The organism is Caballeronia telluris (assembly GCF_001544495.1).
Lineage (GTDB): Bacteria > Pseudomonadota > Gammaproteobacteria > Burkholderiales > Burkholderiaceae > Caballeronia > Caballeronia telluris.
The window spans coordinates 1-56,378 of record NZ_FCNZ02000011.1 but is presented as its reverse complement, the minus strand read 5'-3'; the positions used below and the strand labels follow the sequence as shown (position 1 = coordinate 56,378).

Below are 56,378 nucleotides of genomic sequence, written 5' to 3'. Positions count from 1 at the left end.
ACCAGCGCGCGATGAACGCCGCGCACGTCGCGTTCGACCGCTCGCTCGCGTTCTCGCTGAAGTCGATCCGCGAAGGCACGCGCCTCAGTGACGGCCAGGTCGAAGTCGATCTGCCGTACCTCGCGCTGGAGATGTTCGAATCCGATGCCGGCGGCAAGATCTACTATCTGATTCGCGAGGACAGCGGGCGCGCCGTGACGGGCTATGCGGACCTGCCGCTGCCGCCCAAGCGCGCGATGCCCGAGCCGTATCAGACGCGCTTCTACGATGCGACCTACCGTGGCGAGCAACTGCGCATGGGCGCCTTGCGCTTGCCGGTCCACGACGTTCCGACCGCGCAGACGCGCGTCGTGTGGATCATGGTCGGCGAGACGATCGAGCCGAGGCAAGCCCTCGCGCGCGAGATCCTGATCGGCTCGCTCACGCAAGAAGCATTGCTGATCGTGCTTGCGCTCGGCATCGTTTGGCTCGGGGTCGGACGGGGCCTGCGTCCGCTCAACCGTTTGTCGGCGACCGTCGCGGCCCGCGCCGACGACGACCCCGCCCCGCTCGATCAGACCGGCCTGCCGAGCGAAGTCGAACCGCTCGTCGATTCGATCAATCAATACATCGGCCGCTTGCGACGCATGCAGGAATCGCGGCGACGGTTCTTCACCGACGCCGCGCATCAACTCAAGACGCCGCTCGCCGTGATCCAGGCCGAATCGGAACTGGCGCTGCGCGAGGCGCGCGAGGAGCGCGCAAGAACGCATCTGAAGCGTCTGAACGGCGCGGTGCGGCAGGCGGGCAAAGGCGTGCAGCAGTTGCTCTCGCTGGCGCGGCTCGATGCGGACAGCGGCCATCTGGTGAAGCTCGCGCCGCTTTCGCTCGACAAGGTCGCGCGTAGCGTGACGCTCGACTGGTCGCCGGTCGCGCGCGCCCGCAACATCGACCTCGGCTTCGAGCAGGAAGAGAAAGTCGACGTGACCGGTCAACGCGATCTGCTCGCCGAACTCTGCGGCAATCTCATCGACAACGCGATCCGCTATGCAGGCGATGGATCGGTCATCACGGTGCGCGTGACGCGTGCGGCCGAAGGGCCGTTGCTGCAAGTGATCGACAACGGTCCCGGCATCGCACCACAGGAACGCGATGCGGTCTTCGAACGCTTCTATCGCAGCTCGGCGACGCAAAACGTGGAAGGCAGCGGGCTCGGTCTCTCGATCGTGCGCGAGATCGCGCGGGTGCATCACGCGCGCATATCGCTCGACGAAGCGCCGGGCGGCGGACTGATTGTCAGCGTGCAGTTCGCGAAGGACTGAGCGTCTTCTCCATGCGGAAGTTCTTGAAGTCCGCGCCTCGAAGGTGGCCGACTCGCGAGATCCGATGGCCGATACGGTCCGACTTCGATCACGGCTTAGCGCGCAAGCGAAACGGTCGCAATCCCGAGCACGGTCATCACGACCGAAGCCGTCACATGAATCGCGATCTCGCCCGCCGCCCAGCCGAAGCGCCCTTGCTGAAGATGCGCGACCACTTCTGCCGAGAAGGTCGAGAACGTCGACAAGCCGCCCATCAGGCCGGTGATCACGAAGAGGCGCCATTCGATCGAGATGTCCGGAACGCGGGCAAACCATGCGACCGCAATGCCAATCACGTAGCCCGCGATCACGTTGGCGGCAAGCGTGCCAAGCGGCAGGTTGGGAAACAGCGCATTGAGGCGCAACCCGAGCACCCAGCGAAGCAGGGAGCCGAGCGCGCCGCCAAGGCCCACGGCGATGATCGACAGATACATGGACAAAAGCGAAAGTGATTTGGAGGGACTACGCGTCGCGTGCAAGGCGTTCGATGAAGCGCTCCTTGCTCGATCTTGGCATCACGTACCTCGCACCGTTAAGCCGATGCAGGGCCTCATGATAGACGAAGGCGCGCGTCTTCACCTCAACATGAACGACATCGCCGAGAGGCTGTTGAGCACGCGCACCGCATGTTCGACCGACGGCGTATCGAACGCGAGCGTCACGCCGTCGATGCGTTCGAGCGTCGGCCACTGACAGAAGAGATCGGCAAGCGCAGTGGTCTGCACGCGCAGTTCGCAGTGCACAGGCTTAGGGAGCTTGCGAAGCCACGCGTGCGGCGCTTGCTCGACGACTTCGGCTGCCGCGCGCCGGATCGACTCGCACGCGCTGGCGGGCGATTGCGTGACGCCGCTCGAATAGCCGTGCGCGGTCTTGACCGTCACGAAGCGCGCATCGGCAAACGCGGGCCGTGTCTCTTCGACGAATACGTCGTCGCCGGTCAGGAGCGCCACGCGCGCGCCGCGTTCCTCGGCGAGCGCGCCATAGAGCCCTGCCTCGCCGACTTCCTCGCCATCGAGCGACACGCGTGCGAACGCGAAGCTGTTGATCGTATGCGAGAGGATGCCGCGACTTTGCGCCCGCGCGTGATAGCCGATCATGAACACGAGTTCGGGTTCGTCTTCGAGTCCGGCCATCATGCCGAGCGTGCGCGGCTTGCCGAGCACGATGCCCGCGCGCGCGTCGATCAGATCGGGCAGCAGGTTGCGAAAGCCGCCATGCGAATCGTTGACCCATACCTGTGTCGCGCCGCCCGCAAAAGCCCCCTCGACAGCCGCGTTCGCTTCGAGCGTCATCCAGCGGCGCGCGCGTTCGTATTCCGCGTTGCCCGCGCGCGTCTGCTCGGGATGAAACACGCCCGCGACGCCCTCGATGTCCGCCGAAATCAGTACTTTCATGGTTGCATGTCTTTGAGCGAAAGGCGGCGGTTGCCGTCGCGGCCAGTCACCGGTTCAGCGCTGAAGAGCGCATCGACGATGGCCTGCTCGACGCTGTCCGCCGCGGCCTGAAAGAGCGGATCGAGCCGCGCGTCGGCAACAAGCGCGGGCACCGGGACGAAGTCCGCGAGATGCGGGACCGTCCAGGCCGTGGTGAATGCAAGCGCGATGTCGCCGCTGCCGTGGCCGTAGACCGAACCCGTGCGCGCGAGGCCGGCGGCGGCGCGCAGTGAAAGGCGGCGCAACTGGCGTGCGTCGAGCGGCGCGTCGGTGGCGACGATCATGATGATCGAGCCTTGCTCGGGTTCGTGTTGCTGCATGGCGCGTCCGACAGCGATGCCATCCAGCTTCAGCATCGGTATGCGGCCGAAGTTAGCGAGCACGAGCGCGCCGGTCATGCATTCACGGCCCGCGATACGCACCGCGCGCGATGCCGATCCGATACCGCCTTTCATGTCGAAGCACGACATCCCGCGACCTGCACCGACCGAACCGCGCTCGAAGCCTGCATCGCACCCATGCAGCGCGTCGCGGTAATGCGACTCCTGAACCGCCAGCGCCTGAATGTCGTTGAGATAACCGTCGTTGCATTCGAACACGAGCGGATTGACGGTCGGCCAGTCTCGTCCAATCGACGGATTGGCTTCGATGGCATCGCGAATCTGCGCGTTCGCCACCGTGCCGACACCGAACGTGTTGGTCAGCGCAATCGGCGTTTCGAGCACGCCAAGCTCATCGACTTGCACGAGCCCGATGCTCTTGCCGAAGCCGTTGATCACGCTCGCGGCGGCCGGCACCTTGCTGCGATAGAGGTCGCCGTCATGCGGCCGCACGACCGTGACGCCCGTCTGCACCGCGCCTTCGTCGAGCGTGCAATGCCCGACCGTCACGCCCGCCACGTCCGCGATCGTGCCAAGCGGCCCGGCGGTCAGCGAGCCGATGCGTGGCATGGCGATCATGGCCGGTCCAGCTTCGGATCGAGCGCATCGCGCAGGCCGTCGCCGAGCAGGTTGAACGCAAGCACCGTGAAGAAGATCGCGAGGCTCGGAAACACGGCGATATGCGGCGCCATCGCCATGTCGGCGCGCGCCTCGTTGAGCATCGCGCCCCACTCGGGTGTCGGCGGCTGTGCGCCGAGGCCGAGGAACGAGAGGCTCGCGGCGGTGATGATCGAGGTGCCGATACGCATTGTGAAGTACACGACCACCGACGAGATCGTGCCCGGCAGAATGTGCCGCACGATGATGGTCCAGTCCGACGCGCCGATGCTGCGCGCGGCTTCGATATACGTGAGATGTTTAAGCGAGAGCGTGTTGCCACGCACGAGCCGCGCGAACGCCGGAATGCTGAAGATCGCGACCGCGCAGATCACGTTGATCATGCCGTTGCCGAGAATCGCGACCACGCCGATGGCGAGCAGAATGCCGGGGAACGCGAACAGCACGTCGGCGACGCGCATCACGATGCGGTCCCACCATCCTTCGTAGTAGCCCGCGAGCAACCCGAAGAACGTGCCGATGATCGCGCCGATCACGACCGACAACAGCCCCGCCGATAACGAGATGCGGCTGCCCGCGAGAATGCGGCTGAAGATGTCGCGCCCGAGCGAATCGACGCCGAACCAGTGCGCCGCCGACGGTCCCGCGTTGAGCGCGTCGTAGTCGAAGAAATTTTCCGGATCGTACGGCACGATGTACGGCGCGATGATCGCGATCAGGATCAGGAGCAGCACGAACACGCCCGCGGCAAGCGCGACCGGCTGCTTTTTGAACTTGCGCCAGAACTCGCTCCACGGCGTGCGGATTTCGTGGCTCGCTATCGCGGCGGCCTTGGCTGTGTCGGCGGTCACGCTCATGCGGGCCTCACTTGAAGCGGATGGTCGGATTGATCACGGCGTACAGCACGTCCACGATCAGGTTGATCACGATGAACTCCAGCGAGAACAGCAATACCTCCGCCTGGATCACCGGATAGTCGCGCATCTCGACGGCATCGACGAGCAGGCGCCCGAGCCCCGGCCAGTTGAACACCTTCTCGACGACGATCGAGCCGCCGAGCAGAAAGCCGAATTGCAAGCCCATCATCGTGACGACGGGAATCATCGCGTTGCGCAGGCAATGCTTGATGATGACGACCGGTTCGTGCACGCCCTTCGCGCGCGCGGTGCGCACGAAGTCCTCGTTCATCACTTCGACGAACGACGCCCGCGTGAAGCGCGCCATCACCGCAGCGACGGCCGCGCCGAGCGTGATCGAAGGGAGGATATAGCTCTGCCACGAACCGTCGCCGACGATCGGCAGCCAGCCGAGCTTCACCGAAAATATTTCCATTAGCAGCATGCCGAGCGCGAACGCCGGAAACGAGATGCCCGACACCGCGAGCGTCATGCCGATGCGGTCCGGCCACTGGTTGCGCCACACCGCCGAGACGATGCCGATCGTCATGCCGAAGATCACCGCCCACACCATGCTCGCGATGGTAAGCCAGAGCGTCGGCATGAAGCGCTCGGCAATCTCGGTGCTCACGGGGCGCTTGCTGCGCGTCGAGGTGCCGAAGTCGAACCGCACGACCTTCTTGAAGAAGTTGACGAACTGCTGCGGCAGCGGCTTGTCGAGACCGAGATCCGCGCGCACGAGCGCGACCGTCGCTTCGTCGGCTTCGGCGCCGGCGGCAAGACGCGCCGGATCGCCCGGCAGCATGTGCACGAACAGGAACACCAGCACCGCGACGATTAAGAGCGTCGGCAGCAATCCGAGCAGGCGTTTGGCGAGAAAGGTCAGCATGAGTCGAGTCAGTTCGGCCGGGCATCATCGACGCATGACGCCCGGCCATCGGCGGTTACTTGATGGCGATTTCGTCGAAGCTGAACGAGCCGTCGGGCATCACGTACGCGCCCGAAAGCCGCTTGCTGCGCGCGTACACGACCTTCTCCGTGACGAGGAAGACCCACGGCGCATCGGCCCAGATGCGCTTTTGCGCATCGGCGTAGAGCGCGGACTTCTCGTTGCGGTCGGTGGTCGCGAGCGCCTTCGCCAAGTCCGAATCGACCGTTTCGTTCTTGTAGTACGCCGTGTTCGACAGCTTCGGCGGGAACGATGCGCTCGCGAGCAGCGGCGAGATGGCCCAGTCCGCTTCACCCGTCGACGACGACCAGCCGATGTAATACATGCGGATCGGCGCGGTGGCCGGGTCCGGCGCGCTCTCGACCTTCGCCACACGCTGGCCCGCTTCGAGCGCCTGCACCGAAGCCTTCACGCCGACCTGCGCGAGTTGCTGCTGCACGAACTGGATGATCTTCTGCGCGGTCGAGTGGTTATAGCCCGACCACAGTTCCGTTTCGAAGCCGTTCGGATAGCCCGCTTCCTTCAGAAGCTCGCGCGCCTTTGCCGGGTCGTATTTCCACGGCCCCGTCTTCACCGCGTAGTCGACTCCCTGCGGCACGACGCCTTCAGCCGGCATCGCATAGCCCGAGAACGCCACCTTCACGAGCGCTTCCTTGTTGATCGCGTAGTTCATCGCCTCGCGCACCTTCGGGTTGTCGAAGGGCTTCTGCAGCATGTTCATGCTGATATAGCGCTGGATGATGGACGGCGCCGCGATCAGGTCGACCTTCGGGCTCGACTTGAGCGCCGCCGCCTGCTCGAACGGCACCTGGAACGCGAAGTCCGCTTCGCCCGTCTGCATGAGCGCCGCGCGCGTGTTGTTGTCGACCACCGGCTTCCAGTCGATCATGTCGATCTTCGGATAGCCCTTCTTCCAGTAGCCCGCGAACTTCTTCACCTTCAGGTCGTCGGTCTGCTTCCATTCGACGAATTCGAACGGGCCCGTGCCGACCGGATGCATCGCGATGTCCTTGCCGTACTTCTTCAGCGCCTCGGGCGAGATCATCACCGCCGAAGGATGCGCAAGCACGTTGATGAACGCCGAGAACGGAATCTTCAGCGTGATTTTCACCGTCTGCGGATCGATCACTTCGGTCTTCTCGATCTTGTTGAAGAGGTTGTAGCGCTTGAGCTTGTTCGCCGGATCGGTCACTCGGTCGAAGACGGCCTTCACCGCATCGGCGTTGAAGTCGGTGCCGTCATGGAACTTCACGCCGGTGCGCAGCTTGATCGTGTAGACCTTCGCGTCGGGGCTCGCTTCATAGCTCGTGGCAAGCACGTTGACGATCTTCATGTCCTTGTCGAAGCCGAACAGACCCTGATAGAAGGACTTCGCCACCGCTTGCGACAGCGTGTCGTTCGCGTCGTAGGGATCGAGCGTCGTGAAGGTCGACGCGACCGCCATCACCGCCATGGTTTCGGCGTGAGCGGGCATCGCGGTGAGCGTCGTGAGGACGCAGGCGCTCGCGCTCGCGGCGATCAGCGCACGCAAGCGCAACAGCTTGAACTTCGGACCTGACTTCGAGAGCGACATCGTTGAACTCCTTGGCTTGACGTTATGATTCGCTGGAGGTGCACTGCAAGCTGGTTATCAATAGGCCCCGCCGACATGATGCTCGGCAACGTAATGATCCGGCGCGACCGCGACCAGCTTCGCGACGATGGGTTCGTCGCCGAGCTTGCGGATGGGACTCGGAATCTCGTCGGCGGCGAGCATGCGTTTCGCGTGGCGCCGCGCGGGATCGGCGACGGGCACCGCGCTCATCAGCTTTCGCGTATACGGATGGCGCGGTGCTTCGAACACGGCCTGACGCGGACCGATCTCGACGATCTGTCCGAGATACATCACCGCGACGCGATGGCTGACGCGCTCGACCACCGCCATGTCGTGCGAGATGAAGAGATACGCGACGCCCAGTTCGCGCTGCAAATCGAGCATCAGGTTGACGATCTGCGCCTGCACGGAGACATCGAGCGCGGACACGGATTCATCCGCGATCACGACCTTCGGGTTCAACGCGAGCGCGCGTGCAATCGCGATGCGCTGACGCTGGCCGCCCGAAAATTCATGCGGATAGCGCTGCGCCGCTTCCGCCGGCAAGCCGACCTTGTCGAGCAGCCAATCGACGCGCGCCTCGGCTTCCTTGCCCTTCGCCACGTTATGAACGAGGAGCGGCTCCATGATCGAGAAGCCGACCGTCAAGCGCGGATTGAGCGACGCGAACGGGTCCTGGAAGATGAACTGGATATTGCGGCGCAATGCCTGCAACGCCGGGCCGGCGAGCGTGCTGATGTCGCGTCCGTCGAATTCGATCGAACCGCTCTGGCTTTCCACCAGCTTGAGAAGCGAGCGGCCTGTCGTCGACTTCCCGCAGCCCGATTCGCCGACGAGCGCCAGCGTTTCGCCCGGACGCAGGTCGAAGCTCACGCGTTCGACCGCATGCACCGCGCCCGTCACGCGGCCAAAGAGACCGCTCTTCACCGGAAAGCGCGTGACGAGATCGCGCACGCGCAGGATCGGCGCGGCAGCGGCATCGACGGCCGGCTGATGCTGCGCTGCCACCGCTGCGGAAGGACGCAGCGCGCTCGCATCGTCGGGCGCGACATCGGGCGCTTCCACTTCGACGACCGGAAACTTCGCGGGACGATCGGTGCCGTGCATCGCACCCAGCTTCGGCACGGCCGCGAGCAGCGCCTTCGTGTACGGATGCTTCGGCGCGGCGAACAGCGTGTCCGACGCGCCCTCCTCGACCTTCTCGCCGCGATACATCACGAGCACGCGGTCCGCGACTTCAGCGACCACGCCCATGTCGTGCGTGATAAAGATCACGCCCATGTTCATCTCGTCCTGCAGGCCGCGGATCAGTTGCAGGATCTGCGCCTGAATCGTGACGTCGAGCGCGGTGGTCGGTTCGTCGGCGATCAAAAGCGCGGGCTTGCACGAGAGCGCCATCGCGATCATCACGCGCTGGCGCATGCCGCCCGACAACTGATGCGGATAGCGCGCGAACACGCGCTTCGATTCCGGAATGCGCACGAGATCGAGCAGGCGCAGCGCTTCGGTGCGCGCCTCGCTGCGGCTCTTGTGCTGATGCAGCGCGATCGCTTCGGCGATCTGGTCGCCGACCGTGAACACCGGGTTCAGCGAGGTCATCGGCTCCTGGAAAATCATCGCGATGTCGGCGCCGCGAATCGAGCGCACCGTCGCATTCGAGACGCTCGCGAGGTCGAGCACCTGATCGTTGCGCCGCCTGAACGCGATGCTGCCCGAGGCGATCCTGCCGCCGCCGTGTTCGACGAGACGCATCAGCGCGAGCGACGTCACCGACTTGCCCGAGCCCGATTCGCCGACGATCGCGAGCGTCTCGCCACGGTCCACGGTGAACGACAGATGCTTCACCGCTTCGACGAGCTTCGCGCCCGCGCGAAATGTCACCGACAGGTCGTTCACTTCGATCACGCGCGACGGCGGCAGCGTCTGGATGGCAGGCATCGTGTGTTCCTTCAGCGATAGATCGCGGTCACGGGCGTGTCGCCCACGCGCGCGAAGCCGCGGTACATGCCTTCCGTATTGAACGGAAGCGTCACGTTGCCCTTCGCATCGACGGCGATCAGGCCGCCGCGTCCCTCGATGCGCGGCAGCCGTTCCATCACGACTTCGGCCGCCGCCTGTTCGAGCGTCGCGCCGCGATACTCCATGCGCGCCGAGACGTCGTAGGCCGCCAGCATGCGCATGAACATCTCGCCCGTGCCCGTGGTCGAGACGGCGCAGGTCGCATCGTTCGCGTAGCAGCCCGCGCCGATCAGCGGGGCATCGCCGACGCGTCCCGGCTGCTTGTTGGTGATGCCGCCCGTCGAGGTCGCCGCCGCCACGTGGCCGTGCGCATCCCGTGCGACCGCGCCGACCGTGCCGAACTTCTTGTCGGGATCGATGGGCTCGTTCGGGCCTTCATCGCGGGCGTCCATCGAAGCCGCGTCGTGGTCTAGCATCGTGCCCTGCACGCCGCGCGCATTGAGCCATTGCCGGTGCCGCGCCTCGGTATGAAAGTACGCGGGATCGACGAATTCGAGCCCCTGCGCCGCCGCGAACGCTTCCGCGCCCTCGCCCGTGAAGAGCACGTGTTCGCTCTTGTCGAGCACCCGGCGCGCGGCGAGCACGGGGTTCTTCACGCGCGTCACGCAGCACACGGCGCCGGCTTCGAGCGTCGCGCCGTCCATCACGGAGGCGTCGAGTTCGTGCGTGCCCGCCGCCGTGAACACGGCGCCGTGGCCCGCGTTGAAGAGCGGGCAGTCTTCGAGCAGGCGCACCGCTTCGGTGACCGCGTCGAGCGCGCTGCCGCCATCGGCGAGAATGCGCTGCCCCGCTTCGAGGATGCCTTCCAGCGCGGCGTGATACGCCGACTCGGCTTCGATGCTCAGCGCCGAGCGCAGGATCGTGCCCGCGCCGCCGTGAATCGCGATGACGGCTTGTGTAGTCATGTCTTGGTGTCTTCGGTTTTAGGTGACGCCGGGATGTGCATCGCCGGCTTCACGAGCCACGGCAGCACGAATTCGGTCAGGCCCGAAGCCGCTTCGACGGAGCGCTTCGCCCGCTGCGCGACCGCGTCGCACAGCGCTTCGATGACGGCCAGCACCGCCGTGTCGCAATTCGCGGCGAGGCGCCGCTCGGTGCGGATCGTCAGCACGAGGTCCGCGACCTGCGCGAGCGGCGACGCCGCGCCGTCCGTCAGCGCGACCACGCGCACGCCGTGGCCGGCGGCGAGGCGCGCGAGTTCGATCGTATCGTCGACGTAGCGCGGGAAGGCAATCGCAATCAACAAATCGCCCGGCGACGCGTTGAAGAGCCGCCGCGCCGCGTGCGACGGCCCGCCCATCAACGCAAGCGACTGCACGTTCGCGCAATACGGCGTCAGTCCGTGTTCCATCAGCCCGGCGAGAAACGCGCTCGCGCCGTAGCCCAGTACGAAGACGCGCCGCGCCTCCAGAATCGCGTCGACCAGGGCCTCGGCGATGCCGCCGTCGATCGCCGCACGCGTCATCTGCAAGTTGGACGCCACCTGTTCGAGCGACGCGTCGAACACCTGCGAGCCGCTCGCGGGCGACTCCAGCGCGGTGCGCAGCCGCTCGACCGGCGCGATGGTCGCCTCGAAGCCGCGCACGAGCGCCTCGCGAAACGCCGGGTAGCCGTCGAAGCCGAGCGCGCGCGCGAAGCGGTTCGCCGTCGCGACCGACGCGCCCACGGCGCTCGCCAGTTCGTCGATGCGCATCGTCGCCGAGCGGAACAGGTTCGCCAGCACGAACGCGCCCATGCGCCGGTGAATCGGCGTGAGCGTGGGCATGGCGGAGGCGATGCGCACGGAGATCAACTCGTCGCCCGAGGGCGACGTGACGGTGGACGACGGACGGGCCATACGCGCAAGAGCGCCCTTGGGGAAATGTAATGAAACTATGTTTACCCAAAACCGCCGTCAAAAAAAATTCATTTTCATCAACTGCGGGTTTCCGATGAGACGCTCTGCAGCAGCAATGCGTGTCCTTCGATACTCCCGCGCGCCGGACCCCACAGAATCGGGCAATAATCCGCGATTTTTGGGTATTCACCCAGACGACGTGCCTGCTTACGATGTCACCATCGCCGGCCCTTCCCGCGAGAGCGCAAGCAAGAACCAACACCGCGCACGGGGCCCGCTCCCTCATCGTCAAAGGAAAACACCGTGCTCGATCGCATCCATGCAATGCGTGTCTTCACGCGCGTCGTCGATACGAACAGCTTTTCGCGTGCAGCCGAATCGCTCGCCATGCCGCGCGCGACCGTCTCCACCACCATTCAGCAACTGGAGGCGTTGGTCGGCGTGCAACTGCTCGCCCGCACGACGCGCCGCCTGAATCTCACCGTCGACGGCGCCGCGTACTACGAGCGCTGCGCTCAGATCCTCGCCGATATCGACGACCTCGAATCCGGCTTCCACGCGGGCGAAGACCGCCTGCGCGGCCGCCTGCGCGTCGAGATGCCCGACACGGTCGCGACTTCCATCGTCGTGCCCGCGCTGCCGGACTTTCACGCGCGCTATCCGCATATCGACCTGTCGATCGGCATCGGCAATCGCGCGGTCGATCTGGTCGGCGAAGGGGTGGATTGCAGCGTGCAACTCGGCGAGCTGCCCGATTCCGGCCTGATCGCGCGCCGGCTCGGCACGTTCGAGCACGTGACGTGCGCGAGCCCGGCCTATCTGGAGCGCCACGGCACACCTGAAACGCTCGACGATCTCGCGCGCCATGTCGCCGTGAATTGTGTGTCGGAGAAGACCGGGCGGCCGTGCGATTTCGACTTCGAAGTCGACGGAAAAGCGCTGACGGTCAAGATGCCGGGATTCGTCCAGGTGGCGGACGAACACGCGTATCTCGCGTGCGGGATTGAAGGGCTCGGGCTGATCCAGCCGGCGCGGATCGCGGCGCTCCCGTACCTGCGCTCGGGGCAGTTGCGCGAAGTGCTGCCGGCGTGGCGGTCGATGCCGATGAATGTGTCGGTGGCGTTTCTCAAGAGCCGGCAGGCGACGCCGCGCGTTTCCGTCTTCGTCGGCTGGCTCGCGGAACTGTTCGAGCGTTCGCAGCAGGTCGACGACGCGATGAGCCGGATCTTTCGCGCGGCGGGTCGCGGTCGTGCGCCGCGCAAGGAACACGCGCAGCCGGCAACCGCCGACGAAGGCTGATCAGCGCACCGGCGTCGCCGCCGAATTTCCCACGACCGTATTCCACTTGCGCACCTGCCAGTGCGTGACGAGCCCGTTGATCACATACGGATCGTTACGCGCGAATTCCTCGGCGGCCTGCGGCGAATCGATGTGAAAGAGCAGCATCGCGCGGTCGACGGGTTCGTCGAGCGCGCCCGCCAGCACGATTTCGCCGCGCTCGACGGCGGCCCACGCGAGCGTCAGGTGCTCGTCGCGAAACTGCACGCGGCGCTCCATGTAGTCGGAGCAGAGATCGTAGATGAGGACGTAGTGCATGGCGCGTCTCCTTGGAACAAGAGCCGATTATCGTGGCGCTCGCCGCTTTTCAGCAAGGCGGCCAGCGCGCTCCCGCGTTCAGCCCGGCTTCTGGAATTCGTTCGCGGCCCAGGCCTCGGCGCTCGCCTTCGTGAGCTTGAATCCCGCCGACACACGCGCCTGCGCGAGCTGCGCGCCGAACGCATCGAACGCCTTCAGGTCGGCGTAGGGATCGTCCTCGTCCGGGACGATGTCGAGCGTAACGGTCACGTCGTCACCTTGCACGCTCACCGTGACATTCTTGTGCAGCATCGCGTGACGCTGCTGTTCGTGCCGGCGCCGCACCTCCGACGCCGTCTTCACCAGCGTGCGGAACGCCCCCGCATCGAGCGGCTTCGGGTTCTTCTTGTCGCGGCCCATCGTCCACGGGCCGACGAGCGCGGGTTCCGCCTCGCCGTCGCGGATCATCTCGACGGCCCAGCCGTCGTCGTCCTCGTTCTTGATGACGCGCGCGGTCCAGCCGTCGTCGCGCCACAGGCGGTCTTCGTGGATGGCGTCGTCGGTCTGGTCGAGTTCGGAATCGGTCATGGCGGTGATCGTTGTTGCATTCGGGACGCGATTTTAACCCGCCGGCCCGCCAAGCCACGCCATCGTGTCCGCGCCCGGCCATTCGGCAGAGGGACCGGGCACGAACCGTGCCTCTGCCGTCATACCCAAATCCGGGTTGCCGTGCTAATTTGCACATACCGGCCGATGCCCGGCCGCAGCCAAACTCTCTCAGGGAGCAAACGCATGCTTGCATTCATCGGGACTTTGATCGTCGGATTGATCGTGGGGCTGATCGCGCGCGCGATCAAACCGGGCAACGACAGCATGGGCTGGATCTTGACCATCGTGCTCGGCATCGCGGGATCGCTGATCGCGGGCTACGTCGGCCGCGCGATGGGCTGGTATCAGCCGGGGCAGCCGGCGGGCTGGATCGCCTCGGTGATCGGCGCGATCGTGCTGCTCGTGCTGTGGGGCCTGTTCACGAAACGACGCGCCTGATCGTTCGCGAAACCGGCACGCGATAAAACACCTCGCTCGATTTTCCGGGCGAGGTTCTTTTTTGGCTCGTGCGGTCCGCCGGTTCAGCCGCTCACGTCGATTCCATGCCGCACCACGCGCTTGGGCAGATCGCCGCCGAGCCAGTACGCCAGTTCCGCCGGCCGGCCGATCTGCCACGCGACGAAATCCGCCGTCTTACCCGCTTCGAGCGATCCATGCGTCTCATGCAAGCCGAGCGCCCTCGCCGCGTGGATCGTCACGCCCGCGAGCGTTTCCTCGGGCGTCATCCGAAAGAACGTGCAGCCCATGTTCAGCATCAATCGCACGGAAAGCGCGGGCGACGTGCCCGGGTTCAGGTCGCTCGCAAGTGCGATCGGCACGCCGTGGCGGCGCAACGCGTCGATGGGCGGCAACTGCGTCTCGCGCAGCATGTAGAACGCGCCCGGCAGCAGCACCGCGACCGTGCCCGAGCGCGCCATCGCGACCGCGTCGTCCTCGGTCATGAATTCGAGATGATCCGCCGATAGCGCCTCGTAGCGCGCCGCGAGACTCGAACCGTGCAGCGACGACAACTGTTCCGCGTGCAGTTTCACCGGCAGCCCAAGTTCGCGCGCGGTCCGGAACACGCGCTCCACTTGCTCGGGTGAAAACGCGAGGTGCTCGCAAAAGGCATCGACGGCATCGACGAGACCTTCTTCTGCCAGCGCCGGCAGCATCTGCGCGCAGACGGCGTCGATGTAGTCGTCCGGACGGTTCGCGTATTCCGGCGGCAGCGCGTGCGCGGCGAGACAGGTCGTGCGCACGGTCAGCGGCAGTTCCGCGCCGAGGCGGCGCGCCACTCGAAGCATCTTGCGCTCGTTCGCGAGATCGAGGCCGTAGCCCGATTTCACTTCGACCGTCGTCACGCCTTCGCGCAGGAAACCGCTCGCGCGGCGCTTCGCGCTCGCGAAAAGCGCGTCCTCGCTCGCCTCGCGCGTCGCGCGCACCGTGCTCGCGATGCCGCCGCCCTCCGCCGCGATCTGCGCATAGCTCACGCCTTGCAGACGCTTTTCGAATTCGCCGCTGCGATCGCCGCCGAAGACGAGATGCGTATGGCAATCGACGAAACCGGGCGTGACCCACGCGCCTTCCAGATCGACGATCTCGCAGGCGTCATGCGCGGGCAGCGACGCGCGCGGCCCGATCCACTCGATGCGCGCGCCGTCGGTGACGATCGCCGCGTCCTCGATGGCCGAGTACGCGCCGCCTTTCATCGTCGCCGCGTGACAGTATTGCCAGAGTCGTTTCATCGCTTACTTCTTCGGCATGGCGCCTTCGATCATCGGCAAATCAAGGCCCTTTTCGCGCGCGCATTCGATGGCGTCCTCGTAGCCCGCATCGGCGTGGCGCATGACGCCCGTCGCCGGGTCGTTGTGCAGGACGCGGGCAATGCGCGCGGCGGCTTCGTCGGTGCCGTCGCAGACGATCACGACGCCCGCGTGCTGCGAAAAGCCCATGCCGACGCCGCCGCCATGATGGATCGATACCCACGTCGCGCCGCTCGCGGTGTTCAGGAGCGCGTTGAGGAGCGGCCAGTCGGAGACGGCGTCCGAGCCGTCCTGCATCGACTCGGTTTCGCGGTTCGGACTCGCGACCGAGCCAGAATCCAGGTGATCGCGGCCGATCACGACCGGCGCCGACAGCTCGCCCGAGCGCACCATCTCGTTGAACGCGAGGCCGAGCTTCGCGCGCTGCCCGAGGCCGACCCAGCAAATCCGCGCGGGCAGTCCCTGGAAGCTGATGCGCTCGCGCGCCATGTCGAGCCAGCGGTGCAGATGTTCGTCGTCGGGAATCAGTTCCTTGACCTTCGCGTCGGTCTTGTAGATGTCTTGCGGATCGCCGGAAAGCGCGGCCCACCGGAACGGCCCGACGCCGCGGCAGAAAAGCGGCCGGATATACGCCGGCACGAAGCCCGGGAAATCGAACGCGTTCGCGACGCCCTCGTCCTTCGCCATCTGGCGGATGTTGTTGCCGTAGTCGAAGGTCGGGACGCCCTGCTGCTGGAACGCGAGCATCGCGCGGACGTGCTCCGCCATCGACTGCTTCGCGGCCTTCACCGTGCCCGCCGCGTCGCTCTGCGCGCGGTCGCGGTACTGCGCCCAGGTCCAGCCCTTCGGCAGATAACCGTTCAGCGGATCGTGCGCGCTCGTCTGGTCGGTGACCATGTCCGGGCGCACGCCGCGCCGCACGAGTTCCGGCAGCACGTCGGCGGCGTTGGCGCACAGCGCGATCGAAATCGCGCGGCCCTCGGACGTGTAGCGCGCGATGCGGGCGAGCGCGTCGTCGAGATCGGTCGCCTGCTCGTCGACGTAGCGCGTCTTCAGGCGGAAGTCGATGCGGCTCTGCTGGCATTCGATGTTGAGCGAACAGGCGCCCGCGAGCGTCGCCGCGAGCGGCTGCGCGCCGCCCATGCCGCCGAGGCCCGCGGTCAGCACCCAGCGGCCCTTCAGGTCGCCGCCGTAGTGCTGGCGCCCGGCTTCGACGAACGTCTCGTAGGTACCCTGCACGATCCCCTGGCTGCCGATGTAGATCCAGCTTCCGGCCGTCATCTGGCCGTACATCGCGAGGCCCTTCGCATCGAGTTCGTTGAAGTGCTCCCAGGTGGCCCAGTGCGGCACGAGGTTCGAATTCGCGATCAGCACGCGCGGCGCGTTCTCGTGCGTCTTGAACACGCCGACCGGCTTGCCCGACTGCACGAGCAGCGTTTCGTCGGCTTCGAGGCGCTTGAGCGTCTCGACGATCTTGTCGAAGCACGCCCAGTCGCGCGCCGCCCGGCCGATCCCGCCGTAGACGACCAGTTCCTTCGGATTCTCGGCCACTTCGGGATCGAGATTGTTCATCAGCATGCGCAGCGGCGCTTCGGTCAGCCAGCTTTTGGCGTTGAGCGTCGTGCCGCGCGGCGCGCGGATCTCGACATCGCGAAAACGGAAAGACGGCCGGGAAGATTGGTCCACGAGAACTCCTGCGCTTTGAGGGTGGGACGATCCGCCTGCAATCAGACAGATCCGATAAGGCAGATGGTCTTGTATATACAACTTCGGTTGTATTAGGGGTTTCCCTCGGTCTTTCGCGCCGGGCTTATGCGAGCAAGCACCACAGCTTGTATAGACAGCAAAAACAGCGCGCGGGCGATGCGAGCGAACGCCGCATCGAATTATTTTCCGGAATTTTCTCCGGTTATGGTGGGCGCAATTCCATTCGATCCAGCCCGCGCCATGAGCACACTCGAAGCCCTCCACGCGATCGTCAACGACGAAGCCGCGCCGCAAATCATCCGCGATCATGTCGTCGATTCGCTGCAGTTCGCGCTGCGCAACTACCCGGGCTATTTCACGACGAAGGAAGTGCAGTGGCTCGCCGAGTGGAACGACACGCGCATTCCGATTGCGGCCACGAAGCTGCTGGCCGAGTTGAAGACGGCCTGAGCGGCCGCCGAAAGCAAAGCTCAGTGGCGCGACGCGACCCGCGCGCGCCACTCGTAGCCGTAGGACATCGCCTGTTCAGGTTCCGACAGGCATTCGATGAAGTTCACGACTTCCGCGTCCCGCACGAAGCTCGCCGCCGAGGACGCCGCGAGGATCGCCGCGCTTTCCTGCGGCTTCGCGATCAGATAACCCTGCACGTAGTCCACGCCGATTTCCTGCAACGCGCGCAGCGTATCGGCGTCCTCGACCCATTCCGCGACGCTGCGCATGCCGAGATTGCGCGCGAGCGCCACGATCGCCTCGACGATCGCGATGTCGGCCGGATGCGCGCACATCGTGCGGACGAACTCGCCGTCGATCTTGAGCGCGTCGGCGGATAACGCCTTCAGGTATTTGAACGACGTGTAGCCCGCGCCGAAGTCGTCGAGCGCGATCTTGCCGCCCATGTCGTGGACGCGCGAAATGAAGCGCTGCGTGTTCTCCAGATCGTGCAGCGCGACGCTCTCCGTGATTTCGAGGCACAGGTAATGGACGATCGACCGGTGCTGCGCGAAGAGCGCGAAGATGTCTTCCATGAACTGCTCGTCGTTGAGCGACCCGCCCGACAGATTCACGCAGATGAACTGCGTGTTCGGCAGCATGTGATGATGCTTTTCGATCCACGTGAGCAGCGTCGTCATGACCCAGCGGTCGATGGCCGCGATATTGCCCGACTCCTCCGCCGCGACGATCACCTTGCCCGCGGGCAGCGTCGTGCCATCGGGGGCGCGCATGCGCAGGAGCACCTCGAAGTTGAGCGACTCCGTCGGCGCCGAGAGCGACATGATCGGCTGCATCACGAGGAAAAGGCCCGCCGGCAGCCGGTTGCGTCCGAGCGTCTCGACAAGCCGCAGTTCTTCCGCGCGCTCCTCGAACGCGGCCGCGCCCTTGCGATACGTGACGAGGCGCGTGTGCGCGACCTTCTTCGCCTCACGGCAGGCGCGGTCCGCGTTCGACACCGCGTCCTGCACGCGCACGCCGCGCGAACACTCGACGAGCCCGATCGACGCCTTCACCTGAAACGCGCGATTGCCGACCTGATACGGCGCGTCGGAAAGCACGGAAATCAGTTCGTGACATTGCGCGATGGCGTCGTCGATGGCGGTGTCGCTCATCACGCAGACGAACTCGTCGCCGCCGATGCGACCGAGCGGATATTCGCGCTCGAAATGCGCGCGCATGCGGGAAGCGACCTGCTTAAGCACTTCGTCGCCGGCGCGGTGGCCGAACAGGTCGTTCACGAGCTTGAAGCGGTCGAGGTCGACATAGGCGAGCGCCCAGGGCAGCGCTTCGTCGCTGTCCACCGCGATCGCTTTTTCCACGCCGCGGCGGTTCAGCGACCCCGTCAGCGGATCGTGCTCCGCCAGAAAGCGCAGGCGCTCGATGGCTTTCGAGCGCTCGGTGACGTCCTGCAACGACCCTTCGACCCAGCCGTTCGATTCGATCGCCTTCAGCAGATAGCGCCGCTCGCCCGTGCCGCGCGCGGCGGCGCCGCCCATTTCCAGTTCGCCGTCGCTGCCCTTCGACGCCAGCGCCTGCAGCGCGCCCCAGGCGCCCGCTTCGAAATAATCGTTCCAGTGACGCGCCTTGTATTCGGCCTTGTGCAGATCGAGCATCGCGCGCAACGCCGGGTTTGCGCGCACGAAGTGACCGTCGGAATCGAGCGTGAAGAGGCCGATTGGCGTGACTTCGTAGGTGTTGCGCAGTTCGGTCTGCGCCTGCCGGCGGTGCTCGCGCTCGGCGCGCATCTGCTCGGCGATCGCGAAGGCCGCCATCATGCTCGACGACAGCGCGGCCGTCACCGTGTTGACGCCGCCGAACAGCAGCTTCAGCCCGAAGGCCGCGCCGAGCACTTCGGAAAACGTGGCGAAGAGCACGATTGCGAGCGATGCGACGTACCACATCACCGTGCGCGAGCGGGCGAGCCAGACGAGCCGCGCGAGCAGGAAGATCAGCACGCTCATCCCGAAGCCGCCCAGCACCCACAGCGCCGGAATGAAGCGCGAATACGGCAGCACGACCGACGACGCGAGCAGCACGAGTCCGACGTACTGTCCGGCGCGCAGGAGCCATCGGTAGCCGATCGCGCGCAATTCGCGCCGGAACAGCTGGCTGAAGAGCGCGCCCGTCAGCAGGTAGTACGCGGCGAACGTGACTTGCCGCAGCACCGGAATCCAGTCGGGCGGAATCACGCGGTCGAGCCATTGCGTGTCCCAGCCCATCGCGTTCGCGCACAGCCGCAGATTGCCGACGAGCCACACCGCGAAAATCACATAGGTCCACTCGCGATTGATGATCGCCGTGACGAAGACGAACACGGCGAGCGTGAGCAGCCCGCCGCCGATCAGCCCCGCGCTTTCCTGGAAGTCGAGCGAGGAATTGCGCAGGCCCGGCGCATCCCACGCCTGCACGCTCAACTGCGCGGGGCCCGAGAACGTGCCGCTGCACACGATCGGCACCGGTTGCGCCAGATGACCGAGATAGACGGAGAAGCCGGCCTTGACGGCGCGCATCTCGCCCGTGACCGATTCGCGGTCGGCAGTGCCGAGCGGCTGCATCGTCGAGGCGATCCAGCATGCGAGGCTTTGCGCATGCCGCGACGGAAATTCGATGAGCGTCGGGTGGATCGACGCCGACGCCGGCACGGTGAACGTGAACCAGACGGGCGTTTCGGAGAGTTGCGTGCTGTAGCGCGCCGTCGTGGGCGCGTCGCGCAGACGGCCGAGCGCGGCGGCGGGCGTGACCGCGGCATCGCGCTCGTCGAAGACGTGCAGCGGCAGCGTCACGGCGCCAGCGGATTGAAACTGATGCGGCAACAGCAAAAGCGTGGCGATCGTGCCGGCCGCAATCAAAAAGGGAACGATATAGACGGAAAAAACATAAAGCGCGCGGTCAAGCCACGACCCCGCGTGCCGGTATTTCGAAAGGGAAAATAACGTAACCGACGCCATGCTGGAAAATCCCCGTGGTGCACGACACGTGCCGCGCGGACGACGGCGGGGCCAAAAATGCCTGCCCGCCATCGCCAAAATCTGTTACCCGGGCCGTCGGGCAACCCGGTTATTGTTGATTACCGGCCATATGCAACTTGCTGCGAGGCCTCCGGGCATCGTACCGTTTCCCGCTCGAAAGATAAATCGGACGTCCGCAAATCGATATCCGGATGGTTCGTCTGGAACACGAACTGGAATAACGGATGTCCCACTTCTTCCCAGCGCTGCCGGGCGACGCCGACTTCCCCCGCCAGCACACGATGCGGCAAACCGCCGACATGCGCCATCGGAACGAATTGTTTATCGCCAAAAACGTCTTCAAAAAGCATCGCTTCATATTCCCTGTCGATGGGCGAACGCGCCGTAATTACCATCCAGTCGATGTTCTGTTGCTCGCAATATAAAAACAAAGCCTTGAAAAGCATCATCTTCACCACGCGGCCCACCGAGCCGCCCGCGACGCCGAGGCGGGTCGCTTCCGCGAGCCGGCCGTTCAATCGCTCCGGCAACTGCACGGAATGCTGCACGCCGAGCGGCTCGAATTCGTTGGTCTGAATCCGCATTGTGCCGAGCGGCGCACCGTCGAGCTTCGATTGCGCGAGCAGAATGGCCGTGCCCGGCGCGCGATCGCAGTCCTCGACGGACATCGTCTGGGCAAACTCGGGCAGGTGCCGGCCATACGCGGAGCGCCGGATATTCACCGCTTTCTGCAGGTCGCGCTCGTTCGAGACGATACGGATAGTAAACGGCATCCGTTCGGGTTTCTGGAGAGCGCGGAGCGCAAAAAGCTCGGGACGAGCGGCGTTTTGTTCACGGCTGATTTCGGCGGCTTCATTAGCAAGGCTGAGACGTTCCATTTGTAACCCCATTTTGTTGGCATTAGGAAGGTGCCGGCCCGAGTCAGGAGAAAAGGTGGCGCCCAAGCGCGGCGGAAAGAGCGTCTCATGACTCGTTATTTCGGCGTGAGCGGTGGCAAATGTTTCTGGACAAAATCCGGGGTAAACACATGGAGAATTCGCTCTAGTTGCCGATAGCGGCACCTCGTCCCCGATATTGAGCAATGGCGAAAATTTCCGGCGGTAATCGGAGCGGGAGCAGGCTCGACGACAACTGCGAATTTCACGAATTACCGGCTCGCAACGGGTAAAAAGGTTATCGGCGCACGAAATGGAAATTAAAATTCGAAATCCGTTCGTCTAAATAGAAAAGCAAACGATTGCGCTATCGCCCGAGAAGAAAATGATTCGCCGATATACGAAACGACGCGCACACGAAAGGTGAGGATTTACGGGAGGAACAGGGAAGAAAAATGCGCAAAATAAAAACGGCTCCGCGAGGGGAGCCGTTCAGTGTGCAAAAAGTGGGATTCGGTCAGTCTTCGTCGTCGAGCCAGGGGATGTCGACGTCGGTGATGAACGCGACCATCGCGAGCGGCCGCCCTTCCTGACGCCCGATCTTGCCGTCCGCGCGTTGCCACTCGCAGCGGAAGATCGTCGCCGGCGTGTCGGCCAACAAGGTAATGGTGCGCACTTCGTCCGGATCGGTGTCCTCGACCGGGCCGTCGAGCGATATCAGCAGTTGCTGCGGCCACATGCCGTCGACGGGATCGTAGATCTTGTCGCCGTCGTGAATCACGACGAACGCTTCCACGCCGATCGTCGACGATGCCTCGACGATCATCTTGCCGAGTGCGCGCAGCACCGCGGTCGCGCGCGCCGAGTTGGCCTGCCGGATGGCGAGGTCGCCGCGCGTGAGCGCCTGCTCGAGTTTCGGATTGGTTTTTTGTTGCGCCATCGAATCGCCTCGCTGTCTTCAATTGACCGTTCGACGGGCCTCGCCCGTCTTCGTCTTGGTTGCAGGCGCGATCCTACCATTTGCCCTCTCAAAGATAGGATGCGCGCCACGCCGGGGCAATTTTTTGTGCGTGCCGGCCTCGCCCGTTCAACGGGACGAAAAACCGCGACGAGCACAGCGCGCTCAAGTCCGCGCCCGTCCGACCGATAACGTGTGTATCGAAATCTCCGGATCAGGCTGGGCTCGCGCCGCACGCGCCGGGCCATGCGGCCATTCATCATGTTCGAGCGTCCTCGCATGCTGCGTCTGCCCTCGCCGTTTAGCCGCCGTACCGTCGCGCGTCGCGGGCGTCCGGCGTGACGCACGCCGCGCATACCTTCGACGGCATCGCGCTCGCCTCGTACCTGCAGCCGATCTTCAGCCTGCCGCACCAGCGCGCGGTCGGCTACGAGGCGCTGCTGCGCGGGATCGCGCCGTCCGCGCCGCCTATCGAGCCGTTCGACCTGTTCGGCAAGGCGATCGTCGAAGGCTCGGTCGCGCTGCTGGATCGCACGAGCCATGCCACGCACCTCGCCAGTGCAGCAACGCGCCTGCCCGCCGCGACCTGGCTTTTTCTGAACATCAATCCGTCGACGTTCACGGACGCCGCCTACGCGGCCGAACTCGCCGCGCTCGCGCGCGCGTGCGGGCTTGCGCCGGAGCGCATCGTGATCGAAGTGCTGGAATCGGGCGGCACCGAGCTTGCCCGGATCGCCCAAGCGACGCACGCGTTCCGCTCGCAGGGCTTTCTCGTCGCCGTCGACGACTTCGGCGCCGGCCATTCGAACATCGACCGGCTGCTGACGCTTCGGCCCGACATCGTCAAGCTGGACCGCAGCCTCGTGCGCACGCAGGCCGCCCATCTGCGCGACGCGCTGCTGCCGAAGCTCGTCGGCCTGTTGCACGAGTCGGGCATGTTCGTGGTGGCCGAAGGCATCGAGACGGAGCAGGACCTGCTGCTCGCGGCACGTTCAAATGTGGATTTCGTGCAGGGCTATCTGTTCGGCCGGCCCGCGCCGGAGCTCGTCCAGACGGCGTCGGCGGCGATGCTCTTCGAGACCGTCTTCGATACGCTCACGCAGATGCGCCACGCCGAGCGCCTCGCGAGCGATCTCCTTCTGACGCCGTACCGCTCGCAACTGGAGGACGCCATCGCGCGCCTCTCGGACGGCGCGTCGACCGAGGCCGCATGCGCCGCGCTGCTCGCCTTGCCTTGCACGTCGAACTGCTTCTTTCTCGACCAGCGCGGCCGCGCGTTCTCGCCCGCGCTGCCCGGCGCGGCCGCGCGGCCTGCCGGCGAGCGGTTCGCGCCGATCGCCGATCCGTCGACGGGACGCTGGGACAACCGCGCCTATTTCGCCGACGCCCTCGCCTCGCGCGAACAGCTGATCGCGAGCGCGCCGTATCTGTCGGTGACGGGCGCGTCGCTGTGCGTGACGCTGACGGTCGCGGTGCGCTATCGCGGCGCGTGGATCGTCGTGGGCACGGATATCGACTGGCAGAAGCTCTCCACGCAGGCCGCCGCGATTCTCTAGGCAAGCGCCTTCGACAGCGCTTCGCCGCTCGCGCGCAAAGCGGCGACGTTGCCCGGCTCGAAGGTCCAGTGGCCGGCGGCATCGACGATGGAAAGCTCCGCGCCGGGCCAACGCTCCGCGAGTTCGAGCGCCTGATCGGCCGGGCAGACCATGTCGAAGCGGCCATGCACGATATGACACGGCAGATGCGCGATCGCCGGCACGCGCGGCAGCAACGGCTCGGGCGGCAACTCGTTTGCCATGTAGTGACGTTCGAGCAGCGCCATCGAGACAGCCGGCGCATTGGATTCGCCGGTTTCCTTTTTCTCTTCTGCCGGTTTTTCCTGCGCCGGCGCCGGCTTGTTCACGACCGACAGCGTCGTCTCGTACGCCGTCCACGCGCGCGCGAGCCGGGTGCCGGCATCGTCGAAGCGCACGAGCGGCGCTTCCGCGAGCGTCAGAATCTCCCCGGCGCTGCGCGGACGCTGGCCGCACGCCGCTTCGATCGCATCGAGAAAGCGGCGGTGCGCGTCCGGGAACACGCGGCGCACGTCCCACAGGAACCAGTCGATGTCTTCGCGCCGCGCGAGAAACACCCCCCGCAGCAGGAAGCCGAGACAGCGCGCCGGATGCGCGATGCCGTATGCGAGACCGAGCGTCGTGCCCCACGAGCCGCCGAAGAGCGCCCACTTGTCGATGCCGAGCGCGACGCGCAGCTTCTCCATGTCGCCGACGAGCGCGTCGATGCCGTTGTGTTCGAGCTTGCCGAACGGCGTGGACTTGCCGCAGCCGCGCTGGTCGAAGAAGACGATCCGCCACTTCGACGCATCGAGCACCTCGGCCCACTTGACGTTCATCGCGCCGCCCGGCCCGCCGTGCACGACGAGCATCGACGGCATGTCGCGCGGACCCTGCGCGCGCCAGTAGATCGCGTGGCCTTCACCGACGTCGAGCATGCCTTCTTCGAAATCGACGGGTTGGGCTGTCGACTCTTGCACCATGGATTCTCCTTCGACTGAAACAAGCGTATGTGCCGCAGCATAAGCCATCGGGCCAGACACGCGCCGCCTGTCGGGCTATGCTTCGGGTGGTCGCGCGAGACGCGATCCTTACCTCTTCCTTTCTTTCAAAGCGTTTCGATGCACCGAACATTCGTCAAGCGGCTTTTCTCCACTTATCTTCTCGGCAGCGGCATCGTCTGGTCGATCCTGATTCTGCCTCTGTTTCCGTTCGTCGGACGGCGCGGCCGCTACTGGCTTGCGAGGCTCTGGTGCCGCGCGATGGTCGCGATGCTGCGCGTGATCTGCGGCATCACGTGTTCGGTCGAAGGGCTCGAACATCTGCCGGACGGGCCGTTCATCATGCTGTGCCGCCATGAATCGACCTGGGAAACGCTCGCGTTCATGGCGCTCTTTCCGCGCCGCATCAGCTTCGTTTTCAAGCGCGAACTCAAGCGCGTGCCGTTCTTCGGCTGGGTGCTGGTCGGACTGGATATGGTGAGCCTCGATCGCGGATCGCTGCGGCAGGCGCATCAGGCCGTCACGCGCGAATGCGCCGACAAGCTCGCAAAAGGCGACGCCGTGGTGATCTTTCCTGAAGGCACGCGCGTGGCACACGACGCGCCGCTCAAGCTCGCGTCGGGCGGCGTGCGGCTCGCCTGCGCGACGCGGGTGCCGGTGGTGCCGGTCGTGCACGATGCGGGCAAAGTCTGGCCGGCGAAGGGTTGGCCCGAGGGACCGGGACACATCCGCGTGATCGTCACGCCGACGCTGCCGCTCGACTGCACGATTCCGCAGGAATTGAACAAGCTCGCGCAAGCGCAGATGGACGAGGCGCTCGCGGCATTGCGATAAGCCGCAAGCGTTCAGTAAAGCGGCCGCGCTTTCGCGGCGCAGAGCCGGTTGACCGCCGAAAGCAGCGTCTCCATGTCGACGGGCTTTTGCAGATAGCCGTCGTAGCTCACGAACGCCGGCGGATTCGGGTGACCCGAAATCATCAGGAAGGGAATCCTTGCAAACGCCGTGTCGTTTTTCATTGTCTGGCACAGCAGCGCGCCGCCTAAGCCCGGCATCATCCAGTCGGACACGACGATGTCGACGGGATGCTCCGCGAGAAGCGCGAGCGCCGCATTGCCGTCGTAGGCGCAAAGCACCGCGCAATCCGCGTCCTGCATGCAGATCGTCCAGGCTTCGATGGTGGCGGGGTCGTCGTCGACGAGCAATACGGTCTTCATCTTCCTTAAAGCTGACGGCAGGTTGACAACCAGATTCACAGCGCTAAAGCGGCCGGCGGCGCGCTCTGCCATCTGACCGCGGGACACGTCGTTTGTTGCACCAGTATCGCCCGAAAACGCCATACGCGCCGATTTCGTCGCAGCATTGAACGCACCCGGTAACTTGTGCTCCGCGCCCCCGCGTCGCACGCCGCACCGGCTATTTCGTACCGATGCGCGCGCGGCCCGCGTCGCGAATCGCATCGATCAAACTTTCCTCGACGGGCGTGCGCGCGGCGTCGGTGCGGCGGATCAGGCCGATGGGTTCGTCGGTGCCCGCGAACGGCATCGCGAGCGCGGCGAGCAGCCCGAACGCGATGTCGCGCTCGACGGCGCCCGCCGGCACGAACCAGACGGCATCGTTGTTGAGCGCGAGCGCACGCCCGAGCGACACCGACAGCGTCTCCACGAACGCCGTCAGCGCGTGCGCGCCGAAGGCCGTCAGCACGCTCTCCGCCGACTGCCGGATCAACGTGCCGAACGGCGGCACGACGACGGGAAAGCGCGCGAGCAGCGCGGGCGTGAGCGGCGCCTCCAGCGTGAGCGGATGCTCGCGCCGCACGACGACCGCAAGCGGCTCGCGATACACCTGCTCAAACGATAGCCCGTGCATGCCTTCCGGATCGGACACGCGCCCGATCACGAAATCTACTTCGCCCGCTTTCAGCCGCGCGAGGAGCTGCGCGTTCGCATCGGTCCACACGCTCACGGACACCGCCGGCCATTGCGCCCGGAACTCTGCCAGCGCGCGCGGCAGGAGCGCGGTCGCCACGGTCGGCAAGATGCCGATCGCGACCGACCCCGGCACGTCGCCGCTTTCGCGCAGCAGCACATCGACGCCCTCGCGCAGCGCCGCCACGCACGCGCTCGCATGCGGCGCGAAGAGACGCCCCTCGCGCGTCGGCACGGCACCGCGGCGACCACGCTCGAAGAGCCGGACGCCTAGAATGGATTCGAGTTCGCTGAGCGTCTTCGATACCGCCGGCTGGGTGATCGACAGACTGTCGGCGGCTCGCTGGACGCTGCCTAGCTGCGTCACGGCCAGGAAACACTGGAGATGACGGAATTTGACGCGCGTATTGGTGAGGTCGTTATCCATGACGAATCGTTATGGCAGGAGGCATAAAACGTCATTTTCCATAACTTCGAAGCTTCGTTAAAGTAGTCTTCAGCAATATCCCATTGACCACACATAACAGGAGACAGTCGAATGACCTCATCGATCCTCACACCGCGCGACTGGGAATCGCATCCGCCCTACTGCTCGCCGGGATACCGCTCTTCCGTGCTGCGCAGCCCGTCGCGACCGCTGATCCCGCTGAAGGAAAACCTGCGCGACCGTCGCGTGCCGGTGTACGGCGCCGAAGACCTCGGCGCGCTCGACAACGACCTCACGAAGAACGCAGCGAAGAACGGCGATCCGCTCGGCGAACGCATCATCGTGACGGGCCGTGTGCTGGACGAAGGCGGCCGCCCGGTGCGCAAGACGCTGGTCGAGATCTGGCAGGCGAACGCCGCCGGACGCTACGTCCACAAGGCGGACCAGCACGACGCCCCGCTCGATCCGAACTTCCTCGGCGCGGGCCGCTGCATCACCGACAACGAAGGCCGCTATCGCTTTCTCACTATCAAGCCGGGCGCGTACCCGTGGGGCAATCACCCGAACGCCTGGCGGCCGAACCACATCCACTTCTCGCTTTTCGGCGAGTACTTCGGCTCGCGCCTCGTCACGCAGATGTACTTCCCCGGCGATCCGCTGCTCGCGCTCGACCCGATCTACCAGGGCATTCCGGAGCAATCGCGCGAACGCCTGGTCTCGCGCTTTTCCATCGACACGACGGAAGAAGCCTATGCGCTCGGCTACGAATTCGACATCGTGCTGCGCGGCCCTGACCAAACCCCGACGGAGGCCTGAACCATGACCGCACTGAAACAGACCCCCTCGCAGACGGTCGGACCGTACTTCGCCTACGGCCTGTGCCCCGAGCAGTACAACTTCGACCTGAAGAGCCTCTTCACGCCGTCGATCGCGGACCGCGAAGCGACGGGCGAGCATATTTCGATTGTCGGCAACGTGTACGACGGCGAAGGCAAGGTGGTCGGCGACGCCGTCATCGAAATGGCGCAGGCCGATTCGACCGGGCATTACGTCCAGACCGTCGAGGAAGCGCGCAAGTCGGGCTTTCGCGGGTTCGCGCGCGTGGGCACCGGCACGGACCCGAAGCTGCGCTTCGTCGTGGACACGGTGAAACCCGGCAAGACCGGCGACGACACCGCGCCGCACATCGACGTCATCGTGCTGATGCGCGGCATGCTGCTGCACGCGTACACGCGCCTCTACTTCGACGACGAAAGCGAAGCCAACGCGAAGGACACCGTGCTCGCGAGCGTTCCCGAAGAACGCCGCGCCACGCTGATCGCGAAGCGCGAGCCGGGCACGTCGAGCACGATCTACCGTTTCGACATTTATCTGCAAGGTCCGCAGGAGACCGTTTTCTTCGATCTCTGATGCTGCATCGGGGCGCGCGATGGCAGGGGCGTCCGGCACATGGTTTATAGTGTCGGACGCATCAAATCCGACTCATTTCGACGCCCCGCCGCCATGTCCGACGCACCTTCCCCCTCCCCGCTCTACGTCAAGCTCCTCGGCGAAACCGCGCAGATCGGCTGGTCCGAACTCGAGCGCTTTTTCGCGCGCGGCGTGCTCATCAAGGTCGCGCGCGATCTCGACCTCGTGAGCGTTGCCGAAAGCGTCGCCAGCGACGATACGAAACAGGTCGCGCAATGGCTGTCGGCCGGGCTGATCGAACGCGTTCAGGCCGAAACGGCCGCCGATTTCGCCGCGCGCGATCCGGAATTGTGGGCCGTCGTGGTGTCGCCGTGGGTGTGCATGCAGGAGCGCGCCGGCAAGCCGTCGCAAGCGGCGAACTAGGCCGCCGGCTTCCCCTCGCCCCGCGACGAGCGGATCATCACGAGCGTATCGCCCGCCTCGATCGCGACGTGCGGGTCTTCGTAGAACTCCATCACTTTTCCGTCGCGCGCGAGTCCCACGACGATCGCGCCCTTCACCTCGTTGGTCATCTGCCCGATCTCCGCGGGCAACGCCACGCGTTCGAGCAGCGTGACGCGTCCGCGCGCCTGCAACATGTCGGACACGAACGGCACGACGTAGCGCGTTTCCACCGCATCGGCGAGCAGCAGGCCGCCGATCTTCGTCGACGAAACGATCACGTCGGCGCCCGCCTGCCGCAACTGCCGCTGGAACACGTGCTCCTGAACCCGCACGACGATCTTCACCTTCGGCGCGAAGCTGCGCACCGAGAGCGTGACGAGGATCGCGGTCGGATCGTCGGTAACGGCGACGATCACCGCATGCGCCCGCGCGACCTGCGCCTCGCGCAGGATGTCCTCGCGCGACGGATCGCCGAGCAGGCCCGTCACGCCGACCGACGTCGCCGCCTCCAGCGCGGCCTCGCTGGTGTCGATCACGATGATGCGGCGCGCGTCGGTGCCGCTTTCCAGCAGTTCGCGCACGGCGATCGACCCGGCAAGCCCGTAGCCGCACACGAGAATGTGGTCGCGCAGGTTTCGTTGCAGACGCTTCATGCGATATTCCTCGACGATGCGCTGGATCACCAGTTGGTACGCGGTGCCCAGGAAGATGAACCAGATGATGACGCGGATCGGCATGATGAGCAGCGCATCGACGAGACGCGCGCGCGCCGTCACCGGCACGATGTCGCCATAGCCGACGGTCGCGACCGTCACCATCGTGAAATAGACGACGTCGACCAGATTCATCGGTTCGTTGGGCGGCTTCGACGCGTCGCGCAAACCGTCCCGGTCGATGTAGAGAATGGCGAACGCGAGCAGGCACAGCGCGAACACCAGGTAGATGCGCCGCAACAGCAGGCGTTGCGGCGAGACGGCCGGGCGCGTGAAGAGCATGCGCGCGTGCCGCGGCTGCCACGGCATGCGCGCGCTGCGCGGCAAGCGCGGGCGCGGTTTCGGCGAGGGTCGCGCAGAAGACAAGTCAGTCGCTCGAAGGGTTCCGGGATCGGGAGATTCTACCGCCTGAAAGCCGTCCGACCGGCGCTTCATCGCACCCAGTCGGTCCAGAGCACGACGAGGATCGTCATCAGCGCCGGGCCGATGAAAAGCCCGATCAGCCCGAACGTCTCGGCGCCGCCGAGAATCCCGAACAGCACGAGCAGGAACGGCAGGCGCGCCGATCCGCCGATCAGCACCGGCCGCACGAAATGCTCCGCGATGAACACCACCACGAGCCCGAACGCCGCGACGCCGATCGCCGCCCCCATCGCGCCTTGCGCGAGCAGCCACAGCGCCGAGCCGAGGAAAACGATCGGCGCGCAGAACGGCAGCATCGCCGCGACGGCGGTCAGCATGCCGAGCAGCGTCGCGTGCGGCACGCCGGTGATCGCGTAGGCAATGCCGAGGAGCGCGCCCTCGCCCAGCCCCACGACGACGAGACCCACGACCGTGCTGCGCACCGAGTCGGCCATGCGGCGCGCGAGCATCGCGCCCTCGGCGCCGAACGCGCGCCGCGACGCCGCGAACAGTTGCTCGCCGAGCCTCGACCCCGCCTGAAAGATGAAGAACAGCGTGACGAGCATGAACCCGAAAATGATGAGACCGTGCACGAGCCGCCCGCCGAAGTGGCGCGTCATCTCGACGAAGGTCGCGCTGTGCAGCTTCTGCACCGCCGGGGACGATTCGAGCGGTGTCGCCAGATTCGCCGACCACCACGACGCGACCTGCTGCGAGCCCATCGGCAGGCGCTGGACCCACTCGGGCAGCGCGATGCCGGAGCGCAGCACGTCATGGAACCAGCGCAGCGTGTCGCGCGCTTCGCTCGCCGCCTGCGTCGCGACGATCACGAACGGCCCGACGAACAACAGCCCGACGGCCACCGTCAGGCCGATGGCGAGCAGCGACGTGTGCCGGCCAAGCCACGGCCGGCGCGTGAGCCAGCCGAAGGCGGGCCACAGCGCGATCGCGATCACGGCGGCCCAGACGACCGCAGGGATGAACGACCTCATCGTCCAGAGCGCCAGCGCGACGAGCGCGGCGTAAAGCACCGCCGATGCCGACCGTTGCAGGCGCTTCGCGCGGACTTCCTCTTCGGTGGACATGTGCTCGTGTTGGATCATTGCGTGGATTCGGGTGCGCGTGGTTCGGGAAGGACGGCGCGCCGGCCAGGTCCGGCGCGCGCTGCATTGTATGCTCACGCTCGTAAGGATGGATCGCGCGTCGTCGGCTGGTCAGCCGTGCGCCCATGTTCTTTTACAAAGTGCGGCGGTCCATTACATATAATCAGACCTAACTTGCTTCGGGCAATCCGCTACGTAAGGTCGTTGTGACAGCCATTCGAACCATCAGCAGCTTGTGTGTCCTCTCCGTTTTCGTCGCCGGCTGCTCGTCCGGTCTCGACCGGTCGCGTGAAGACGCCCTGAACGCCCGATACGGCGTCGTCCTGCATCCGGGTAAGGATGGCGTGGAGATGCGCATGTCCGAAGCGACGCTCTTCGAGACCGACGACGCGGCCATCCGCCCCGCGAGCGCGCCCATGCTCGACCGCGCCGCCGCGCTCCTCAAGCGCAGTTCGCGGCCAATCCTGGTCGAAGGCCATACCGACAACGAAGGCACGCGCGCGTATAACGACTCGCTTTCCGCGGCGCGCGCCGAGGCGGTCGCTGATGCGCTCGTTGCACGCGGCGTGCCTGCCGCGCGCATCAGGACGAAGGGAATGGCCTACCTCCAGCCGATCGCCAGTAACAACACGCCCGAAGGGCGTGCGTTGAACCGGCGCGTGGAGATTCTGGTCAAGGCGGAGACGACGGAAACGCTGGTCGGTCCGCGCAAGCCGACGCTCAACTGGCTTCCATGACGAGCAGTTGGGCGCCGTCGGCAACCTGGTCGCCGACGCTGAAGAGAATCTCGCCGACCTTGCCGCCCGAAGGCGCGACGATCGTGTGCTCCATCTTCATCGCCTCCATCACGAGCAGCGGCGCGCCCTTTTCCACCGATGCCCCCGTTTCCACCAGCACCGCGATGACCTTGCCCGGCATCGGCGCGGTCAGACGCCCTTCGTGCTCGGCGTCGGCGGCGTGGGCCATCAGGTTCTGCCATTCGAACGCGAGCGATGCGCCCTGATAGAACACGTGAAAAACGTCGCCGTCGATGAACACGCGGCCCTTGATGAGCGTGTCGTCGAGCAGCACCGCGAACGTATGCGGCTCGTCTCCATGCGACCAGTCGAAGCGCACGCTTTCGCCGAGCAGTTCGAGGCGCTTGTCGTTGACGTGCATCGCCGTCGATTCGCGCGTGAACACCGCTTGCAGCGTTTCATCGGTGGCGATCGCGCGCCAGTTCAGGTCCTGCGCGTAGCCGCCCGCCATGCGCCAGTGCGACAGCGCGTCCCACGGAGAGTTGCCGTGCGCCTCGCCGCCTTCGCGGGTCAGCAAGGCGGCGCAGGCCAGCGCGAGCGCTGCTTTCTGCGGCACGGTCGACGGTGCGAACAGCGTGTCGTGATGACGCTCGATCAGGCCGGTGTCGAGATCGCCCGTCGAGAACGGCTCGCTCGCGACGATCCGCTGCAAGAACTCGACGTTCGTGTGCGGCCCGATCACTTCGAATTCACGCAACGCGCGCGCCATCAGCGCGAGCGCATCGGCGCGGTCGCGACCGTGCACGATCAGCTTGGCGATCATCGGATCGTAGAACGGCGTGATGGTGTCGCCTTCGCGCACACCGCTGTCGATACGAACGTTGCCGCTTATCGTGAACTGATCCGACTGCGGCATGCGCAGATGCTTGAGCGTGCCCGTCGACGGTAAAAATCCGCGCGACGGATTTTCCGCATAGATGCGCGCTTCGATCGCGTGGCCGTCGACTTTCAGCTCCTGCTGTTTCAACGGCAGCGGCCCGCCCGACGCCACCTGCAACTGCCATTCGACGAGATCGAGACCCGTGACCATTTCCGTCACCGGATGCTCGACCTGCAAGCGCGTGTTCATCTCCATGAAATAGAACTGACCGTCCTGCGTCATGATGAATTCGACGGTGCCGGCGCCCACGTAATTCACCGCGCGCGCCGCGGCGACGGCGGCTTCGCCCATCGCGCGACGCACTTCATTGGAGAGACCCGGCGCGGGCGCTTCTTCCAGCACCTTCTGGTGCCGGCGCTGCACGGAGCAATCGCGATCGAAGAGATAGACAGCGCCACCGTGCTTGTCGGCGAAGACTTGCACTTCGACATGGCGCGGACGCAGCAGATACTTTTCGATCAACACGCGATCGTTGCCGAAACTCGACGCCGCCTCGCGCTTGCACGAAGCAAGCGCCGCCGCGAAGTCCGCGCTCTTTTCGACGACGCGCATTCCCTTGCCGCCGCCGCCCGCGCTCGCTTTTAACAACACCGGATAACCGATGCGGTCCGCTTCGCGTTGCAGGAGCACGGCGTCCTGATCGTCGCCGTGATAGCCGGGGACGAGCGGCACCGACGCCGTCTGCATCAGCGCCTTGGCCGCCGCCTTCGATCCCATCGCGGAGATCGCCTCGACCGGCGGGCCGATGAACACCAGTCCCGCCTTGTCGCAGGCACGCGCGAAGTCCTCGTTTTCGGAAAGGAAACCGTAGCCCGGATGGATCGCCTGCGCGCCGGTTTTCAGCGCGGCGTCGATGATGCGTTCGATGCGCAAATAGCTTTCGCCCGCCGCCGCACCGCCGACGTGCACCGCTTCATCGCACACGGCGACGTGCTTCGCTTTCGCGTCGGCATCGGAATAGACGGCGACGCTCGCGATACCCATGCGCTTCGCCGTCGCCGCGACGCGGCACGCGATCTCGCCGCGGTTCGCGATCAGAATTTTGTTGAACATGGCTGAGCCTTGAGTAAAAGAGGGAGCATCACATCCGGAACACGCCGAAACGCGTGTCCTCGATGGGCGCGTTCATCGTCGCGGCGAGCCCGAGACCGAGCACGTCGCGCGTCTGCGCGGGATCGATCACGCCGTCGTCCCAGAGACGCGCGCTCGCGTAATACGGATGCCCCTGAAGCTCATACTGCTCGCGGATCGGCGCCTTGAACGCCTCCTCTTCTTCCTTCGACCAGCTTCCACCCTTGCCTTCGATGCCGTCACGCCGCACGGTCGCGAGCACCGACGCCGCCTGTTCGCCGCCCATCACCGAGATGCGCGCGTTCGGCCACATCCACAGGAAACGCGGCGAATACGCGCGGCCGCACATGCCGTAATTGCCCGCGCCGAACGAGCCGCCGATGATCACCGTGAACTTCGGCACTTTCGCCGTCGCCACGGCCGTCACCATTTTCGCGCCGTTCCTCGCGATGCCTTCGTTCTCGTACTTGCGCCCGACCATGAAGCCCGTGATGTTCTGCAAGAACACGAGCGGAATTTTGCGCTGGCAGCACAGTTCGATGAAATGCGCGCCCTTCAGCGCCGACTCCGAAAACAGGATGCCGTTGTTCGCGACGATCCCGACCGGATGGCCCCAGATATGCGCGAAACCGCAGACGAGCGTCGTGCCGTAGCGGGCCTTGAATTCGTCGAAGGCGGAATCGTCGACGATGCGCGCGATCACTTCGCGCACGTCGAAGGGCTTGCGGGTATCGACGGGAATCACGCCGTAGACGCTTTGCGGATCGTAGCGCGGCGGCAGCGGTTCTTTCAGCGCGAGCGGCGCCGTCTTCACGCGATTCAGATTCCCGACGATGCTCCGCGCGATGCCCAACGCATGCGCGTCGTTCTGCGCGAGATGATCGACGACGCCGGACAGACGCGTGTGCACGTCGCCGCCGCCGAGGTCTTCGGCGCTCACTTCCTCGCCGGTCGCGGCCTTCACCAAAGGCGGGCCGCCGAGGAAAATCGTGCCCTGATTCTTCACGATGATCGATTCGTCGCTCATCGCCGGGACATAGGCGCCGCCCGCCGTGCACGAACCCATCACGACCGCGATCTGCGCAATCCCCTGCGCCGACATGTTCGCCTGGTTGTAGAAGATGCGCCCAAAGTGATCGCGATCGGGGAACACGTCGTCCTGATTCGGCAGGTTCGCGCCGCCTGAATCGACGAGATACACGCACGGCAGCCGGTTCTGCTCCGCGATTTCCTGCGCGCGCAGATGCTTCTTGACCGTGACCGGATAGTAGGTGCCGCCCTTGACCGTCGCGTCGTTGCAGACGATCACGCACTCTTGTCCCGCGATGCGCCCGATGCCGGTGATGACGCCCGCGCCCGGCGCGTCGTCGTTGTACATGCCGTAGGCCGCGAGTTGCGACAGTTCCAGAAACGGCGTGCCCGGATCGAGCAGTTGCGCGATGCGATCGCGCGGCAGCAGCTTGTTGCGCGACACGTGCTTGTCGCGGGCCGCCTGTCCGCCACCGAGCGCGAGTTTGGCGACTTTTTCTTTCAGATCCGCGACGAGCGCTTCGAGCGCCGCCGCGTTCGTGCGGAACTCTTCGCCGCGCGGATTCAGTTTGGTTTCGATGATCGGCATGGCGCGCTCTTATGCCGTTTCAGCGAAGAGTTCGCGTCCGATCAGCATCCGGCGGATTTCGCTCGTGCCCGCGCCGATTTCATACAGCTTCGCATCGCGCCACAAACGTCCGACCGGATACTCGTTGATATAGCCGTTGCCGCCGAGAATCTGGATGGCTTCGCCGGCCATCCACGTCGCCTTTTCGGCGGTGTACAGAATCACGCCGGCGCAGTCCTTGCGCACTTGCCGGACGTGGCCTGAGCCGAGCGTATCGAGCTGGCGTCCGACCGCGTACAGATACGCGCGGCAGGCCTGCAAGGTCGTATAAAGATCGGCGACCTTGCCCTGAATCAGCTGGAATTCACCGATGGCCTGCCCGAACTGCTTGCGATCGTGGATATACGGCACGACCGCGTCCATGCACGCGAGCATGATGCCGGTGGGCCCGCCCGCCAGCACGGCGCGCTCGTAGTCGAGCCCGCTCATCAGCACTTTCGCCCCGCCGTTCAGTTGGCCGAGGATGTTCTCCTTCGGCACTTCGACATTCTCGAACACGAGTTCGCCCGTGTGCGAGCCGCGCATGCCGAGCTTGTCGAGCTTCTGCGCGACCGAAAAGCCCTTCATGCCCTTTTCGACGATGAACGCCGTGATGCCCTTCGCGCCCGCTTCGATGTCCGTCTTCGCGTAGACGACGAGCGTGTCGCAGTCCGGGCCGTTCGTGATCCACATCTTGGTGCCGTTGAGCACGTAGTGGTCGCCCTTTTCGTCGGCGCGCAGCTTCATGCTGACGACGTCCGAACCCGCGTTCGGCTCGCTCATCGCCAGTGCGCCGACGTGCTCGCCGGAAACGAGCTTCGGCAGGTACTTGCGCTTCTGCGCCTCGGTGCCGTTGCGGTGAAGCTGGTTCACGCACAGATTCGAATGCGCGCCATACGACAACCCGACCGACGCCGACGCCCGCGAAATCTCCTCCATCGCGACCATGTGCGCGGTGTAGCCCATGTTCGCGCCACCGTATTCCTCAGCGACCGTCATGCCGAGCACGCCCAGATCGCCGAATTTCTTCCAGAGGTCCATCGGGAATTGGTCCGTGCGGTCGATTTCGCCGGCGCGCGGCGCGATTTCCTTCGCGCAGAAGTTCGCGAGCGAATCGCGCAGCATGTCGATGTCTTCGCCCAGCGCGAAGTTCAGGCCCGGAACGTCATTCATGGGTGTCTCCTCCAGATTCAATGTTTTCGGCGCACCGTGAATATGAGTGCTGCTCACACAGCGCGCGCCTCGAGCGTGTTGACCAATTTCACGCTCAATTGCGCTGGCCGTCAACACATTTTTGAGCTACGCTCACATTTATTACCGTGCTTTCCCGCGCCATGTCCGCCCCTACCTCCGTATCCAGCCGACGCACGCCGTCGAGCGTCAAGTCGCAGCAGCGCGTGAAGGACATCCTTCAGGCGGGACGCGACGTCTTCGCCGAAAAAGGCTACGACGCTGCAACCAGCGCCGAGATTGCGCAGCGCGCGGGCATTTCCGAAGCGACGGTGTTCAGCTATTTCAGCGGCAAGCGCGAGTTGTGCGCCCGGGTGATCGCGGACTGGTACGACGAAATCATCCAGGCGTTCGAAACAGGCCTGCCGCGCGACGGCTCCGTGCGCCAGCAGTTCGCGTTCATCGTGAGGACGCATCTGCGGTTAATGCTCGTGAACGGCACGGGGCTGTGCTCGCTGGTGCTGTCGGAAGGACGCACGAAGCAGCACGATCTCAGCGACACGCTCACGGAATTGCAACGTCGCTACACCGCGCCGCTGATGAATGTGCTCGCGCGCGGGCAGGAACTCGGGCACGTGCGCGGCGACATTCCGCTGAGGCTGATGCGCTCGCTCGTCTTCGGGCCGATGGAGCATGTGCTGTGGGATGCCACGCTCGCGAAGCGTCGTCTGAGTCAGACTCAGATCGACACGACGGCGAACGAACTGATCGACGTGCTGTGGGCCGCGCTGCAACCGCCGGATGCGAACGCAGCGGCGCTCGCGCAATTCCGGCAAGACGTGGAGGACGCGTCGCGCCGTTTCGAAGAGGAAACCAGGCGCGCGACTTGATGAAGCGCGGCGCGAGCTTCGGCAGCAGCAGGCGCATGTCGTAGCCGCCCATGCGGCGGTCGTTTTCGGCAAAACACAGGTCGATCAGCGCCCCCGCCGAATCGCCGACATTCGTCGGGAAGTTCGGAACACGCTCGTTCGGGTCATATTTGCGGCCAGTTGACGCAAAACGCGCGATCCGTCGACAAGAGCGCTACACCGGCCCGACCCCGTGCGCCAGCAGCGCGACCGCGTGCCGCGCAATCTGCTTGCTCGTCAGATGCCGTCCGCCTTCGCGCCATTTCCAGGTCGCGAGCGGAAACACCGTCAGGCCGAACAGCGACACGAACACCAGCGACGGCTCCAGTTGCGGATTCAGCTTCCCCTCCTTCTGCCATTGCTCGATGCGCGCGATCGTCGACTCTTTCTCGTCGCCGAAACGCTCGGCCATGCGCCGCCTGAGCAGCCCGCCATCGCTGATCACTTCGCGCACCCACAGCGCCGCGAACCACGGATGCTTGTCGACCGTGGCGACCAGCGCTTCAGCAAAAGCGCGCAACGCATCGGCGGGCTCGGCCTCGGGATCGGCGAATGCGCGGCCCAGTTCGGTGCGCAAGGGGATGAAACGTTCGTCGATCAGCACGTCGAGCAACTGATCGCGCGTCTTGAAGTAATAGTGAACCATCGCCGGCGTCACGCCCGCCTCGCGCGCGATCGCGCCGAGCGTCGTCTCGACAATGCCCTGTTTGGCGAACATCCCGAGCGCGAGGTCCAGCAGATGCTCGCGCGCGTCGGCGCCGTGCGCGCCGCTCGGGCGCCCGGGGCGCCGTCCGGCCTTGCGCGGCGCGGCTTTGTCAGTTTCGGTAACAACTTTTGTCATGAGATCCATTGACCGGACAGTAGACGAAGCCTAATATTAACTTCCGTGTTAATTAATTTCAATCGAGTCACTCGATGGCATCTTTGCACCAAACCGCCGCGGACGCCTCGTCCGCCGTTGCGCAACCCGCTGAACGGCCGCCGATCCGCCTGCTTTTCACGGCGCTGCTGCTCGTCATGCTGCTCGGCGCGCTTGACCAGACCATTGTCTCCACCGCCCTGCCGACGATCGTCGGCGAACTCGGCGGGCTTGAGAATTTGTCCTGGGTGGTGACGTCGTATCTGCTCACCTCGACGATCGTCGTGCCGCTTTATGGCAAGTTCGGCGACCTGTTCGGCCGCAAAGTCGTGTTGCAGGCGTCGATCCTGATCTTTCTTGCTGGCTCCATTCTGTGCGGCGTCGCGCAGGACATGACGCAGTTGATCGTGCTGCGCGCGTTGCAGGGCCTCGGCGGCGGCGGACTGATGGTCATCACGATGGCCGCCATCGCCGACGTAATCCCGCCCGCCGAACGCGGCCGCTATCAGGGCCTCTTCGGCGGCGTGTTCGGACTCGCGACCGTGGTCGGTCCGCTCGTGGGCGGCTTTCTGGTCGAACATCTGTCGTGGCGCTGGATTTTTTACATCAACGTGCCGCTCGGCGTGATCGCGCTCGTCGTGATCGGGCTCGTTTTCAAGCCGCACACGGCGCATGTCCGCCACAAGGTCGACTACATGGGCGCGGCGTTTCTCGCGTCCGCCCTCACCTGCATCATCCTGTTCACGAGCCAGGGCGGCACGCTCCTGCCGTGGAGTTCGCCGCAGTTGTGGTGCACGCTCCTGCTCGGGCTGATTTCGATTGGCGGCTTCGTCTACGAAGAACGGCTGGCCGCCGAACCGATCATGCCGCTGTCGCTTTTCACGGATCGCACTTTCGTGCTGAGCGGGCTGATCGGCTTTATCGTCGGCTTTTCGCTGTTCGGTTCGGTCACGTTCCTGCCGCTTTATCTGCAAGTGGTGAAAGGCTCGACGCCGTCGCAAGCCGGCCTGCAAGTCACGCCGATGATGGCCGGCGTGCTCTTCTCGTCGATCGTGAGCGGACGGCTGATCAGCCGCATCGGCAAATACCGCCCGTTTCCGATTGCCGGCACCGCCCTCGTCGCCTGCGCGATGCTCTTGCTCTCGACCCTGCAGATCGCGACCCCGGTGCACGTGATGTATGGCTACATGGCGCTGCTCGGACTCGGACTCGGCATGGTGATGCAGGTGCTGGTGCTTGCCGTGCAGAACGCGGTGGAATTTCGCCTGATCGGCGTGGCGACTTCCGGCGCGACGCTGTTTCGCTCGATCGGCGGTTCAGTGGGCGTTGCGGCTTTCGGCGCGATCTTCTCGAACGGACTGCGCTCGCGGCTCGAAGCAGCGATTCCGGCGGGCGTCGAGCTGCCGCGCTCGCTCGGGCCGCAAGCGATCCAGCACTTGCCCGCCGCGCTCCACGACGACTATCTGAATGCCTTCGCCGCCTCCATGCATACGGTGTATCTGGTGGCGGCGGGCGTCGTATTGATCGCGTTCGTGCTCGCGTGGTTCCTGAAGGATCAGCCGCTGCGCAAGCGTTAAGGCCAGCGCGCGATTCTCCCGCGGGCGCGCCGGTGTATGCTTGCGGTCCTGAATTCAGGAGGAAGTTCATGTGTCATGGCAAATGGCTGATCGTGCCGGCATGGTGTGCGCTGGTTTCGTTTTCGACGCTCGCGCAGGCCGAGACCTATCACTTCGCGGAAGGCGAGTCTTCGATGCCGGCCCGACATTCGACCGCTCATCCAAAGGCTCAAAGCACGCACGCCGGGAAGAAGCACACGAGCCAGCATCGCCGCGCCTCACAAGCGGACAAGGCGCTTTACGGCCATCCGTGAAGTTCAGGCCACCGCAAGCACGAGGTGTCCGGTTTCCGCGGCGGCCGGTTTGACCGATATTTCGATGTCGTAACCGAGACGCGTCAGGCAATCCATCAGCTTGCGCTCGGAGAAATTCGCGAAATCGCCGCGCAGCAGGCCCGACACCTTCGGCTGCGCGATACCCATGCGGCGCGCGGCCTGCTCCTGGGTCAGTTCGAGACGCCGGATCGCCTTGGCGATCTCGAACACGAGCCCGGACTTGATCTTGAGTTTTTCCGCGTCGGGCAAGCCGAGGTCGGCAAAGACGTTGCCCGAACCGATCTCGAATTCGACGCCTTCAATGATACGTTTTCCCACTTCTTAGCTCCTTCGCCAGAGTTTCCGCCAGTTTCAGCCGCGCATGGACGATGTCCATTTCTTCGACAGGCGTGGCCGTGCCGCATTTGCTCTTCTTCGGGAAACAATGCAGCACGAACACAGCCTCGCGGTAGCGCACGGTATAGACCGCGCGATACGTTCCGCCCGCATCGTCTTCCACCAGTTCCAGCACGCCCGCGCCGCTGAAGCCGCGCATTGTCTTCGCGGACGGGTGACGCCCGCCGCGCTGCGCGACGTCGAGCGCGTGACCGAAAAACTGCCGCACTTCCGCAGGAAGCGCGCACAGATCCTTTTTGCTGCTGCCGACCCAGATGAGCGGCCTTTCATCCGACTGCATGTATTTATACTCGAACTGGTATGTGAATGCAAGTCGCTTTTTTTGCGACTCCCGAACGCGCCACGAAAAACATCAGGAATGCCAAGTCATGGCGCCGAATCGAGCATCGCGCGTCGGCAGGAATGGAACAATTCGGCCGAATGGCCTACGCAAAACAAAACGCCTTGCGGCGCAAGCCGCAAGGCGTCGAGACAAGGCGTCGAGGCAAGGCTTAATGAGGATGAGCGCTCAGGTGGCGAGCGGCACGCGTTCGGGTTCGTCGGCTTCGAACCAGTCGGGATTGCGTTCTGCGATCGGGTGCAGGGAGATCAAAATCTCGCGCAAATGCGCGCGCATCGCTTCTTCGGCGAGCGACGGATCGTGCGCCTTCAGTGCGCTGACGATCCGCGCATGCTGCCGGATCAACAGGTCGAGCGGCGACACGTCGGGAAGGCTCAGATAACGCACGCGATCCATCTGTGCCTTGATGTCCTGAATCGTGTTCCACGCCGCCACGCAATCAATCGACTGCGCGATCAGGAAGTGAAACTGCTCGTCGAGCGCGAGGAACGCGGCGGTATCGTTTTCCTTCGCCGCCGCCTTTTGCTCACGCAGGTTGGCGGCGAGTTCGTCGAGCTGCGCCTCGGTGATCGCGACCGCGGCCTTGCGTGCCACCGCCGTCTCGATCGCCTCGCGGATGAAGCGCCCTTCCCGCACCTGACGCGGCGAAATCTTCTTGACGAACGTGCCGCGCTGCGGCAGCACCTGCAGCACGCCTACCTCGACGAGCTTGATGAACGCCTCGCGCACCGGCTGCCGCGAGACGTTGAACATCTCCGACACTTCCTTCTCCGAGAGCGGCGTGCCCGGCGCCATCTCGCCCGCGAAAATCGCCTGGCGCAGCGCGCGGAAAATCTGCTTGCCGATGGGTTCGTGCGAATCGAACGACACCTTCTCCGTGAGATCGGGAAGCGGCGTCTTCGGTTGCGTCGCGAGTGTGCGGCGCGCGCGTCCGCGTTTTGTCGAGGCAACAGTGTCGGGCGGGTCCACACTGTCGAGTGAAACCGCTGGGGAAACGCTTGTCATGTGCAGTCTTTCAGAACGCGGTCTATCACGATACTATCACGCGTCCCGCCGCCGTTTTCAGCGTGCGCGGCTCGCGAATGAACACCAGCGCACACAACGCGCCCAGCACCGCGATCGCTCCCGCCAGCACGAACGCGCTGCCGTAGTGACCGTTCGTCGCCTGCACGATGAAGCCGGTCACCGCCGGTCCGATGATGCCCGCGAGGTTGGCAAGCAAGTGCACGAAGCCGCCCACGCCGCCGACGTTCTCGCGCCGCACCGTGTCCTGGATAACGGCCCAGTAGACCGAGCCCGTCACATACAGGAAGAAGATCGACACCGACATCAACGCGACCGCGCCCTGCATGCTCGCGACGCGTCCCGCGAAGCCGACGCACACCGCCGCCGCGCCGAGACACACGGAAAGCACGATGCGTCGCGAGAGCAGCGGCTTGCCGGTGAGACGCAGGATGAAATCGGTGATGAAACCGCCCGCCGCCAGCCCAATGCTGCCGAGCACCCACGGAATGACCGTCGCGATGCTCATGTCGCGCAACGACATGTGGTGCGCCTCGGTCAGATAGGTCGGGAACCACGAGAGGAAGAAGAACAGCACGTAGTTGTACGCGAAGAACGCGAACGCCGTGGCGAGGATGATCGGCTGCTTCAGGTAGAAGCCCAGACCCGTCTTCTGACCCGCGGGCGCCTGTTCCATCGACGAAGCCTGCTGCTGCCCTGCGACGATCAGATCGAGTTCCGCGGCCTTCACGCGCTTGTTCTGCTGCGGGTGTTCGGTGGTCGTGAGCGACCACAGCACGAGCCACGCGAACCCGAACAGCATGATCACGACGAACGCCCAGCGCCAGCCGAACTGGATCGCCATATAGCCGACGACCGGCCCCGCGAGCGCCCCGCCGAGCGGCGTGCCCGAACTGATGACGCCGATCGCGCTCGCCACTTCGCGGCGCGGGAACCAGTTGTTCACCATCTTGCTGTTCGACGAGCTGAACGGGCCTTCACCCATGCCGAACAGCACGCGCAGCACGATCAGCGAGACGAGTCCGCCCGCGAGCGCGGTCGCGCCGCAGAAGATTGACCAGATGCCCATCGCGCCGCCGAACACTTTCTTCGCGCCGTACTTGTCCGAGGCCACGCCGCCGATGAAGTTGAACAGCGCATAGCCGACGAAAAAGCTGCTGAACACGATGCCCATCTGCGCATGCGAAAAGTTCAGGTCCTTCTGGATGAGCGGCGCGGCAATCGAAAGCGCGGCGCGATCGAGGTAATTGATGATGCCCGCCAAAAACAGCAGGCCGACGACGAACCATCGCTGGCTCTTGATCATGGTGAGTCTCCTGTTGCGCCGCTTCTTTCCGGGCGGTTGGTGCGAGAGGTTAGTCGAAATGCAGGTGGACTTTCATCGACTGGCTGCGGTCTTGCGCGACTTCGAACGCGCGATTCGCTTCTTCGAGCGGAAACGCGTGCGTCATGAGCGGACGCAAGTCGATCTTGTGCGCGCCGAGTTCGTCGGCGGCGACGGCGTATTCGTCAGTGAAACGGAACGAGCCGCGATAGCACAACTCCTTCGACATCACGAGATTCGCCGCCACCGGCGACTGCCCCGCCGGCAGGTTGCCGACCTGGATCACCGTGCCGCCGGCGCGGGCGGCGCGCAATGCAGTGTCGAGGCCGGCGGTGCTGCCCGACGCTTCGAGCACGATATCGAACGTCCCGCGCTGCTGCGCCCACTGGTCGATGCGCGCCTGATCGTTGGCGAGTACGGTTTCGTCGGCGCCGAGCGTCGTCGCCATCTGGAGCGCCTTTTCCGCGAGATCGAGCGCGACGATGCGATGCGCGCCCGCCCGCTTCGCGACGGCCAGCAAAATGCAGCCGATCGGTCCGCAACCGACCAGCAGCACCTTCGCGCCGACGAGCGTGCCGGCCTGCCGCAGCGCGTGCAAGGCGACGGCGAGCGGCTCGGCCATCGATGCCTGCGCGAAGTCGAGGCCCTCCGGCACCGGCACGCACTGATGCGCGCTCACGGCGATGTACTGTCGGAACATGCCCTGCATGTGCGGAAACGTCGATGCGCTGCCCATGAAGCGCATGTTCAGGCAATGGTTCGGCATGCCTTTGACGCAATATCGGCACACGCCGCAGTTGAGTCCCGGATTCACCGCGACGCGCTGGCCGACGGCAAGACCGCTCACGCCCTCGCCGAGCGCGGCGACTTCGCCCGCGACTTCATGGCCGAGCACGAACGGCTCGCGCACGGCGAAGTCGCCGCTCTTGCCCTTGAAGTAATAGGAGAGATCCGACCCGCAGATGCCGCCCGCGCGCACGCGGATCTGCACTTGTCCCGGCTGCGGCTGGGGCGCGTCGAGTTCGTCGATGAGAAGTTTTTTCGGTTCGTGAAGAACGGCTGCAAACATCTTGATGCTCCTTATATGCTTGACGTGCGAGTGCTTACCAGTTCCACAGCGTGCCGTCTTCCAGCCGCGCGACCGGCAGATACGCCGGGTCGTACGGATAGCGCGCGGCCGCTTCCTCGTCGATATCGACGCCATGGCCCGGCGCCTCGCCCGGATGCATCATGCCGCGATCGAAAGTCCACGCATGCGGGAAGACGTCGAGCGCTTCCTTCGGAAAGCCCATGTATTCCTGCACGCCGAAATTCGGCACCCACAGGTCGAAGTGCAGCGCCGCGCCCATGCAGACCGGCGAGAGATCCGACGGCCCGTGGCACCCCGTTCGCACTTGATAGAGCGAAGCGAAATCGGCGATGCGCTTCAGATGCGTGATGCCGCCCGCATGCGTGAGCGTCGCGCGGATGTAGTCGATCAACTGTTCTTCGATCAACTGCTTGCAGTCCCAGATGCTGTTGAACACTTCGCCGACCGCGATCGGCGTGACCGTATGCTCGCGGATCAGCCGGAAGCCCGCCTGATTCTCGGCGGGCGTCGGGTCTTCCATCCAGAAGAGGCGATACGGCTCGACCGATTTGCCGAGCCGCGCCGCTTCGATCGGCGTCAGGCGGTGATGTACGTCATGCAGCAGATGCGAATCGAAACCGAACTTGTCGCGCACGGCTTCGAAGAGTTTCGGCACGAAGTCGAGATACTTTTCCGACGACCAGCTCTGCTCTTCCACCGCGCCTTTCGTCGCGGGCTCGTACATGCCGCTGCCTTTCGACACGCCATACACCGAGCGCATCTCCGGCACGCCGCACTGGATGCGGATCGCCTTGTAGCCTTGTTCGAGGTGCTCTTCATAGCGGTCGAGCGCTTCGGGGATGTCGCGGCCCGTCGCGTGGCCGTAGACCATCACGCCTTCGCGCGACGCGCCGCCAAGCAGCCGGTACAGCGGCAGATTCGCCACCTTGCCGAGAATGTCCCAGAGCGCCATGTCGACGGCGGCGATGGCGCTCATCGTCACCGGGCCGCGACGCCAGTACGCGCCCTTGTAAAGAAACTGCCAGATGTCCTCGATGCGTCCCGGATCGCGCCCGATCAAGAGCGGACACACGTGATCCTTCAGGTACGAAGCGACCGCGAGTTCGCGACCATTGAGCGTGGCGTCGCCGATGCCGTAGACGCCCTCGTCCGTGACCACTTTCAGCGTGACGAAGTTGCGCCCCGGACAGGTGACGATCACATCGGCGCGGACGATTTTCATGGGGATTTCCTTGAGTGGCAGTCGTTGGAACCGATGCTACCATACAAGTATATTCAATCGTCAACTGCGGGTATTCCCGCCCTTCGAGTTCGAAAATGACCGAAAAATCAAGGCTTTGCCGCGCCGCGCTTGCTTCATTGAAACCGCACACGCTTTCGCCGGAATGGCGCGAACCGCGGATCGGCATCGTGCATCTGGGGATCGGGAATTTTCATCGCGCGCACGAAGCCGTCTATACGGAAGAGGCAATGCTCGCGGCGGGCGGCGAGTGGGGAATCTGCGGCGTGACGCTGCAAGGCGACGTCGCCAAACGCGACGCACTCATGGCGCAGGATGGCTTGTACAGCGTGGTCGAACGCGGGCCGGACGGCGTGCGCGTCACCGTGATTCGCGCGCTGAAGGAAGTGCTCGCAATGCCGCACGACCGCGCACGCCTCTTCGCGCTGCTCGCCGACGAAAACGTGCGGATCGTCTCGCTGACGGTCACCGAGAAAGGCTACTGCCGCGATACGACGACCGGCGACGTGGACCTTCGGCACGAAGGCATCACGCGGGATCTGGCGAATCCGGATGCACCCTCGACCGTGCCCGGCATCCTCGCCGCCGCGTTCCGGCAAAGACGCGACGCTGGCACGCCGCCCTTCACCGTGCTGTCCTGCGACAACCTCTCGCACAACGGCGCGGCTTTGAAGCAGGCAGTCGTATCTTTTGCACGAGCCCGCGACGCCGCGCTCGCCGACTGGATCGAGTCTCACGTCGCGTTTCCCTCGACGATGGTCGATCGCATCGTGCCCTCGACCACCGATGCCGACCGCGAAGCCGCGTCGCATGCGTTGAAGGTCGAAGACGCCGCGCCGGTCCCGTGCGAGCCGTTTCGCCAGTGGGTGATCGGAGACCGCTTTCCGGCCGGCCGCCCCGCGTGGGAGACGGCCGGCGCGCAACTCGTCGACGACGTGATGCCGTTCGAGATCGCCAAGCTGCGCATGCTCAACGGCACGCATTCGACGCTCGCCTATCTGTCGATGCTCGCGGGCTTCGTCACTATCGACGAAGCGATCGCGCATGCGCCGCTGAAGAAGCTGATCCACGCGATGATGACGCAGGAAATCGCGCCGACGCTCGACGTGCCGCCTTCCTTCGATGTGCTCGCATACCGCGACGCGCTGCTCGCGCGCTACGCGAACGCGGCGCTCAAACACCGCACGGCGCAGATCGCGATGGACGGCAGTCAGAAGATCCCGCCGCGTCTGCTCGCGACGATCGAAGCGCGCCTGAACGCGGGTCGGTCGATCGAACGCCTCGCGCTCGCGGTCGCCGCGTGGCTCGTGTTCCTGCGCGGCTGCGCCGACGACGGCACACGCTACGAAATCAGCGATCCGATGGCCGCGCGGCTGACGGCAAGCATCGCCGACGAGCCGGCGCAACTCGTCGAAGCGATGCTCGCGATCAATGAAGTCTTCCCGCCCGGGCTCGCCCGCCGCGACGACTTCCGGCGTCCGCTTCAGGCTGCCGTCGTCCGCTTGCAAGACGGCGCGCGCGCGGCCATCGAACATTACGCCGCGCTTGCATGAAGGGCCGCGCGCGGCGCAACCGGGTGTCAAAACGCCACATCCTGCGTGCGCCGCGCGAGGATTGCCTCTAAAGCTGCGCCATCGGGGCTTTCACTAACTCCGCAACTATTTTGGGATGTTAATCTGCTGCGGATTCTGACAGGACACGATCCTCGGAATAGCAACCGTGCGGCGCAACTCGCGCCGCCGACCCGGAAACGAGACCTGCCGGGATGTAAAGACCACCCTCTGGAGTTTAAAACAGTGAAAAAACTGCTTGCCGCCCTGTCGATGTCCCTTATCGCAGTCACGTCGCTCACCGCCGTCACCGCCGCACAAGCCAAGGATTATTCGACGATCCGCTTCGGCGTCGACGCAAGTTATCCCCCGTTCGAATCGAAGGGTCCGGACGGCAAGCTGGTTGGCTTCGACATCGATCTCGGCAACGAAATCTGCGCCCGCCTGAAGGCGAAGTGCGTGTGGGTCGAGAACGACTTCGACGGCATGATCCCGGCCCTGAAGGCGAAGAAGTTCGACGGCGTGCTCTCGTCGATGTCGATGACGCCGCAACGCGCCGAACAAGTCGCGTTCTCGAGCAAGCTCTTCAACACGCCGACGCGCCTCGTCGCGAAGAAGGGCAGCAACATCAAGCCGACGGCTGAAAGCCTCGCCGGCAAGACGGTCGGCGTCGAACAGGGCACGATCCAGGAAACCTACGCGAAGACCTACTGGGCCTCGAAAGGCGTGACGGTCACGCCGTACCAGAACCAGGACCAGGTCTACGCCGACCTGATCGCGGGCCGTCTCGACGCCGCGCTGCAAGACGCGGTGCAGGCTGAAATCGGCTTCCTGAAGACGCCGCGCGGCGCGGGCTTCGACTTCGCAGGCTCGAACATCGACGATCCGAAGACGCTCGGCAACGGCGCCGGCATCGGTCTGCGCAAGGAAGACACCGACCTGAAGAAGAGCATCGACAAGGCGATCGCCGACATCATCAAGGACGGCACGTACAAGAAGCTCGAAAAGAAATACTTCGACTTCGACGTCTACGGCGGCTAAAGCCGACGCCGCCCAACGCGGCTGACGCTTCACGGCAACGGGCTCCGCGCTTGGCGCGGAGCCCGTTTTGCTTGGGGCGCGGCGCCTTTCGGGCTTGTCCGCGGCCTTTTTTCAGCTAAGATCGAACGTCGGAAGCGCGTGGCCGGCCCGAGACACCGGCGCAATCGCCCTCCGCACCTTGCAACCATCCAGAGCGCGACCGTGCGTGCGTCGCGCGCAGAAGACCATGCAGACCAGAACCCATCAGCTGATTTCGCCGACGCTCGGCACCGCCCGCTCGATCACGAGCTTCCATTACGGTCCCGGCGACGGCCAGAAAATCTACATCCAGTCGTCGCTGCACGCGGACGAGCTGCCCGGCATGCTCGTCGCTTGGCGGCTGCGCCGGCAACTTGCCGAATTCGAAGCCGCGGGCAAGCTGCGCGGCGAAGTGGTCATCGTGCCGGTGCCGAACCCGATCGGCCTGAACCAGTTGCTGCACGGCCAGCTGCTCGGCCGCTTCGAGGCGAACAGCGGCCACAACTTCAACCGCAATTTCCACGATCTCGCCGCGCTCGTCGCGCCGCGCATCGAAGCGCGCCTCACCGCCGACATCGACGCCAACAAGGGGGCCGTGCGCGCCGCGATGCGCGAGGCGCTCGACGAGCAGACGCCCGCTACCGAACTCGAATCGCTGCGCCTTGCGCTGCAAAAACTCTCGTTCGACGCCGACGTGGTGCTCGACCTGCATTGCGACCTCGACGCCGCCTTGCATCTCTACACGAATCCGGACATCTGGGAAGAAGTCGAGCCGCTCGCGCGCCATCTCGATTCGAAGGCGCAACTGCTCGCGCTGAATTCGGTCGGCAATCCGTTCGACGAGATTCACAGCTTCTGCTGGTCCGACCTGCGCACGCGCTTCGGCGAGCGTTTTCCGATCCCGAACGGCGGCATCTCGGTCACGGTCGAATTGCGCAGCCAGCACGACGTTTCCTACGACTTCGCCAACGCCGACGCTCAAGGCATCGTCAATTACCTGATTCATCGCGGGGTGATCGACGCGCCCGCCGCGCCCATGCCGCCGCTCGCCTTCCCGGCGACGCCGCTCGCGGGCGCCGAGCCGATCGTGGCTCCCGTGTCGGGCGTGCTCGTGTTCCGCGCGAAGGTCGGCGCGTTCATCGAAGCGGGCGAAGCGATCGCGGATGTCGTCGATCCGCTCACCGATACCGTCACCACGCTCAATTGCACGACCTCCGGCGTGATGTACGCGCGGCACATCACGCGCTTTGCGACCGCCGGGCTCGAAGTCGCGCGCATCGCCGGCGCGAAGGCATTCCGCACGGGCTCGCTGCTGTCGGCCTGAGCGCACGCTTCCCGGTAATTGCATAGCGAAGACGCCCCGGCATAGCATGGCGCGAGCCATGTCTGCCGAAGGAGCGTCCGATTGACACCGTCCGACTATGACGTCGCCATTGTCGGTGGCGGACTGGCCGGAGCGACGCTCGCGCGTTCGCTCGCCGGCAGCGGCATGCGCACGCTCGTCGTCGAGCGCGCGCATGCGTTCAAGGATCGCGTGCGCGGCGAAGGTCTCCTGCCGTGGGGACGCGTCGAGGCGGCGAAGCTCGGCATCGAGCCGCTTCTGAACCGCGCCGGCGCGATCGACGTGCGTTACTGGAAGCGCTATCTGGGCGGCGCGCCGCGCGATTGCCGCGATCTCGTCGCGACGACGCCCGGCCGCCACGGCTGCCTCGACTTCTATCATCCCGACATGCAGCGCACGCTGCTCGACGCCGCCGAGTCGGCGGGCGCGCACGTGCGGCGCGGCGTGGAAGTCACGGCGGTCGAGCCGGGCACGCCGCCTTTCATCCGGATTCACACGGCTCACGGCGATGAACGCGTGAAGGCGCGGCTGGTCGTCGGCGCCGATGGACGAAGCTCGAAAGTGCGCAGCGCGGCCGGCTTCACGGTGCGCCGCGACGAACACGCGCTGATGATCGCGGGCGTGCTGCACGAAGGCGTGCAGGTGCCGGGCGACACCGTGCACTACGTGCAAAAGCCTTCCGCAGCGCGCGCGGCGCTCGTCTTTCCGCTCGGTCAGGGGCGCTTTCGGTCGTACTTCGTCTATTCATCGGCGAATGCACCGCGCACGATGAGCGGCAATGGTCATGCCGGCGACTTCGTGACGTCGTGCATCGAAACGGGCGCGCCGCCCGAGTGGTTCGAGGAAGCCGAAGCCATCGGACCGCTCGCGGCGTATCCGGGCGCGGACACGTGGGTCGACCATCCGTATCGCGAAGGCGTCGTGCTGATCGGCGATGCCGCCGCGGCCAGCAATCCCGCGTGGGGCTGCGGCCTCGCGCTCACGCTGCGCGACGCGCGCGTGCTGCGCGACCGCCTTCTGCCATCCGGCGACTGGGATGCCGCCGCGCACGCCTACGCGACCGAGCACGACGCGTACTACGGCGCGCTGCATCGCCTGCACGGCTGGCTCACGCTTCTGATGTACGAGACCGGCCCGGCCGCCGATGCACGCCGCGCTCGCGCGTTTGTGCGGCTCGCCGCCGATCCGTCGCGGGCGGTCGATCTGCAGGGCCTCGGTCCGGAATCGCCGAGCGACGAGGCCGCGCGCCGGCGCTTTTTCGGCGAAGACGCGGATTAAACGCGATCGACGCGCCGCTCAGAACGGCACGAGGCCGCACTGCGCCGCCACGACGCGCCATGCGCCTCCCGTCTCGCACCACGTGCGCGTATAACGCAGGCTGCCGGCGAACGGCGCGCCGCCGAACGATCCGCGCAACGCCACGCGCGTGACCGTCACCGCGCATTTTTCGTAGACGCGGACCGTCTGCTCTTCCACGTCCAGTTGCTCGATGCGCTGAAGCCCATAGCGATGGCCGTTCAGGTCGTCGGCCTTGGTCCACACCTTGCCCGTTGCATCGACGAAGCTCAGGTCGTCGGCGAGCAGCGCGTCGAGCGCGTCGGCGTCGGAGGACAACATCGCCTGCTGCAGGCGGCCTTCCAGTTCGCGGATTCCGTTCTCGTCCATCTCCGTGCTTCTCCTTGCATGAAGTCGAGTCGCGAGCATAACCCGAAGCCCGCTGTTGCATCCGCGAGACACGCGGACGCGTCGAACGCGTTGTCACATTGCTTTCTTGAGCGTCCGTTAAATTCCGCCCGTCGCCGCCACGGGCCGAAGAGCCCGGCGCGGCGCCGACGACATCAACCACATCGCGAACCATCCCTCACCGGAGAAAGTTTTTGAACAAGAATTTGCTGGCGACCTCCGCGCTCGCCTCTTTCGCCGCTTTTGCATCGACCGCGCACGCGCAAAGCAGCGTGACGCTGTACGGCATCATCGACGCGGGTATCAGCTACGTGAACAACAGCGCGACGCGCACCGGCAGCGACCACCTCTTCAAGTACGACGACGGCGTCGCGCAAGGCAGCCGCTGGGGCCTGCGCGGCACGGAAGACCTGGGCGGCGGCCTGAAGGCGATCTTCGTTTTGGAGAACGGCTTCAATAGCGGCAACGGCACGCTCGGCCAGGGCGGCGCGCTGTTCGGACGCCAGGCTTACGTCGGTCTCGCGAAGAACGACGCCGGCTCGCTCACGTTCGGCCGTCAGTATTCGTTCTCGACCGACTATCTCGGCTCGAACTACTCGATCGGCGGCCAGACCGTCGCGGGCAACTACGCGTACCACATCAACGACGTCGACCAGCTGACGTCGAGCCGCATCAACAACGCGGTGAAGTTCAGCAGCGCGAGCTTCTACGGCCTGACGTTCGGCGGCATGTACGGCTTCTCGAACCAGGCGGGCGCGTTCGCCGGCTCGCCGACCACGACGGCCGGCGGCGTCACGACGCAAGGTTCGTCGCGTGCCTACAGCTTCGGCCTGAACTACAAGCTCGGCAGCTTCGGCATCGGCGCGGCCTATACCGACATCCGTTTCCCCGGCGCGTCCACGCCGGCGTTCAGCACGGCGATGGCGAACGTCGCGACGGGCGGCAACAAGGACCTGCGCACGTTCGGCATCGGCGCGAACTATGCGTTCGGCGGCGCGACGGTGTTCGGCCTCTGGACCAACACGCGTTTCGAATCGACCACGGGCGCGACGTCCAAGCTCAACGCGTATGAAGCGGGCGGCAAGTACGCGTTCACGCCGGCCATCACGGGCGGTCTGGGCTACACCTACATGAAGCTGACGGACGCGGCAGACGGCAAGTGGCAGCAAGTCGATGCAAGCGTCGATTACGCGCTCAGCAAGCGCACCGATGTCTATCTGCTCGGCATCTACCAGCATGCGTCGGGTTCGAACAATGGCGTCGACGTCCAGGCGCAGATCGGTTCGAGCACGAGCTACTTCGGCACGTCGGGCACCGGCTCGAACAACCAGGTCGCCGTGCGGATCGGCATGCGCCACAAGTTCTAAGGCGCGCGCTACAGCCTCCGAAGCGGGCCGCACGATGTCGTGCGGCCCGTTTTTTTGGAGCGCTAATGCAGCTTCGCAAGCGGGATCAGGAATTCGGAGATGCCGGTCAGCATGATCTGCACGCCGACGCACAAGAGCAGGAACGACGAAATCCGCATCGCCACCTTCGTGCCGTCGATGCCGAGATAGCGCGCGAACCGCGCCGAGTGGCTGAGCGTCATATAGACCGCGAGCGCGATCAGCGCCGAGATCGCGATCGACGCCACCGCCGACACCAGAAACTCCGAGAGCTTATGCGTCCGGTTCGCGTTGAGCGCGATGGCGGTCGCGATGGAGCCCGGCCCGGTGGTGAGCGGAATGGTCAGCGGAAAGAATGCTTTCGACATCGCGTTGTCGGCGTCGACGTTGCGCGCCGTCGCCTCCTTGGTGCGCACGTCGGGCGCGTTGAGCATCTGCCAGCCGCTCACCGCGACCGCGAGCCCGCCGCCGATGCGCAGCGCCTCCATCGAAATGCCGAACAAATGCAGGATCGGCGTGCCGAGGAAGAACGCGACCAGCAGCACGCACGCCGAATTGATCGCGACTTTCTTCGCGAGCGCGTCGCGCTCGTCGCCCGCGAGCCCTTCCGTGCGGTCGAGAAACACGAACGCGACCCCGAGCGGGTTGATGATGCTGATCAATCCGGTGAAGCCGAACAGGATGTCCGAGATCAGGCTGCCTAACATGAAGCTCCTCGCTCTATGCCGGTGCGACGGTGCGTCCCATCAATACACCATCGGCGGCGGTTTGGGCACGCGCCATGCATGCGTGGAGGAATCATAGGGGCTTCCCGTCAATATCCGCAAACGACCCGGCGTCGGGTTCGGGTGCGGGACTTGCTGGCGTCGCAATGCATGAACACCCTTCCCGTCGATAAAACCGCGCCCACCCTGCGCGGCTTCGTGCGCGTGCGAGGCGCGCGCGAACACAATCTCAAGAACGTCGATGTCGATATTCCGCGCGACGCGCTGGTCGTATTCACCGGCGTGTCCGGCTCCGGCAAGTCGTCGCTCGCGTTCGGCACGCTCTATGCCGAGGCGCAGCGGCGCTATTTCGAGTCGGTCGCGCCTTATGCGCGGCGGCTGATCGAACAGGTCGGCGTGCCCGAAGTCGATGCGATCGAAGGGTTGCCGCCCGCCGTCGCGCTTCAGCAGCAACGCGGCACGCCGAGCACGCGCTCGTCGGTCGGCAGCGTGACGACGCTTTCGAGCCTCGTGCGCATGCTTTACTCGCGCACCGGCCACTATCCGCCGAAGCAGCCGATGCTCTACGCCGAGGACTTCTCGCCGAACACGATTCAGGGCGCGTGCCCGACGTGCCACGGCCTCGGGCGCATCTACGAGGTCACCGAAAAATCAATGGTGCCCGACGATTCGCTGACGATCCGCGAGCGCGCGATCGCCGCGTGGCCGCCCGCGTGGCACGGCCAGAATCTGCGCGACATCCTGGTGACGCTCGGCTACGACGTCGATACGCCGTGGCGCGATCTGCCGAAGAAGGATCGCGAGTGGATTCTCTTCACCGACGAAACGCCGACGGTTCCCGTCTACGCCGGGCTCACGCCCGAGGAAACGCGCGCGGCGCTTAAGCGCAAGCTGGAGCCGAGCTATCAGGGCACGTTCACCGGCGCGCGCCGCTACGTGCTGCACACGTTCGCGAACACGCAAAGCGCGCTGATGAAAAAGCGCGTGTCGCAATACATGGTCGGCAGCGCCTGCCCGACGTGCGACGGCAAGCGCCTGAAGCGCGAGGCGTTGTCGGTGACGTTCGCGGGACTCGACATCGCCGAGTTCTCGCAAATGCCGCTCGCGCGCGTCGCCGATTTGCTCGCGCCGATCGCGCGCGGCGAGGTGCCCGCGCACGCCGTCGCGATCGACGACGCCATTCTCAGCCGCCGCGCGATGCGCGCGGCGACCGAGCGGCGCGTCGCGGCGGGCGGCTCGGCGCACAAGGCCTCGCCCGACGTGCGGCGCACGCCGAACATGTCCGACGAGAAGCGCGTCGCGGCGCAGCGCATCGCGGAAGAACTGCTCGAACGCCTCACGACGCTCACCGATCTCGGCCTCGGCTACCTCGCGCTCGATCGCGCGACGCCGACGCTCTCGTCGGGCGAACTGCAACGCCTGCGGCTCGCAACGCAACTGTCGTCGCAACTGTTCGGCGTTGTGTACGTGCTCGACGAACCCTCCGCCGGCCTCCATCCCGCCGACGGCGAAGCGCTGTTCGCGGCATTGGAACGCCTGAAGGCGGCGGGCAATTCGCTTTTCGTCGTCGAGCACGATCTCGGCATGATGCGGCGCGCCGACTGGCTAGTCGATGTCGGGCCGGCGGCGGGCGAGCACGGCGGACACGTCGTATATAGCGGACCGCCGCCGGGGCTCGCGAAGGTGGAGGCGTCCGAGACGCGCAAGCATCTCTTCGCCACGCACGCGAGCGCGACGCATGAGCCGCGCGCGCCTTCGGGCTGGCTGCGGCTTTCGAAGATCACGCGCAACAACCTGCGCGAACTCGACGCCGCGTTTCCGCTCGGCTGCTTCACGACCGTGACGGGCGTCTCCGGTTCGGGCAAGTCGAGCCTCGTGAGCCAGGCGCTGCCGGAACTCGTCGCGAGCCATCTCGGACGCGCCATCGCGACGGACCCCGACGACGAACTCGACCCGCTCCTCGCCGCGCCCACGCAGGCGACTGGCGGCGACATCGTCGAGGGCATGGCGTCGATACGGCGGCTCGTGCGGGTCGACCAGAAGCCGATCGGCCGCACGCCGCGCTCGAATCTCGCCACTTACACCGGCCTCTTCGACCATGTGCGCAAACTCTTCGCCGCCACGCCCGCCGCGCGCAAGCGCCACTACGACGCAGGCCGCTTCTCGTTCAACGTCGCGAAGGGGCGCTGCCCGACCTGCGAGGGCGAGGGCTTCGTGAGCGTCGAACTGCTGTTCCTGCCGATGGTGTATGCGCCCTGCTCCACTTGCCACGGCACGCGCTACAACGCAGAGACGCTCGCCATCGAATGGGGCGGCAGGAATATCGCGCAAGTGCTCGGGATGACCGTCGATACCGCCTGCGAATTCTTCGCCAGCGAGCCGCAGGTCATGCGCGCGCTGAACGTGTTGCGGGACATCGGGCTCGGTTATCTGCGGCTCGGCCAGCCCGCGACCGAACTCTCCGGCGGCGAGGCGCAGCGCATCAAGCTCGCCAGCGAATTGCAACGCGCGCAACGCGGCGATTCGCTCTATATCCTCGACGAGCCGACCACCGGCCTGCATCCCGCCGACGTCGACCGGCTGATGACACAACTGCAAGGACTTGTCGACGCGGGCAACACGGTGATCGTGGTGGAGCACGACATGCGCGTCGCGGCGAACAGCGACTGGGTGATCGACATCGGCCCCGGCGCCGGCGACGAAGGCGGCACGATGGTGGCCTGCGGCACCCCGCGCGAAGTCGCGAAAGCCGCGGCCGGTCACACGGCGAAGTACCTGAAAGCGCGTCTGTAAACGCAAAAACAGCGGCCAAAGCCGTAATGCCGTTCAGTTAAGGTCTCGTTTGAGGACACGAACGGTATAACGAAACGGTCGCGAGTTGACGGCTCGAGCGCAACTGCGGCCGGGCCGTTTCTCATTGAGGAGCTGCTTGAGCCGCTCGCGCAAGCGGATGAGCAACGCAGGCAGTTTGCCGTACGAGCGCGTCACCGCTGCCCATGTCAGTTCGTACTGAATGGTATGGAACGCGCGGATGA

The 56,378-nt window shown here is 65.3% G+C and carries 52 protein-coding genes and 1 pseudogene (1 of these 53 running past the window's edge); 19 read left to right on the top strand and 34 right to left on the bottom strand.

Going from position 1 to position 56,378, the window contains the following annotated elements:
- Positions 1 to 1,301: the 3' portion of a sensor histidine kinase gene (locus tag AWB66_RS15815; RefSeq protein WP_087631225.1), read on the top strand. It extends 88 nt beyond the left edge of the window; 1,301 of the gene's 1,389 nt are visible here — the last part of the coding sequence; the start codon falls outside the window, past its left edge; the stop codon is at positions 1,299 to 1,301.
- Between the two features lie 95 nt (positions 1,302 to 1,396).
- On the opposite strand, the gene crcB is transcribed toward AWB66_RS15815, so the two are convergent.
- The 9 genes from crcB to AWB66_RS15770 all read right to left on the bottom strand — a co-directional run bounded on the left by crcB (position 1,397) and on the right by AWB66_RS15770 (position 11,066).
- The gene (gene crcB, locus AWB66_RS15810) at positions 1,397 to 1,774 is read right to left on the bottom strand and encodes a fluoride efflux transporter CrcB (protein ID WP_087631224.1); all 378 of its coding nucleotides are present in this window, start codon (positions 1,772 to 1,774) and stop codon (positions 1,397 to 1,399) included.
- A 141-nt stretch (positions 1,775 to 1,915) separates the two neighbouring features.
- Positions 1,916 to 2,734: a M55 family metallopeptidase gene (locus AWB66_RS15805; protein WP_087631223.1), complete on the bottom strand. Its 819-nt coding sequence runs from the start codon at positions 2,732 to 2,734 to the stop codon at positions 1,916 to 1,918.
- Entirely contained in the window at positions 2,731 to 3,723 is a 993-nt protein-coding gene (locus AWB66_RS15800; protein ID WP_087631277.1) for a DmpA family aminopeptidase, read from the bottom strand. Before AWB66_RS15800 ends, AWB66_RS15805 begins: the two co-directional genes overlap by 4 nt.
- Before the next feature lie 5 nt (positions 3,724 to 3,728).
- Positions 3,729 to 4,628 carry a glutathione ABC transporter permease GsiD gene (gsiD, locus tag AWB66_RS15795; protein WP_087631222.1) on the bottom strand — a complete coding sequence of 300 codons (900 nt, stop codon included), beginning with the start codon at positions 4,626 to 4,628 and terminating at the stop codon, positions 3,729 to 3,731.
- 7 nt (positions 4,629 to 4,635) lie between these two features.
- Positions 4,636 to 5,556, bottom strand: coding sequence for a glutathione ABC transporter permease GsiC (gsiC, locus tag AWB66_RS15790; RefSeq protein ID WP_087631221.1), 921 nt, complete (start codon positions 5,554 to 5,556; stop codon positions 4,636 to 4,638).
- Positions 5,557 to 5,611: 55 nt separating this feature from the next.
- Positions 5,612 to 7,189, bottom strand: coding sequence for a glutathione ABC transporter substrate-binding protein GsiB (gene gsiB, locus AWB66_RS15785; RefSeq protein WP_087631220.1), 1,578 nt, complete (start codon positions 7,187 to 7,189; stop codon positions 5,612 to 5,614).
- A 57-nt stretch (positions 7,190 to 7,246) separates the two neighbouring features.
- Positions 7,247 to 9,148: a dipeptide ABC transporter ATP-binding protein gene (locus AWB66_RS15780; protein ID WP_087631219.1), complete on the bottom strand. Its 1,902-nt coding sequence runs from the start codon at positions 9,146 to 9,148 to the stop codon at positions 7,247 to 7,249.
- 11 nt (positions 9,149 to 9,159) lie between these two features.
- Positions 9,160 to 10,134, bottom strand: coding sequence for an isoaspartyl peptidase/L-asparaginase family protein (locus tag AWB66_RS15775; RefSeq protein WP_087631218.1), 975 nt, complete (start codon positions 10,132 to 10,134; stop codon positions 9,160 to 9,162).
- Positions 10,131 to 11,066 (bottom strand): MurR/RpiR family transcriptional regulator, encoded by a 936-nt coding sequence (locus tag AWB66_RS15770; RefSeq protein ID WP_087631217.1) that lies wholly within the window; start codon positions 11,064 to 11,066, stop codon positions 10,131 to 10,133. Before AWB66_RS15770 ends, AWB66_RS15775 begins: the two co-directional genes overlap by 4 nt.
- Before the next feature lie 303 nt (positions 11,067 to 11,369).
- On the opposite strand from AWB66_RS15770, the gene AWB66_RS15765 reads away from it, so the two are divergent.
- A complete protein-coding gene (locus tag AWB66_RS15765; RefSeq protein ID WP_087631216.1) occupies positions 11,370 to 12,365 on the top strand; it encodes a LysR family transcriptional regulator in 996 nt (331 codons plus the stop codon).
- On the opposite strand, the gene AWB66_RS15760 is transcribed toward AWB66_RS15765, so the two are convergent.
- A complete protein-coding gene (locus tag AWB66_RS15760) occupies positions 12,366 to 12,662 on the bottom strand; it encodes a YciI-like protein (protein WP_087631215.1) in 297 nt (98 codons plus the stop codon).
- A 78-nt stretch (positions 12,663 to 12,740) separates the two neighbouring features.
- Complete coding sequence (locus AWB66_RS15755; protein ID WP_087631214.1) at positions 12,741 to 13,229, bottom strand: hypothetical protein; 489 nt, start codon at positions 13,227 to 13,229, stop codon at positions 12,741 to 12,743.
- A 204-nt stretch (positions 13,230 to 13,433) separates the two neighbouring features.
- On the opposite strand from AWB66_RS15755, the gene AWB66_RS15750 reads away from it, so the two are divergent.
- Positions 13,434 to 13,688 carry a GlsB/YeaQ/YmgE family stress response membrane protein gene (locus tag AWB66_RS15750; RefSeq protein ID WP_087631213.1) on the top strand — a complete coding sequence of 85 codons (255 nt, stop codon included), beginning with the start codon at positions 13,434 to 13,436 and terminating at the stop codon, positions 13,686 to 13,688.
- An 83-nt stretch (positions 13,689 to 13,771) separates the two neighbouring features.
- Here the strand turns inward: AWB66_RS15750 and hutI are convergent, their stop codons facing one another.
- Complete coding sequence (hutI, locus tag AWB66_RS15745) at positions 13,772 to 14,977, bottom strand: imidazolonepropionase (protein WP_087631212.1); 1,206 nt, start codon at positions 14,975 to 14,977, stop codon at positions 13,772 to 13,774.
- Between the two features lie 3 nt (positions 14,978 to 14,980).
- Positions 14,981 to 16,681 carry a urocanate hydratase gene (hutU, locus tag AWB66_RS15740; protein ID WP_087631211.1) on the bottom strand — a complete coding sequence of 567 codons (1,701 nt, stop codon included), beginning with the start codon at positions 16,679 to 16,681 and terminating at the stop codon, positions 14,981 to 14,983.
- A 261-nt stretch (positions 16,682 to 16,942) separates the two neighbouring features.
- Between hutU and AWB66_RS15735 the strand changes: the two genes are divergently transcribed.
- On the top strand, positions 16,943 to 17,152 hold the full coding sequence (locus AWB66_RS15735; RefSeq protein ID WP_087631276.1) for a hypothetical protein: 210 nt from the start codon (positions 16,943 to 16,945) through the stop codon (positions 17,150 to 17,152).
- 20 nt (positions 17,153 to 17,172) lie between these two features.
- Here the strand turns inward: AWB66_RS15735 and AWB66_RS15730 are convergent, their stop codons facing one another.
- From AWB66_RS15730 to AWB66_RS15720, 3 genes are all read right to left on the bottom strand, one after another.
- A complete protein-coding gene (locus AWB66_RS15730) occupies positions 17,173 to 20,142 on the bottom strand; it encodes a putative bifunctional diguanylate cyclase/phosphodiesterase (protein ID WP_087631210.1) in 2,970 nt (989 codons plus the stop codon).
- A 119-nt stretch (positions 20,143 to 20,261) separates the two neighbouring features.
- Complete coding sequence (locus AWB66_RS15725) at positions 20,262 to 21,041, bottom strand: N-acyl amino acid synthase FeeM domain-containing protein (RefSeq protein ID WP_087631209.1); 780 nt, start codon at positions 21,039 to 21,041, stop codon at positions 20,262 to 20,264.
- A gap of 514 nt (positions 21,042 to 21,555) precedes the next feature.
- The gene (locus tag AWB66_RS15720) at positions 21,556 to 21,978 is read right to left on the bottom strand and encodes a hypothetical protein (RefSeq protein WP_062633005.1); all 423 of its coding nucleotides are present in this window, start codon (positions 21,976 to 21,978) and stop codon (positions 21,556 to 21,558) included.
- A gap of 356 nt (positions 21,979 to 22,334) precedes the next feature.
- On the opposite strand from AWB66_RS15720, the gene AWB66_RS15715 reads away from it, so the two are divergent.
- Positions 22,335 to 23,552 carry an EAL domain-containing protein gene (locus AWB66_RS15715; RefSeq protein ID WP_087631208.1) on the top strand — a complete coding sequence of 406 codons (1,218 nt, stop codon included), beginning with the start codon at positions 22,335 to 22,337 and terminating at the stop codon, positions 23,550 to 23,552.
- On the opposite strand, the gene pip is transcribed toward AWB66_RS15715, so the two are convergent.
- Positions 23,549 to 24,532 (bottom strand): prolyl aminopeptidase, encoded by a 984-nt coding sequence (pip, locus tag AWB66_RS15710; protein ID WP_087631207.1) that lies wholly within the window; start codon positions 24,530 to 24,532, stop codon positions 23,549 to 23,551. The two genes, AWB66_RS15715 and pip, sit on opposite strands and share 4 nt — an antisense overlap.
- Positions 24,533 to 24,670: 138 nt before the next feature.
- Between pip and AWB66_RS15705 the strand changes: the two genes are divergently transcribed.
- On the top strand, positions 24,671 to 25,384 hold the full coding sequence (locus tag AWB66_RS15705; RefSeq protein WP_087631206.1) for a lysophospholipid acyltransferase family protein: 714 nt from the start codon (positions 24,671 to 24,673) through the stop codon (positions 25,382 to 25,384).
- Positions 25,385 to 25,395: 11 nt separating this feature from the next.
- On the opposite strand, the gene AWB66_RS15700 is transcribed toward AWB66_RS15705, so the two are convergent.
- Positions 25,396 to 25,764, bottom strand: a complete 369-nt coding sequence (locus tag AWB66_RS15700) for a response regulator transcription factor (protein WP_235021130.1) — start codon at positions 25,762 to 25,764, stop codon at positions 25,396 to 25,398.
- Positions 25,765 to 25,963: 199 nt separating this feature from the next.
- Entirely contained in the window at positions 25,964 to 26,902 is a 939-nt protein-coding gene (gene pcaQ / locus AWB66_RS15695) for a pca operon transcription factor PcaQ (protein WP_087631204.1), read from the bottom strand.
- 111 nt (positions 26,903 to 27,013) lie between these two features.
- Between pcaQ and pcaH the strand changes: the two genes are divergently transcribed.
- From pcaH to AWB66_RS15680, 3 genes are all read left to right on the top strand, one after another.
- Entirely contained in the window at positions 27,014 to 27,718 is a 705-nt protein-coding gene (pcaH, locus tag AWB66_RS15690) for a protocatechuate 3,4-dioxygenase subunit beta (RefSeq protein WP_087631203.1), read from the top strand.
- 3 nt (positions 27,719 to 27,721) lie between these two features.
- A complete protein-coding gene (pcaG, locus tag AWB66_RS15685) occupies positions 27,722 to 28,312 on the top strand; it encodes a protocatechuate 3,4-dioxygenase subunit alpha (RefSeq protein ID WP_087631202.1) in 591 nt (196 codons plus the stop codon).
- Positions 28,313 to 28,405: 93 nt separating this feature from the next.
- Entirely contained in the window at positions 28,406 to 28,735 is a 330-nt protein-coding gene (locus AWB66_RS15680) for a DUF2288 domain-containing protein (protein ID WP_087631201.1), read from the top strand.
- On the opposite strand, the gene AWB66_RS15675 is transcribed toward AWB66_RS15680, so the two are convergent.
- Entirely contained in the window at positions 28,732 to 29,778 is a 1,047-nt protein-coding gene (locus AWB66_RS15675) for a potassium channel family protein (RefSeq protein ID WP_235021129.1), read from the bottom strand. The genes AWB66_RS15680 and AWB66_RS15675 overlap by 4 nt on opposite strands.
- A 122-nt stretch (positions 29,779 to 29,900) precedes the next feature.
- Positions 29,901 to 30,956, bottom strand: coding sequence for an AI-2E family transporter (locus AWB66_RS15670; protein ID WP_087631275.1), 1,056 nt, complete (start codon positions 30,954 to 30,956; stop codon positions 29,901 to 29,903).
- Positions 30,957 to 31,330: 374 nt separating this feature from the next.
- On the opposite strand from AWB66_RS15670, the gene AWB66_RS15665 reads away from it, so the two are divergent.
- Entirely contained in the window at positions 31,331 to 31,711 is a 381-nt protein-coding gene (locus AWB66_RS15665) for an OmpA family protein (protein WP_235021128.1), read from the top strand.
- Here the strand turns inward: AWB66_RS15665 and AWB66_RS15660 are convergent.
- From AWB66_RS15660 to AWB66_RS15650, 3 genes are read right to left on the bottom strand one after another with little or no spacing between them, the layout of a single operon-like run.
- Complete coding sequence (locus AWB66_RS15660) at positions 31,695 to 33,704, bottom strand: acetyl/propionyl/methylcrotonyl-CoA carboxylase subunit alpha (RefSeq protein ID WP_087631199.1); 2,010 nt, start codon at positions 33,702 to 33,704, stop codon at positions 31,695 to 31,697. The two genes, AWB66_RS15665 and AWB66_RS15660, sit on opposite strands and share 17 nt — an antisense overlap.
- A 28-nt stretch (positions 33,705 to 33,732) precedes the next feature.
- The gene (locus tag AWB66_RS15655; protein WP_087631198.1) at positions 33,733 to 35,340 is read right to left on the bottom strand and encodes a carboxyl transferase domain-containing protein; all 1,608 of its coding nucleotides are present in this window, start codon (positions 35,338 to 35,340) and stop codon (positions 33,733 to 33,735) included.
- A 9-nt stretch (positions 35,341 to 35,349) separates the two neighbouring features.
- Positions 35,350 to 36,531, bottom strand: a complete 1,182-nt coding sequence (locus AWB66_RS15650) for an isovaleryl-CoA dehydrogenase (RefSeq protein ID WP_087631197.1) — start codon at positions 36,529 to 36,531, stop codon at positions 35,350 to 35,352.
- 161 nt (positions 36,532 to 36,692) lie between these two features.
- On the opposite strand from AWB66_RS15650, the gene AWB66_RS15645 reads away from it, so the two are divergent.
- Entirely contained in the window at positions 36,693 to 37,418 is a 726-nt protein-coding gene (locus AWB66_RS15645) for a TetR/AcrR family transcriptional regulator (protein WP_087631196.1), read from the top strand.
- Between the two features lie 193 nt (positions 37,419 to 37,611).
- On the opposite strand, the gene AWB66_RS15640 is transcribed toward AWB66_RS15645, so the two are convergent.
- Complete coding sequence (locus tag AWB66_RS15640) at positions 37,612 to 38,277, bottom strand: TetR/AcrR family transcriptional regulator (RefSeq protein ID WP_407642286.1); 666 nt, start codon at positions 38,275 to 38,277, stop codon at positions 37,612 to 37,614.
- A 74-nt stretch (positions 38,278 to 38,351) separates the two neighbouring features.
- On the opposite strand from AWB66_RS15640, the gene AWB66_RS15635 reads away from it, so the two are divergent.
- Positions 38,352 to 39,872 (top strand): MDR family MFS transporter, encoded by a 1,521-nt coding sequence (locus AWB66_RS15635; RefSeq protein WP_087631194.1) that lies wholly within the window; start codon positions 38,352 to 38,354, stop codon positions 39,870 to 39,872.
- A 68-nt stretch (positions 39,873 to 39,940) separates the two neighbouring features.
- Positions 39,941 to 40,165, top strand: a complete 225-nt coding sequence (locus AWB66_RS15630; protein WP_087631193.1) for a hypothetical protein — start codon at positions 39,941 to 39,943, stop codon at positions 40,163 to 40,165.
- Between the two features lie 3 nt (positions 40,166 to 40,168).
- On the opposite strand, the gene AWB66_RS15625 is transcribed toward AWB66_RS15630, so the two are convergent.
- From AWB66_RS15625 to manD, 6 genes are all read right to left on the bottom strand, one after another.
- Positions 40,169 to 40,504, bottom strand: coding sequence for a helix-turn-helix domain-containing protein (locus AWB66_RS15625; protein ID WP_087631192.1), 336 nt, complete (start codon positions 40,502 to 40,504; stop codon positions 40,169 to 40,171).
- Positions 40,485 to 40,862 (bottom strand): type II toxin-antitoxin system RelE/ParE family toxin, encoded by a 378-nt coding sequence (locus AWB66_RS15620; RefSeq protein WP_087631191.1) that lies wholly within the window; start codon positions 40,860 to 40,862, stop codon positions 40,485 to 40,487. Before AWB66_RS15620 ends, AWB66_RS15625 begins: the two co-directional genes overlap by 20 nt.
- Before the next feature lie 228 nt (positions 40,863 to 41,090).
- Positions 41,091 to 41,927, bottom strand: a complete 837-nt coding sequence (locus tag AWB66_RS15615; protein ID WP_087631190.1) for a GntR family transcriptional regulator — start codon at positions 41,925 to 41,927, stop codon at positions 41,091 to 41,093.
- Between the two features lie 25 nt (positions 41,928 to 41,952).
- Positions 41,953 to 43,251 carry an MFS transporter gene (locus AWB66_RS15610; RefSeq protein WP_087631189.1) on the bottom strand — a complete coding sequence of 433 codons (1,299 nt, stop codon included), beginning with the start codon at positions 43,249 to 43,251 and terminating at the stop codon, positions 41,953 to 41,955.
- A 49-nt stretch (positions 43,252 to 43,300) separates the two neighbouring features.
- On the bottom strand, positions 43,301 to 44,338 hold the full coding sequence (locus tag AWB66_RS15605; RefSeq protein WP_087631188.1) for an L-idonate 5-dehydrogenase: 1,038 nt from the start codon (positions 44,336 to 44,338) through the stop codon (positions 43,301 to 43,303).
- A 34-nt stretch (positions 44,339 to 44,372) separates the two neighbouring features.
- Complete coding sequence (gene manD / locus AWB66_RS15600; protein WP_087631187.1) at positions 44,373 to 45,581, bottom strand: D-mannonate dehydratase ManD; 1,209 nt, start codon at positions 45,579 to 45,581, stop codon at positions 44,373 to 44,375.
- Between the two features lie 95 nt (positions 45,582 to 45,676).
- Between manD and AWB66_RS15595 the strand changes: the two genes are divergently transcribed.
- The 4 genes from AWB66_RS15595 (at position 45,677) to AWB66_RS15580 (ending at position 50,828) form a co-directional block, all read left to right on the top strand.
- The gene (locus AWB66_RS15595; RefSeq protein WP_087631186.1) at positions 45,677 to 47,152 is read left to right on the top strand and encodes a mannitol dehydrogenase family protein; all 1,476 of its coding nucleotides are present in this window, start codon (positions 45,677 to 45,679) and stop codon (positions 47,150 to 47,152) included.
- Between the two features lie 243 nt (positions 47,153 to 47,395).
- Complete coding sequence (locus AWB66_RS15590; RefSeq protein WP_087631185.1) at positions 47,396 to 48,190, top strand: ABC transporter substrate-binding protein; 795 nt, start codon at positions 47,396 to 47,398, stop codon at positions 48,188 to 48,190.
- Between the two features lie 226 nt (positions 48,191 to 48,416).
- Positions 48,417 to 49,532 (top strand): succinylglutamate desuccinylase/aspartoacylase family protein, encoded by a 1,116-nt coding sequence (locus AWB66_RS15585; RefSeq protein ID WP_087631273.1) that lies wholly within the window; start codon positions 48,417 to 48,419, stop codon positions 49,530 to 49,532.
- An 81-nt stretch (positions 49,533 to 49,613) separates the two neighbouring features.
- Entirely contained in the window at positions 49,614 to 50,828 is a 1,215-nt protein-coding gene (locus AWB66_RS15580; RefSeq protein ID WP_087631184.1) for an FAD-dependent oxidoreductase, read from the top strand.
- An 18-nt stretch (positions 50,829 to 50,846) separates the two neighbouring features.
- On the opposite strand, the gene AWB66_RS15575 is transcribed toward AWB66_RS15580, so the two are convergent.
- On the bottom strand, positions 50,847 to 51,215 hold the full coding sequence (locus tag AWB66_RS15575; RefSeq protein WP_087631183.1) for a nuclear transport factor 2 family protein: 369 nt from the start codon (positions 51,213 to 51,215) through the stop codon (positions 50,847 to 50,849).
- A 212-nt stretch (positions 51,216 to 51,427) separates the two neighbouring features.
- Between AWB66_RS15575 and AWB66_RS15570 the strand changes: the two genes are divergently transcribed.
- Positions 51,428 to 52,600, top strand: a complete 1,173-nt coding sequence (locus AWB66_RS15570) for a porin (RefSeq protein WP_087631182.1) — start codon at positions 51,428 to 51,430, stop codon at positions 52,598 to 52,600.
- 62 nt (positions 52,601 to 52,662) lie between these two features.
- On the opposite strand, the gene AWB66_RS15565 is transcribed toward AWB66_RS15570, so the two are convergent.
- On the bottom strand, positions 52,663 to 53,325 hold the full coding sequence (locus tag AWB66_RS15565) for a MarC family protein (protein WP_087631181.1): 663 nt from the start codon (positions 53,323 to 53,325) through the stop codon (positions 52,663 to 52,665).
- A 168-nt stretch (positions 53,326 to 53,493) separates the two neighbouring features.
- On the opposite strand from AWB66_RS15565, the gene AWB66_RS15560 reads away from it, so the two are divergent.
- Positions 53,494 to 56,136 carry an excinuclease ABC subunit UvrA gene (locus AWB66_RS15560; protein ID WP_087631180.1) on the top strand — a complete coding sequence of 881 codons (2,643 nt, stop codon included), beginning with the start codon at positions 53,494 to 53,496 and terminating at the stop codon, positions 56,134 to 56,136.
- A gap of 33 nt (positions 56,137 to 56,169) precedes the next feature.
- On the opposite strand, the pseudogene AWB66_RS34390 reads toward AWB66_RS15560, so the two are convergent.
- Positions 56,170 to 56,378: pseudogene (locus AWB66_RS34390) on the bottom strand (IS4 family transposase); the annotation flags it as partial.

Coding starts and splice junctions, on each gene's coding strand:
- crcB (WP_087631224.1), bottom strand. CDS start 1,774: ATGTATCTGTCGATCATCGCCGTGGGCCTTGGCGGCGCGCTCGGCTCC.
- AWB66_RS15805 (WP_087631223.1), bottom strand. CDS start 2,734: ATGAAAGTACTGATTTCGGCGGACATCGAGGGCGTCGCGGGCGTGTTT.
- AWB66_RS15800 (WP_087631277.1), bottom strand. CDS start 3,723: ATGCCACGCATCGGCTCGCTGACCGCCGGGCCGCTTGGCACGATCGCG.
- gsiD (WP_087631222.1), bottom strand. CDS start 4,628: ATGAGCGTGACCGCCGACACAGCCAAGGCCGCCGCGATAGCGAGCCAC.
- gsiC (WP_087631221.1), bottom strand. CDS start 5,556: ATGCTGACCTTTCTCGCCAAACGCCTGCTCGGATTGCTGCCGACGCTC.
- gsiB (WP_087631220.1), bottom strand. CDS start 7,189: ATGTCGCTCTCGAAGTCAGGTCCGAAGTTCAAGCTGTTGCGCTTGCGT.
- AWB66_RS15780 (WP_087631219.1), bottom strand. CDS start 9,148: ATGCCTGCCATCCAGACGCTGCCGCCGTCGCGCGTGATCGAAGTGAAC.
- AWB66_RS15775 (WP_087631218.1), bottom strand. CDS start 10,134: ATGACTACACAAGCCGTCATCGCGATTCACGGCGGCGCGGGCACGATC.
- AWB66_RS15770 (WP_087631217.1), bottom strand. CDS start 11,066: ATGGCCCGTCCGTCGTCCACCGTCACGTCGCCCTCGGGCGACGAGTTG.
- AWB66_RS15760 (WP_087631215.1), bottom strand. CDS start 12,662: ATGCACTACGTCCTCATCTACGATCTCTGCTCCGACTACATGGAGCGC.
- AWB66_RS15755 (WP_087631214.1), bottom strand. CDS start 13,229: ATGACCGATTCCGAACTCGACCAGACCGACGACGCCATCCACGAAGAC.
- AWB66_RS15750 (WP_087631213.1), top strand. CDS start 13,434: ATGCTTGCATTCATCGGGACTTTGATCGTCGGATTGATCGTGGGGCTG.
- hutI (WP_087631212.1), bottom strand. CDS start 14,977: ATGAAACGACTCTGGCAATACTGTCACGCGGCGACGATGAAAGGCGGC.
- AWB66_RS15735 (WP_087631276.1), top strand. CDS start 16,943: ATGAGCACACTCGAAGCCCTCCACGCGATCGTCAACGACGAAGCCGCG.
- AWB66_RS15730 (WP_087631210.1), bottom strand. CDS start 20,142: ATGGCGTCGGTTACGTTATTTTCCCTTTCGAAATACCGGCACGCGGGG.
- AWB66_RS15725 (WP_087631209.1), bottom strand. CDS start 21,041: ATGGAACGTCTCAGCCTTGCTAATGAAGCCGCCGAAATCAGCCGTGAA.
- AWB66_RS15720 (WP_062633005.1), bottom strand. CDS start 21,978: ATGGCGCAACAAAAAACCAATCCGAAACTCGAGCAGGCGCTCACGCGC.
- pip (WP_087631207.1), bottom strand. CDS start 24,532: ATGGTGCAAGAGTCGACAGCCCAACCCGTCGATTTCGAAGAAGGCATG.
- AWB66_RS15705 (WP_087631206.1), top strand. CDS start 24,671: ATGCACCGAACATTCGTCAAGCGGCTTTTCTCCACTTATCTTCTCGGC.
- AWB66_RS15700 (WP_235021130.1), bottom strand. CDS start 25,764: ATGAAGACCGTATTGCTCGTCGACGACGACCCCGCCACCATCGAAGCC.
- pcaQ (WP_087631204.1), bottom strand. CDS start 26,902: ATGGATAACGACCTCACCAATACGCGCGTCAAATTCCGTCATCTCCAG.
- pcaH (WP_087631203.1), top strand. CDS start 27,014: ATGACCTCATCGATCCTCACACCGCGCGACTGGGAATCGCATCCGCCC.
- pcaG (WP_087631202.1), top strand. CDS start 27,722: ATGACCGCACTGAAACAGACCCCCTCGCAGACGGTCGGACCGTACTTC.
- AWB66_RS15680 (WP_087631201.1), top strand. CDS start 28,406: ATGTCCGACGCACCTTCCCCCTCCCCGCTCTACGTCAAGCTCCTCGGC.
- AWB66_RS15675 (WP_235021129.1), bottom strand. CDS start 29,778: ATGCCGTGGCAGCCGCGGCACGCGCGCATGCTCTTCACGCGCCCGGCC.
- AWB66_RS15670 (WP_087631275.1), bottom strand. CDS start 30,956: ATGTCCACCGAAGAGGAAGTCCGCGCGAAGCGCCTGCAACGGTCGGCA.
- AWB66_RS15665 (WP_235021128.1), top strand. CDS start 31,331: ATGTCCGAAGCGACGCTCTTCGAGACCGACGACGCGGCCATCCGCCCC.
- AWB66_RS15660 (WP_087631199.1), bottom strand. CDS start 33,704: ATGTTCAACAAAATTCTGATCGCGAACCGCGGCGAGATCGCGTGCCGC.
- AWB66_RS15655 (WP_087631198.1), bottom strand. CDS start 35,340: ATGCCGATCATCGAAACCAAACTGAATCCGCGCGGCGAAGAGTTCCGC.
- AWB66_RS15650 (WP_087631197.1), bottom strand. CDS start 36,531: ATGAATGACGTTCCGGGCCTGAACTTCGCGCTGGGCGAAGACATCGAC.
- AWB66_RS15645 (WP_087631196.1), top strand. CDS start 36,693: ATGTCCGCCCCTACCTCCGTATCCAGCCGACGCACGCCGTCGAGCGTC.
- AWB66_RS15640 (WP_407642286.1), bottom strand. CDS start 38,277: ATGACAAAAGTTGTTACCGAAACTGACAAAGCCGCGCCGCGCAAGGCC.
- AWB66_RS15635 (WP_087631194.1), top strand. CDS start 38,352: ATGGCATCTTTGCACCAAACCGCCGCGGACGCCTCGTCCGCCGTTGCG.
- AWB66_RS15630 (WP_087631193.1), top strand. CDS start 39,941: ATGTGTCATGGCAAATGGCTGATCGTGCCGGCATGGTGTGCGCTGGTT.
- AWB66_RS15620 (WP_087631191.1), bottom strand. CDS start 40,862: ATGCAGTCGGATGAAAGGCCGCTCATCTGGGTCGGCAGCAGCAAAAAG.
- AWB66_RS15615 (WP_087631190.1), bottom strand. CDS start 41,927: ATGACAAGCGTTTCCCCAGCGGTTTCACTCGACAGTGTGGACCCGCCC.
- AWB66_RS15610 (WP_087631189.1), bottom strand. CDS start 43,251: ATGATCAAGAGCCAGCGATGGTTCGTCGTCGGCCTGCTGTTTTTGGCG.
- AWB66_RS15605 (WP_087631188.1), bottom strand. CDS start 44,338: ATGTTTGCAGCCGTTCTTCACGAACCGAAAAAACTTCTCATCGACGAA.
- manD (WP_087631187.1), bottom strand. CDS start 45,581: ATGAAAATCGTCCGCGCCGATGTGATCGTCACCTGTCCGGGGCGCAAC.
- AWB66_RS15595 (WP_087631186.1), top strand. CDS start 45,677: ATGACCGAAAAATCAAGGCTTTGCCGCGCCGCGCTTGCTTCATTGAAA.
- AWB66_RS15585 (WP_087631273.1), top strand. CDS start 48,417: ATGCAGACCAGAACCCATCAGCTGATTTCGCCGACGCTCGGCACCGCC.
- AWB66_RS15575 (WP_087631183.1), bottom strand. CDS start 51,215: ATGGACGAGAACGGAATCCGCGAACTGGAAGGCCGCCTGCAGCAGGCG.
- AWB66_RS15565 (WP_087631181.1), bottom strand. CDS start 53,325: ATGTTAGGCAGCCTGATCTCGGACATCCTGTTCGGCTTCACCGGATTG.
- AWB66_RS15560 (WP_087631180.1), top strand. CDS start 53,494: ATGAACACCCTTCCCGTCGATAAAACCGCGCCCACCCTGCGCGGCTTC.